We start from the raw sequence: 55,468 nt of genomic DNA, 5'->3' as shown, positions 1-55,468 counted from the left end.
TATACTACGGTTTTGCGGCCGAATGCTACACTTTTTCTCAAAAAAATTCACGCCTGCCCCAGATATTCCTCCAGGCAAATGCCCTGCTCGGTGATGGCGCGGGCGGCATTCTGCCCCACATAGCGGTAGTGCCAGGGCTCGTTGGAAATGCCGGTGATGTTCACCTTGTCCGCCGGGTAGCGCTTGATGAAGCCGTATTCCCAGGCGTGCTCCAGCAGCCAGTCGTAAAGCTCCTGCCCGGTGCCCATAGTCTGGTCCGGATTGATGTCCACCGCCAGGCCCAGTTCGTGCTCGCTGGTGCCCGGCTGGGCCACCCACTGGGCCGCCGCCTGACGGGCCAGGTCCTCGGGGTAGCCCTCCTGCCGGTAGGCTTCTATCTTGTCCTCCATGATCTGCCGCTGCTCCTCGCCGGTGCGCCAGCCGGAGGCCACCACCGGGTAAAGCCCCTCGGCCCGGGCCGCGTCGAACAGCTGCTGCAACGCGGGCAGGATGCGCTCGTCCACCCGCTCGCCCCCTGCCACCTCCACCGTCTGCACCTGCCAGTCGGCGGGCAGAGGATGGTCGGCGTTCACCAGCGTCAGCTCCCAGCTTTCGGCGGCGGGCGCGCTGGCCGGCGTGCTTTCCGCCGGGCGGCTCACCGGGGCGGAGGGCGCGTCTTTGAGCAGGGCCTGCATCCCTTCCGCGGCCCAGGCGGACAGCCGCCACACCCCCGCCAGCGCCAGCAGAAACACCCCCAGCGCCAGCAGACGGCGGCCCATGCGGCGACGGCGGCGGGCGCGGCGGCGGTCGAACACCCGCTGCCGGGGCGGCGGCGCTTGCCACCCATCGCCGGGGCGGCGGGCCGCCCCGGTGCGCAGACGCCGCCCCGGCGCTGGCCGTTTTATCCTTCGACGCTGTTCCATATTTTCTTTCCCTCCCGATGCAAAAACAGCCGCCCTTTCGCGGCACATTTATTGTACCGAAAAAGGGCGGCGGCTGTTTTTGCATTTCAGGACGGAAAACACAAGCTTTTCTGCTCAAAACCTTACGATTTTATGACGCGGGCATCTTTACCGTGAAGATGACCCGGCCTTCAAAACTCTCTGCGGTGATCTGCCCGCCGTGGCGGGCGACGATCTCTTTTGCAATGGCAAGGCCCAGCCCCGCACCGCCGCTGCGGGTGGCGCGGGCGGAGTCCGCCCGGTAAAAGCGCTCGAACAAGCGGGAGAGCACCTCCGGGGGGATGGTGCGGCCCCGGTTTTCCAGCCGGATGACAACCTTGCCCGGCTGCTGGGCCAGGGTGAGCAGCAGGGGGCTGCCCGGCTCGCTGTAGCTGATGGCGTTGCGGATGATGTTGTCCAGCACCCGCTCCATCTTGCCCGCATCGCAGGTGAGCATCACCTTCGGCGGCAGCTGGGACCGCCATTCCAGGCCCTTGTCCGCCATGAGGGGTTTGAACTCCCACATCATCTGCTCCAGCATGCGGCTCACATCCACCCGCTCCTTTTCCAGCTCGATGGCCGAGAGGTTGAACCGGGTGATTTCAAAGAACTCGTTGATGAGGTCCTCCAGCCGCAGGGCCTTGTCCAGCGCCACGCCGGTGTAGCGCCCGCGCATTTCCGGCGAGAGGTCCGGCTCCTCCTGCAGGAGGGTCAGGTATCCCACCACGCTGGTGAGGGGCGTTTTCAGATCGTGGGCCAGATAGACGATGAGGTCGTTCTTTCGCTGCTCGGCCTCCCGGGCCACATAGGCGCTGCGCAGGGCCTGCTCCCGGGCGAGGTTCAACTCGTCCTCCGCCGCTTTCAGCGCGGCGGGCAGGCGGATGGGCTCCTCGCCCGGGTCTGCCAGCTGCTTTGCTGCCTGCAGCAGCGTTTCGGTGCTTTTGAGGGCCCGGCGCAAAAACCACCAGTCCACCAAAAACCACACCGCCAGCAGCCCGCAGGCGCCCACAAGCAGAAAATTGTCCTTGATCCAGCGGAACAGCTCATAGTTGGGCTCCCAGCCCTGCCAAGCGTGGTTGTTGCCCGTCCACCAGACCAGCACGGCCAGCGCCAGGAATGCCACGGCGGTGAAGAACATCGCCGCGAACATCTGGCTGATGAGCTGGCGGCCAAAACCGCTCTCTCGTTTCTTACTCAACGGTGTAGCCCACCCCCCAGACGGTTTTTACATAGCGGGGCTTGCGGGGCGGCTCGCCCAGCTTTTCCCGCAGGCGAGCGATGTGGGCCATCACGGTGTTGCTGCTGTCCAGGTATTTTTCGCCCCACACGGCGCTGAACAGCTCCTCCGAGGATACCACCTTCCCCTGCCGCCGGCACAGATACCACAGGATATTGAACTCGGTGGGGGTGAGGGACACCTCCTTGCCGTTCAGGGTGCACTTGTGCCCTTCTTTGGAGATGCTCAAGGCCCGGATGTCCAGCCGGTCCGGCTCGCCGGTGCTTGCGGCATCGTAGCGCAGATAGCGCCGCAACTGGGTCTTGACCCGGGCCACCAGTTCCAGCGGGTTGAAGGGCTTGGTGATGTAGTCGTCCGCCCCCAGGGAAAGGCCGGTTATCTTGTCCATGTCCTCCACCCGGGCGGTGAGCATCACGATGGGGAACAGATGCTGCTGGCGGATGCGGCGGCAGAGGGAAAAGCCGTCCATGTCCGGCAGCATCACGTCCAGGATGGCAAGGTCTGGCTTGTTCGTTTCAATGCATGCCAGCGCCGCCGCGGCGGTGCCGCACAGCTGCACCCGGTAGCCCTCGTTCTTGAGATACACCGCCACCAGGTCGGCAATTTCCTGCTCGTCGTCCACCACGAGGATGGTCTCGTTCATTCCGCGCTCTCCTCCCCCAGCGGCTTTGCCATATACAGCACGTCCTCATAGCTGCCATCCGGGTACTTCATGTTCCGGGGCAGGGTGCCGCAAACTTCAAAACCCAGCTTTCTGTAGAGAGCAATGGCCCCGGTGTTGTGGGCGGCCACCTCCAGCTCCAGCTGTTCCAGGCCCTTTTGGCGGGCGACGGCAATGAGTTCTTCCAGCAGGACAGTGCCGATGCCCTTCCCCGTGAATTTCTGATAGAGGGCCACGGCCAGCTGGGCCCGGTGGCGGTAGCGCGCCATGGAAAAGCCCATCAGCGAGGCGTTGCCGGCGTGCTCGCCGTCCCAGAAAGCCAATAACATCAGATTCACGGGAGACTCGTTCTGGCCGCGGATGAAGGCTTTTTCCTCCTCCTCGGTCATGGTGACCTCCTCCGGCCCGCGGGCCAGCCAGGGGGTCTCTCCGCAGGTGGTCTTGAGATAGCGAAGAAGCATTTCCGCGTCTTCTTCCGCCGCGCAGCGCAGGGTGAGCGTGTGGCCATTCAAAGTGCGGGTAATGGGTTCCACAAGCATGGGGTCTTCCTCCTCTTTTTACATTTCGGCCCCGGCCTTTTACAGGCCGGGGCCGGGCATTTTTATTTTGCCTTGGGTGCGCCGGGCAGGTATTTCTCCCGTTCCACGCCCTTTTCCCGCAGCTTGCGGCGGGTGGCGGTGCGCAGCAGGCTGTAGGCCACCGAGCAGGCGGGGATCATCACCAGCATGCCCATCACGCCCATGGCGCTGCCGCCGATGGTGACGGCCATCAGCACCCAGATGCCGGGCAGGCCCACCGAGTTGCCCACCACCTTGGGGTAGATGAGGTTGCCCTCGATCTGCTGGATGCAAAGGAACAGCACCACGAACCACACCGCCTGGATGGGGTTTTGCACCAGGATGAGAAACGCGCCCACAAAGCAGCCGATGAAAGCGCCGAACACCGGGATCAGGGCAGTGACGGCCACCAGCACGCTGATGAGTGTGACATAGGGCATACGGCAGAGCAGCATGCCCACCGCGAACAGGCCGCCCAGGATGCAGGCCTCCAGGCACTGACCGGACAGGAATTTGGAGAAGGTGTGGTTGGTGAGCCGGGCCACCTCCACCGCCTTTTCCGCCCGGTGGGCCGGGCCCCAGGCGTAGAGAAGCATTTTGGCCTGCCGCGTCAGGGTCTCTTTGCAGGCCAGCAGGTAGAGCGCGAAGATGAGGCCGATGAAGAAATCCACGAACTGCATCACAAAGCCGGTGGCGGCGGTGGCCGCGTTGCCCACCAGGGCAAAGCCGCCGTTTCGGAACCACTCGGCCACGGCGGAGACGGCGCTCTGCCAGTCGGTGATGAACTCGGTGGAGATCCACTCCTCCAGCATGGGGTACTGCACCATCAGCTCCGCCAGCCATTTCTGGCAGTCGGTCCAGAAGCCGGGCAGCTGGGCACCGATGCTGGCAATGGTGCGGCCCAGCTGGGGCAGGATGAGCAGCAGCACCAGCGCCATCACACCCAGCACCGCCAGCAGCGTCAGGGTAAGAGCCGCCGCGCGGCGGCCCTTGACCAGCTTTTTGGGCAGCGCTTTTTCAATGGCCCGCATGGGCACGTTCAGAATAAAGGCCATGCTGCCGCCCAGCACAAAGGGCGACACGAGGCCCCACACCCTGTTCAGGATACCGCCCACCCGGTCCAGGTTCTGCAGGCCCCAATAGAGCACGATGCAGAAACTGGCCATGAGCAGCAGCGTTCGGATGGTTTTTTTATCAAGCTGCATAGTCGCAGGCCCTCACTTTTTGTTTTCTCGCCCCCGCCGGGGGCTTTTCTTTATTGTATCCTGCTTTGGGCCGATGCGCAAGCGGTGTTTTCAGCTTTCCAGTTCGCCCAGCAGCCAGTCCAGGCTCTGGCGGGTGAGGTCCAGCTGCTCCTGGGCCCGCTCCAGCTGGGCGCGCACCTCCTCGCAGTCCTCGCCGCCAGTCTGGGCCAGGCCGGTGACCCCCGCCTGCAGCGGCACCCAGTACTGCCCGCCCAGATAGTCGATTTTTGCCCACACCGCGCCGTTCCACTCGCCGTCGGTGACCTCCGAAGCAGGATAGCGCCCAATCGGCAGGGTGCCCGAAAAGGCCGCGGGGTCCGGCGCAAAGTAATAGGTGGCCCCGCTCTGATACACCACCAGTTCGGTGCCCGTGAGCGGCAGGGTGGCCGGGCCCTGGGAATAGCCATTCTTGCCCGCCGCCTTGATGAGCGGCAGAAAATCCTTGTAGCTGTAATTCAGGTCCACGTTGCCGGAAATGCCGTTCACCCGGCCGGTGCTGGAATACTGCCACATGTCGTAGCTGCCCTGATAGCCCACAAAGCCCCGGTAGTCGGCGATCCACAAGGGGTAAGCCGCCAGCTCGGCCATGTTCAGGTAGTTCTGGGCGAAGTTCGTATAGGTGTAAAAGCCGGGGAACCAGCCCTTCTGGTCCAGGATGTCCATGGCAAAGCGCACAAGGCCGGTGAGCTCGGTGCGGCCCAGGCTTTGCAGGCTGGAGGCCTCCACGTCCACGAACACCGGGTACTCCAGCCGCAGACCCTCCAGCATCGGCAGCAGGGTGTCCAGCTCGTTGATGACCGCCGCCTCGGTGCGGGCGTAGGTGTAGTAATAGACGCCCACCCGCATGCCCGCCGCGTGGGCCTCGGCCACGTTCTTTTCAAAGTAAGGGTCCACATAGACCCCGCCGCTGTTTGAGGACACCGCCCGCACGATGGCGAACTGCTTGCCCGCCGCCACCTGCTGCCAGTCGATGTTCCCCTGATACCGGGACACGTCGATGCCCGTCTGGAAAATCTCCATAAAAAGCCCCCCTCTTCGCCATGGTATGCAAAGAGAGGGGCCGTTTGTTCCTTTAAGTCACAAGGCCGCCGTTGACGCCCAGCACCTGCCCGGTGATGTAGCCCGCCCCGTCACTGGCCAGAAAGACCAGCGCATCGGCCACCTGCTTCGGGGTGCCGAGAGCGCCCAGAGGCGTTTCCTCCGCCAGGGCCGCCTTGTCCTCGGCGGAGAAGGAGGCCATCATGTCGGTGTCGATGACGCCGGGGGCCACGCAGTTGACGGTGACGCCGCTGGGTCCTTCCTCCTTCGCCAGCGCCTTGGTCAGGCCGATGAGGCCCGCCTTGGCGGCGGAGTAGGCCACCTCGCAGCTGCCGCCCACCTGCCCCCACATGGAGCTGACGGTGAGGATGCGGCCCCATTTCTGATGGATCATATGGGGCAGCGCCCGGCGGCAGCAGTAAAAGGCCCCGGAAAGGTGCACGTCCAGCATCCGCCGCCATTCCTCGTCAGTCACGTCGGTGAACAGCTTTTGGGCGGCGATGCCGGCATTGCACACCAGCACGTCCACCCCGCCGAAGGTCTTTTCGGCAGCGGCGAACATCGCCTCCACCTGGGCGGGGTCGGCCACGTCCGCCTGCACCGCCAGCGCCCGGCCGGACCAGCGGGCGGCCAGGGCTTCGGCCTTTTCGGCGCTGCGCAGGTAGTTGATGACCACCTGATAGCCCGCCTCTGCAAAGCGTTCGGCGGCGGCGGCTCCGATGCCCCGGGCCGCGCCGGTGATAAGTACCGTTTTCATCGCGCTTCCTCCCGTTTTTTGCGCAGGGCGGCAAAGAAGTCCTTCAAAAGCTGGGCGCACTCCTCCGCCAGCAGGCCGCTCTCCACCTTGGGGCGGTGGTTGAATGGCAGGGCGAACAGGTCGGTGAGGGAGCCGCAGCAGCCCGCCTTGGGGTCCGCCGCGCCGTAGACCACCCGCTTGATGCGGCTGTTGATGATGGCCCCGCTGCACATGGGGCAGGGTTCCAGCGTCACGAACAGCTCGCACTGCCACAGCCGCCAGCCGCCCAGCGCCTTGCAGGCGGCGTCGATGGCCAGCAGCTCAGCGTGGTGGGTGGCGTTTTTGCCGGTCTCCCGGGTGTTGTAGGCCATGGCCACCGGCTCGCCGTCCTTGGCCACCACAGCGCCCACCGGCACTTCGCCCAGGGCGGCGGCCTTTTTTGCCTGCTCGATGGCAAGGCGCATCAGTTGTTCATCGGTCATGGTTCATCCCCCAATGGTCTTGTAGATGCTCAAGGCCGCCAGCACCGCCAACGCCGCCAGATAGCCGGGGCTGCGCAGAAGGCACAGCCAGTCTTTCGCCTGTCCCCGCAGGCGGCCCTTTTTGCGGGCGGGCAGCGCCCGCCAGGGGGCGAAGGCCAGGGCCGCCAAAGGCGGCAGGAACATCAGCAGATAGCAGATGACCTGGGGCGCGCCGTACTGCTGGCAGTACTGCCCGGCAAAGGCCAGGGTGTTGTTGTAAAGATGGAAGAGCATGCCCGGCACAAGGCTGCCCGAGCAGAGGGCGGCAAGGCCCAGCGCGGCGCCGCCGAAGGCCGCGGCCGCCACCGAGGGCGCGTGCCCGTGGAGCAAAGCGAACAGCAGTGCCTGACCCGCCACGGCCACCACCGGGCCGAAGGGGCGCAGCCACCCCTGCAAAAGGCCGCGAAAGAGCAGTTCCTCCCCCACGGCGGGCACAAGGCAGACTGCCAGCCAGGCCGCCGCCAGCGCAAGGCCGGAGGCGGGCAGGTCCATCTGGCCGCCGCCCGCGCCGGGCAGGGCCGCCGCCAGCAGATTCCCCGCCATCATCAGCAGCCAGAACAGCAGGAACAGCCCGGCCCACTGCTCGGCGTTCAGCCGGCGGGGCGAGGCTGCGGGCACGCCGCCCGCCAACGGCAGCAAAGCGAAGGGCGCGGCGAGGGACAAGGCGCTCACCACCGCCTGCAGCAGGATGGCCGCCGCAAGGCCGGTGCCCGCCGGGTTGGCAAGGCTGGCCCCCGGCACCCGCAGGGCCAGCAGGGCGTTCGCCAAAGCGGTGAGCACCGAGCGGGCCACAAGATAGCCCAAAGCGGCGCAGCCGCAGGCAGCCCCCGCCCGCCGCAGTGCCGCGGCCCGGGCCGCGCCCGCGGGCAGGACCTCAGCGGTCCTCATTGGAAAGGTCTTTGTAGTCCACGTCCACCGGGCGGCCGGAGCCGGGCGCGGGGCGGCCGTCCAGCGTTTCGGTCAGCTTGTCCAGCTGGCGGGCGGCGTCCTTTGCGGTGCGCTCCAGGCCCCGCATCAGCACTGCGGCATACACCGCGCTGATGAGGCTGAGGGCCCCTTCCACCAGCAGGATGACGCCGATGGCCATCACCAGCAGCTGCACCGTCTCGAAGGGGTTGACCATCATCAGCACGCCCAGCGCCGCCGACAGGCCCGCCAGGATGAGGAAGCTCCACCAGCGGGCATAGCCCATCTTGCGCAGCTCAAAGGCGGACTGCAGCCGCACCACCGCGTCCACAATGACGTAGATGCCCACCAGGATGGGCAGCACCGAGACCACCGTGTCCGGCTTGAAGAGCAGGAACACGCCCAGGGCGCTGGCGGCAACGCCGAACACCACGCCGAAATAATCAAAGAAGAACCGCTCCTCGGCCCGCACATAGCCCCAGATGCTCAAGAGGCCCTTGAGGAGGATGACCGCGCCGAAGAGATAGCACACCAGCCGCAGGGAGGCCTCCGGCCAGAGCAGCAGCGCCAGGCCCAGCAGCATGAAAGCCAGCGCCGAGAGCAGGAATCCTTTTTTCATATGTGTCATTGTTTTGACCGTCCTTTCCCGCAGGGCCGTGGTCCGGCTCTGCCTGTTGGCGTTCCATGGGTTTAGTATACCATATTTGCATTGCAAACAAAAGCGGGGCGGCCCCTGTTCGGGACCGCCCCGCGCAGTGCACAAGGGAGGTTATTGCATCAGTTCGCACACCGCCTGGGCGTAGGCCACAGGGTCCTCGATGGGCAGGCCCTCGATGAGCAGGGCCTGGTCGTAGAGGATGCCGGCGTATTTGCCCAGCTTCTCGGTCTCGCCCTTCTCCTGCAGGCTTTGCAGGGTGGCGAAGATGGGATGGTCGGCGTTGATCTCCAGCACCTTCTGGCTCTTGGGCGCGCCCTCGGCGCCGGGCATGGCGGAGAGCACCTTCTCCATTTCCAGAGACAGAGGCCCTTCACTGGACAGGCACACCGGGTGGCTCTTCAGCCGGGTGGACAGGCGCACCGCCTCCACCTTGTCGCCCAGCGCCTCCTTCATGGCGTCGAACAGAGCCTTGTTGGCCTCGGTCTTTTCCTCGGCGGCTTTCTTTTCCTCCTCGGTCTCAAGGCCCAGGTCGCCGGAAGAGACGTTCTTGAACTCCTTCTCCTTACCCTTCTCGCCGTAGCGGCGCAGCATCTGCAGGCAGAACTCGTCCACGTCCTCGGTGAGCAGCAGCACGTCGCAGCCCTTGTCCAGCACCAGCTCGGCGGCGGGCAGCTTGGCCAGCCGGTCGGCGGAATCGCCGGCGGCGTAGTAGATGAACTTCTGGTCCTCGGCCATCTTCTCCACATACTCCGCCAGGGTGACCATCTTCTTCTCCCGGGCGCTGTAGAACAGCAGCAGGTCCTTCAGCTGGTCGGCGTGCATGCCGTAGTCGGCATAGCAGCCGTATTTCAGCTGGCGGCCGAAGTTCTTGAAGAACTCCTCGTACTTCTCCCTCTCGTTGTTCTTCATGGCGTTCAGCTCGTTCTTGATCTTCTTTTCGAGGCTGGTGCGGATGAGCTTGAGCCGCCCGTCCTGCTGCAGCATCTCACGGCTGATGTTGAGGGAGAGGTCCTGACTGTCCACCACGCCCTTGACGAAGCTGAAGTGGTCCGGCAGAAGGTCCGCGCACTTTTCCATGATGAGCACGCCGCTGGCATAGAGCTGCAGGCCCTTTTCGTAGTCGCGGGTGTAATAATCGTAAGGCGCGCGGCCGGGGATGAACAGCAGCGCGTTGTAGGTTGCGGTGCCCTCGGTGCGGCTCACGATGACCCGGGCGGGGTCGGTGAAGTCGTAGAACTTGTCCTTATAGAACTGGTTGTACTCCTCGTCGGTCACCTCGCCCTTGGAGCGCTTCCACAGGGGCACCATGCTGTTGAGGGTCTCCAGCTCGGTGTAGGTCTCGTACTCGGGGGTGTAGTCCTCGCCGGCGTCGGCGGGCTTTTCCTTCTGGCGGGTCTTTTCCCGGTACATCTGGATGGGATAGCGCACATAGTCGCTGTACTTCTTGACGATGCCCACCAGGGTGTACTCGTCCAGGAAGCGGTCGTAGTTTTCCTCCGGGGTGCTCTCCTTCACCACCAGGATGACCTGGGTGCCCACCTCGGGCTTGTCGGCCTCGGTGATGGTGTAGCCCTCGGCGCCCTTGCTCTCCCACTTCCAGGCGGTGTCGCTGCCAAAGGCCCGGCTGATGACCGTGACCCGGCTGGCCACCATGAAGGTGGAGTAGAAGCCCACGCCGAACTGGCCGATGATGTCGATGTCGTCCGCCTTGTTCTCCTTCTTGAAGTCGAAGCTGCCGCTGCGGGCGATGGTGCCAAGGTTCTTTTCCAGCTCTTCCTTGGTCATGCCGATACCGTTATCGGTGATGGTGATGGTGCGGCTGTCTTTATCCAGCGTCAGGTGGATCTTGTAGTCCTCCTTGCGGCTGGGCACCGTGTGGTCGGTGAGGCTTTTGAAATAGAGCTTGTCAATGGCGTCGCTGGCGTTGCTAATCAGCTCCCGCAGAAAGATCTCCTTGTTGGAGTAGATGCTGTTCACCATCAGGTCCAGCAGCTTTTTGCTTTCGGCTTTGAATTGTTTCACTGCCATGTGTGTTCGCTCCCTTTATGTCAAATCTCATGGATGATGTTTTTAGCACTCTCAACATCTGAGTGCTAATTAACTATACCGCGTTTTGCACAAAAAAGCAAGGGGTTTCACACAAAATTTAAAAAGCGTTCAAAAAAGCCCCCGGCAGGGCCGGGGGCACAGCGTTTGTCAAAGGGTCACCGCGCGGAGGAACCGCTCCATGGTCTCGCGCTGCGGGGTGATGACTGCCAGATCGACGCCGGGGTTTGACCGGGCGTATTGTTCCAGATCGGCGGCAAGGTTCCGCCCCGAGAGAAGATAGTCCTGCAGGATGTACTCCTCGGAGCAGCCGGCCCGCCGCTGCAGCAGGGCCGCCACCACGCCGGTGCGGTCCTTGCCGGCGGTGCAGAAAAACAGCACGTTGCTCTCGGCTTCGGTGATGGTTTTCAGGATGCCTTCCATCCGGTCATCCGCCATGTTGATGTAGGACTGAGCCACCCAGGCAGGGCTTTCCGGCAGAGCGTCGCCGCTGGTCACCGGCAGGTGCAGACAGCGAAAGCGCCCGTCCTGCTCCAGCGGGCAGGGCTTTGCCGCCCGTTCCCGCTCGGTGCGAAGGTCCACCACCGTGGTGATGTTGTGGCCCGCCAGCCACTGTTTTTCCTCCTCGGTCACCTGCAGGGGCACATCGCTGCGGATGTAGCGCAGGCTGCCCGGCAGGACGGGCCGGGTGTTTTTGGTGGAGGCAAAAAAGCGGTGCATGCTCTCCCCTCCCCTTTAGCCCGGCGTGAACAGTTCGTCCACGGTGGTGCCCAGCTCCTGGGCCAGCTTGAAGGCCAGCGCCAGGGTGGGGTCGTATTTGTTGTTCTCGATGGCGTTGATGGTCTGGCGGGAAACGCCGCACTTTTTGGCCAGCTGCTCCTGCAAAAGGCCCTTTTCCCGGCGCATTTCGCGAATTTTATTTTCCACGTTCAAAATCACCGTACCGTTTCTTTAACACCAGCAGCACCACGAAGTAGGTCACCGCGGTGACGCTGAGGTCGATAAAGGGGTTGGACTGCAGCTTCTGGGCCCGCACCACCGCCTCAACCACATCGAACACCTGGGTCAGCACCGTGACGAGCAGGGTGAAGGACCCGGCCTTCCAGACGATGAGCTGGCGGCGCTCATCCCCCACCCGCGCCAGCGAGACCACCATGGCCACATCCAAAACGATGGTGCCCAGCAGAAAGAGCCCAAACAAAATCAGGAAAAAGTTATCCCACGTGAACATGCCTTGCGTTACAGGATCCATTGCGCTGCCTCCTTTTCAAAATGTCAAATCTTTTTGACATCATCAGCATACCACGGGCAGCGAACGATGTCAAGAGATTTTGACATTTTGTTGTGAGCTGCGAGGACTGACTGCCGCGTGGAACCGCCGATTCATGTCTTCTTTATCAGCGTCAAGAACTCATATATGCCACCGTTCGAACTGCGCTTTATGAGTTCTGCGTCCTGGAATCCACAGGAATGATACACTTTAATGGCTCTTTGATTGAAACTCGCCACGTTCATAATGAGCTTGTCAAATTCGTAGTTGCGCTCTATAAAGGCCAATATTTGTTCCAAAAACTGCCTTCCTTTTCCTTTGCCGCAAAGGTCCGGCCTCATACCAAGGCCGATCTCAATGGACGCGCCTTCCCGGATGACGCAAAAGAACCCGATCAAACTCTCATTTTCCAACACTTCATAGTGGTCATTTTTGTTGCGCAGATCTGCGTCCACAAATTCTTCGTAGTCCTCCGGGTCTGCTGTCATATCATAAAAGGAATAAATGCCCTCGTATTTCCACTCGTTGGCGATCTCCAGCGCGTGAGCTTGGGTCAGGGGTCTGAATACTGCTTCCACATAAATCACCTCCTGGTCATGGTTCCAAAAATCGCAAAAAGAAAAGGGGGCCGGCCGGTCCATGCGGTCCGGCCGGCTCCCTTTGGGGTTGATGTTTGCTCCGACAAGCCGTTTTTAGCGGGTGCTCTTGTCGTAGGGGATGCCCTCCGCCTTGGGGGCGCGGCTCTTCTTGCTGGTGAAGGCCAGCACCAGAAGGGTGATGAGGTAGGGCAGCATGCGGTAGAAGTGGGGGCTGATGCCCAGGTCCGCCAGAAGGAACACGCCGTCGCCGTTGATGTCGATGCTGGCGTAGGAGGCGGCGATGCACTTGAACAGGCCGAACAGCAACGCCGAGCAGGCGATGTTCAGCGGCTTCCAGTTGCCGAAGATCATAACGGCCAGGGCCAGGAAGCCAAAGCCCGCCACGTCGCCGGTGGAGGCGCAGTTGGCGGTGGTCAGCGCATAGACGAAGCCGCCCATACCGGCCAGCGCGCCGGAGATGGTGGTGCCGGCGTAGCGCATGACGTAGACGTTGATGCCCAGAGAGTCCGCTGCCTGGGGATTCTCGCCGCAGCTGCGCAGACGCAGGCCGAAGCGGGTCTTGTAGAGCAGGATGGACAGAATGATGAACAGCAGGATGCAGATGTAGGTGGCAAGATAGGTCTTGTCGATGAAGGTGCTGCCGAAGAAGCCCATCTCGTCGCCCCGGCCATAACCAAAGAAGCTCTTCTTGATCATGAACCAGCTGGCGGAGTCGCCCTCGGCCATCTGCAGGGTGTTCTGGTTGGCGATGATGCGGATGAAGAACAGCACCAGGGCGGGAGCCAGCAGGTTCAGCGCGGTGCCGCCGATGGTCTGGTCTGCCTTCAGGTTGACCGAGGCGAAGGAGAGCAGCAGAGAGAACACAGCGCCCATGATGGCCGCCACCAGCATGGCCAGCACCATGAAGCCCTGCAGGGCCACCCAGTCGCCGGCGGCCTTTGCTTCGGCAAAGACGCCCGCCTTCTGGGTGAGGTTGACGAACAGCACGCCGATGAAGGCGCCGAAGATCATGATACCTTCAAGAGCCAGGTTGATGATGCCGCTGCGCTCGGCAAAAACGCCCGCCAGCGCCACGATCATCAGAGGCACGGCATAGATCAGGGTCTGTTGGATCAGAAAGGTCATTTCGCCTCGCCTCCTTTCGCGTCCTGGGCCCCGTCGGGGGCATCAGCCGGTGTATCCGGCGCGGGAGCCGGGGCGGCGGCAGCCTCCGCGGGGGCCGCCTTGTGCTTTTTGCCGCGGCCGCTGAGCCACAGCTTGATGACCAGCGAGAAGGCGCTGAGGTACACGATCACGGCGATGATAACGTCGGTGATGTACTCGTTGTAGGCCGTCAGGTTGGTCAGCTGCAGGCCCACGATGTCCAGCATGGACATGAAGCAGCCGGTGAAGATGACGCCGATGGGGTTGCTGGCCGCCAGCAGGGCCACGGGGATGCCGTTGAAGCCGGTGGCGGGCAGGCTCTGGTAGGTGGACCAGAAGAACTCGGTGTTGCCGGAGAGGTAGTAGAGGGCGGCGGCAGCGCCGGAGAGCGAGCCGGCGATGGCCATGCTCAGCACGATGTTGCGCTTGTCGCTGATGCCGGCGTAGCGGGCCGCGTGGCGGTTGGCGCCGCAGGCCTTGAGCTCATAGCCCAGGGTGGTCTTGTTCATCAGGATGTAGACCAGGATGGCGATGACGATGGCCACGATGATGCCGCCGTTCACCTGAGAGCCCGGGAACAGCTTGTCCAGGCCGAGTTTGGCGGTCTGCACGCCGTTGTAGCTGGTCTTGTAGATGTAGCCGCTCTTGGTGTTCTCCACCAGGTTGCGGAAGTCGCTGCCGTCGAACATCCAGGTCACCAGGTTGGCGGCGATCCAGTTGGTCATGATGCAGGCCAGCACCTCGTTGATGTTGAGGTAGGCCTTGACGAGGCCGGGGATGCAGCCCCACAGCGCGCCCGCCAGCATGCCGCCCAAAAAGGCGATGACCCACACCAGCGGAGCGGGCACCACTTCGGTGGGGATGCCCAGCGCCAGCATCAGGGTGGCGGCGGTGCCCATCAGGTACTGACCGGGGGCGCCGATGTTGAACAGGCCGGTCTTGAAGGCAACAGCCACCGACAGACCGGTGAGGATCAGCGGGGTGGCGCGGAAGAACATGTTGCCCACGTTGGTGGAGTTGAAGCCGAAGGTCAGCTGACCGGCGGCGGTGCGGCCGGTGCTGAACAGGCCGCCGAACACAAGGCGGATGCCCTCCCATGCGCCGGAGAGGCCCAGGTTCGGGTTGTTCACGCCCACCACCAGGATGATGACGCCGCCCACGGCCATGCCGATGAGAATGGAGATCAGCGAGGCCAGCACCGACTTGGTGCCGTCCTTCTGCCACAGTTTGGAAAGTCCTCCGTTCATGCGCCCTCACCCTCCTTCTTTGCTCGTTTTGCGCCGGCCATGTAGAGGCCCAGCTCCTGCACCGTGGTGGCCTTGGGGTCAAGCTCGCCCACGATCTCGCCCTCGTACATCACAAGGATGCGGTCGGACAGGCTCATCACCTCGTCCAACTCCAGGCTGACCAGCAGCACTGCCTTGCCGGCGTCCCGCTGGGCCACAAGCTGGCCGTGGATGTACTCGATGGCGCCCACGTCCAGGCCGCGGGTGGGCTGCACCGCCACCACCAGGGGCTTGCCCCGGTCCAGCTCGCGGGCGATGATGGCCTTCTGCTGGTTGCCGCCGGACATGCTGCGGGCGATGGTCACAGGGCCCTGGCCGCTGCGCACGTCGTACTGCTCGATGAGCTTTTCGGCGTACTGGCGCACCGCGCCGTTGTCGATGAAGCCGAAATGCTCGAAGCGGGGCTCAAGATAAGTCTGGAGCACCATGTTCTGCTCCAGGGTGAAGTCCAGCACCAGACCGTGCTTGTGCCGGTCCTCGGGGATGTGGCTCATGTTCTGGCCGCGGTGGCGGATGGAGGCATGGGTGATGTCCTTGCCGCACAGGGTGATGTGGCCGCCGCTAGCCTTGTCCAGGCCGGTGAGGCCGTGGATGAACTCGGTCTGGCCGTTGCCGTCGATGCCCGCGATGCACACGATCTCGCCCGCGCGCACCTCAAAGCTCACGTCGTTCACCGCGTTGTGCTTGTGGCCGCCCTTGCCGGGCATGGAGAAATGCTCCACCTTGAGCACGGTCTCGCCGGGCTTGGCGGGCTCCTTGACCACTTCCAGCTGCACGGGGCGGCCCACCATCATGTTGGAGAGGGACTGCTTGTCCGTTTCGCTGGTGTTCACGGTGCCGATGTACTTGCCCTTGCGCAGAACGGTGACCCGGTCGGCCACAGCCATGATCTCGTTGAGCTTGTGGGAGATGAACAGGATGCTCTTGCCTTCCTTGGCGAACTCCCGCATGGTGTTCATCAGCTCGTCGATCTCCTGGGGGGTGAGCACGGCGGTGGGCTCGTCGAAAATGAGGATCTCATTGTCGCGGTAGAGCATCTTCAAAATCTCCACGCGCTGCTGCATGCCAACGGTGATGTCCTCCACCTTGGCGTCCAGGTCAACTTTGAGGCCGTATTTTTCGCTCAGGGCCTGCACCTTCGCCCGGGCTTCCTTTTTCTGCAAAAAGCCCAGCCGGGTGGTCTCGGCGCCCAGGATGATGTTGTCCAGCACGGTGAACACGTCGATCAGCTTGAAGTGCTGGTGCACCATGCCGATGCCCAGGGCCGTGGCGTCGTTGGGGTTGTTGATCTTCACCACTTCGCCGTTCTTGCGGATCTCGCCCCGTTCCGGCTGGTACAGGCCGAACAGCACGCTCATCAGCGTGGATTTGCCCGCGCCGTTTTCGCCCAGCAGGGCGTGGATCTCACCCCGCCGCAACTGGAGGGTGATGTCGTCGTTGGCGATGATACCGGGGAACTCTTTGGTGATGTGCAACATCTCGATGATGTTCTCAGTCTGCATGATTCTGGTCCCGCCTCCTCCGCATAAAATGTGCGTTTGTAACAGTTTTATTATACCGTAGACACAGACAAAACACAAGAAAATTCCCGCCCGGCGCCCAGCGGCATAAAAAGAGGGCGGAGGCAAAAGCCTCCGCCCCTTTCGTTTGCAAAGGGACCGATCAGATAACGTTCAGGTTGACGTTGCTCCACTCGGTGCTCTCCAGCTTGGAGAAGTCGTTGTCCACGACCAGGGTGCCGTCCAGCATCTGCTGGTACAGGGCCTCGTACTCCTCCACGGTGAAGGTCTCGAAGCGCCAGGACTCGGCGGCGGTGGGCAGCTCAACAGCGTTGTCCTTCACACCCAGGCTGGTGGCAGTGCCGCCGATCTCGGTGAAGGTGCCGTCGTAGACCTTGGCCACGGCCCACTGCACAGCGTCGGACAGGCCCTTCATGGCGCTGGTCACAACGGCGTCAGACTCGCCGGACTGGTCCACGTCAACGCCGATCACATAGCCGTCGTTGGCGGAAGCAGCAGCAGAGATGGACTGGAACATGGAGCCGCCGCAGGCGAACACGATCTCGGTGCCGTTGGCGTACCAGCCGCTGATCATGGTCTGCAGCTCGGTGGAAGCCTGGAAGGTGGCGCCGTACTCCCAAGAGTAGTTCATGTCGACGGTGATGCCCAGCTCGGAAGCAGCGGCGTTGGCGCCCTGCACGTAGCCGTAGCCGAAACGGCAGCAAGCGTCGTTGGTGCCGCCGCCGCCGCCGGAGAAGCCCAGCTTGGTGAAGCCGTCCTTCACAGCGGCGTAGCCGGCCAGGTAACCGGCCTGCTCTTCCTGGAAGGCGATGCCGGCGACGTTGGTCAGGGTGTTGCCCTCGTCATCGGTCAGGGGATAGCCGTCGATGAACACGAAGGGAACTTCGGGGAACTCGATGGCGGCGCGCTTCAGAGCGGCTTCCTGCAGATAGCCGGCGCACACCACGACTTCGGCGCCGGCCTCAACAGCGGCCTTCATGGCGTCGTAGCGGTCGTCGTCGGTGGCCTGGTCGCCGTTGGCGGGCTGGTAGTACTTGTAGCTCAGGCCGTTGGCGGCGGCGTACAGCTTGACGCCGTCGTAGGTGCCCTGGTTGAAGGACTTGTCCTTCAGCTGGCCCACGTCGGTGACGAAGGCGACCTGATACTTGCCGTCCTCAGAGGTCATGTTGTCCTCGATGTCGTCGGCGGACAGGGTCTCGGTCTGCTCAGGCTCGCTGGCAGGGGTGGAGGCGGAGGTGGGCTCGCTGGCAGGGGTGCTGGTGGAGGCAGGGGTGCCGCCGCAAGCAGCCAGAGACAGAGCCATCGCCGCAGCCATGACAAGAGCGATAAACTTCTTCATGCTTGACTCTCCTTTTCTCTTTTCGGCCGGCGGCATGCCGCGCCGCGGGTGCGGCCCGACGGGCCAGCCGATCTTTGTGTGCCGGGCGTTCCATCAGCCCGGCCGCGCAATATAAGTATACTGCCGCCGGGCCCGGTTTTCAATGATTTCGGGGCAAAAGGGGCAGTTACAAAAAGTTACATCCGCCGCAAAAAATCGCGTTTTTCCGCGCCGGCAGGCGGTTTTCACTCCAGGTTGGCCGGGCCGAACCCGATGGGCAGCAGCTGGCCCAGGGTCATTTCCAGATAGTCCTCCTCGCTTTTGGCCAGGATGACTTCCAGCTCGTCGCCGCCGAACTCATAGAGGAACTGGCGGCACACCCCGCAGGGGGAGGTGACCAGAGTGTTCACCTTGCCCTCGGCCGCGCCCACGATGGCGATGCGGGAAAATTCCCGCACACCCTCGCTCACCGCCTTGACCAGGGCCGTGCGCTCGGCGCAGCAGGTGGGGGTGTAGGTGGCGCTTTCAATGTTGCAGCCGGTGAAGACCCGGCCGTCCTTCGCTTCCAGCGCCGCGCCCACCTTGAAGCGGGAATAGGGCGCATAGGCCTTCTCCCGGGCGGCGAAGGCGGCGCGGATGAGTTCCTGTTTGGTCATGGTGTGGGGGCTCCCTCCTTTATTCGGCGGCGCCCAGGGCGATCTTCATCATGTTGGTGAAGGTGGTCTGGCGCTGCTCGGGGGTGGTGATCTCCGGGCTGACGAAGCTGTCGGAGATGGTGAGGATGCAGGCCGCCTTTTTGCCCAGCACGGCGGCGTTGTGGAAGAGGGCGAAGCTCTCCATCTCCACGGCCACGCAGCCCTTCTCGTCCCGCAGCAGTTCCCAGTAGGTGGGGTTTTTGCGGTCGTCGTGGCGGTAGAACACGTCGCTGGAGTGGATGACGCCCTCCACCAGGGGGATGCCCTGGGCGGCGGCGCTGGCGCGCAGGCGGTCGTTCAGTTCGGCGCTGGGCAGGGTGGTGTCGCCCTCAAAGCCGGACATGGTCCTGGCGTAGCTGCTCTCGGAATAGGCGGCGGTGGCCAGCACCACGTCATAGAGTTTGGCCTTGTCGGTGTAGGAGCCGGCGGAGCCGATGCGGATGATGCTCTCCACGCCGTACTGGGCGTAGAGCTCGTGGGAGTAGATGCCGATGCTGGGCATGCCCATGCCGCTGCCCATCACGCTCACCTGTTTGCCCTGGTAGGCGCCGGTGTAGCCCAGCATGCCGCGCACGTCGTTGACGAGCACGGGGTTTTCCAGGAAGGTCTCGGCGATGAATTTGGCCCGCAGCGGGTCGCCGGGCATCAGCACGGTCTTGGCGATCTGGCCCAGTTCGGCCTTGTTGTGGGGGGTAGACATAACAGTTCTCTCCTTTTGAATGAAAATTATGGAAAAGGGCTCGTCAGCCCTCGGGGCGCTCTTTCACGAGGCCGGTCTGGTAGGCGGCCACAAGGCGCTTGAGGTCCTCCACGTCGGCGGCCAGCTTGCGGCCGTTGTCGGTGTCGCCCACCAGCACCCGTGTTTTGGTGGTCTCGAACGTGTCCACGCTGGAGACGATGTCCAGGTTCTCTTTGATGGCCTTTTCCACCGTTTCAAAGGGCTGGTGGGCCCGCAGGGAAAGGCCGTGGCTGTTGTAGACCAGGGTGTAGCCGGCGATGCCGGTGCGCTGGTGATAAGCGCGGCAGAAGCCGCCGTCGATGCGGATCATCCGCCCGGAGCCCTTCACCGGGGTCTCCCCTTCCACCGCCCGCACCGGCACATGGCCGTTGACGATGTGGCTGCGGGTCTGGTCCAGGCCGAACTCCGCCAGGATGGCCCGGTCCATGCGGGTGTCGTTGACGAAGCGGTAATAGGGGTTGCTGGGCTCGGCGTGGGTGGTCTTGTCCGCCACGAAGAGCCGCTCGAAGGTGGTCATCTTGGCCCGGCCGTAAAGGGGCGAAAGCTTGCCGCACCACAGATACCACAGAAAGTCACACCCGGTCTGCCAGGCCTCGCTGCCCTCGGGGGAGAAGTAGGCCCGCCGGGCCCGCTCGTCGCAGTAGTTCATCAGCGCCTTGCCCGCATAGCCGTGCTGCTCGAAGGTCTCCACCTGGAAGCTGCCGGACTCGGTGAGGGGCACCGCCCCGTGGAACATCAGGTTGCCGTTCTCGATGTGGTACACGCCGCCCTTGGCGTAGAGGAATCGCACATGGCGCTGAAGGCGTTCGCTGTCGGTGAAAGAGCGCTGCAGAGAGGCCAGCACCTCCTCCTCGGCGGGGGTGAGGCGTGCGGGGTCTGCCGGGTCCACGGTGGGCAGGTCGTCGTCCTGCAAAGGATAGCGCTTGCCCTCCACCTCCACGGTGCCCGCCGCAAAATCGATGCGGCGCAGAAAGTCCCGCCCTTCCAGCTCAAAGTCGGGGTTGCGGTCGATGACGGCGCACTCCAGCTTGAACATGATGACGGCGATGGCCTTGTGCATGCGGGCCACGCGGGCCAGCTCGCTGCGGTGGTAAGGCCCGCGGCTCTCGTCCACCTTGGGGTAGAAATGGTGGATGTCGCAATCGCGGTAGGTGTTTTCGGCAAAGAGGGCCAGGGGGCGGGTGTTGATGCCGTAGCCGTCCTCCACCGCCTCCAGATTGTTGTAGGCCAGAGTAGTGCGCAGCACGGTGGCGATGCAGATGGGGCTGCCCGCCGCCGCGCCCATCCAGACCACGTCGTGGTTGCCCCACTGGATGTCCACCGAATGATGGGCCATCAGCTGCTCCATGATGAGGTCCGGCCGGGGGCCCCGGTCGTAGATGTCGCCCAGAATGTGCAGCTTGAACACCGCCAGCGTCTTGATGAGCTCGCACAGCGCCTCGATGAAATCGTCCGCCCGGCCCACCGCCAGGATGCTGTTCAAGATCTCGTTGTAATAGAATTCCTTGTCGTGGTCCTCGAAATGGGCGTGGAGAAGTTCGTCCAGAATGTAGGCGTAGTTCTTGGGCAGCCGCTTGCGCACAAAACTGCGGGTGTGCTTGCTGGACACCACCCGGCAGACGTCGATGAGGCGGAACAGCGTCTGCCGGTACCAGGCGGGCAGGTCGGTCTGGCGGGCTTTCAGTTCGTCCAGCTTGCGGCTGGGATAGTAAATGAGGGTGGCGAATTCCGCCCGCTCCTCGGCGCTCACCTCCTCCCCCAGCACCCGGTCCACCTTCTCCTTGATGACCCCGGAGGCGTTGTTCATGATGTGGGTGAAGGCTTCGGCCTCCCCGTGGAGGTCGCTCATAAAATGCTCGGTGCCTTTTGGCAGCTTGAGGATCGCCTGCAGGTTGATGATCTCGCTGCAGGCGCTGGCGATGGAGGGGTACTCCCGCGCCAGAAGCGTCAGATATTTCAGATCTTTGCGCAGCTTATCCGCACCGGATCGCATGACATCCGTCCTTTCATTTGTCTTTTTGCGGGAAAAGATTGCACGATCAGCTTTCAGGGCCATTATACCACACCGGGGGTGAAATATGGTACAATGTTCACGGAAAATTTAAATCCCCGCGAAAGGTCGTGTCTCATGCTCATCCCCACCCACTGCGAACTGTGTCCCCGCCGCTGCGGCGCGGACCGCACAAAACACGCCGGGCGCTGCGGCGCCGGCGGGCAGCTGCGCGCCGCCCGGGCGGCCCTTCATTTCTGGGAGGAGCCCTGCATCAGCGGCGAAAAAGGCAGCGGCACGGTGTTCTTCACCGGCTGCTCCCTGGGCTGCTGCTACTGCCAGAACTATGCCATCAGCCAGCAGGGGCTGGGCAAGGACATCGACGAAGCCCGCCTTGCGGACATCTTTCTGGAACTGCAGGCCAAGGGCGCGGCGAACCTGAACCTCGTCACCGCCACCCAGTGGCTGCCCTGGGTGACCGCCGCGCTGGATTCGGCCCGCGCCCGGGGCCTGGCCCTGCCGGTGGTGTGGAACACCGGCGGCTACGAGACGCCGGAGACGGTGGCCGCTTTGAAGGGCTATGTGGACGTGTGGCTGTGCGACGTTAAGTATATTTCGGCAGAAATCTCCAAAAAGTATTCAGATGCAGCGGATTATTTCACCGTCTGCGAGGCGGCGGTGAAGGCCATGCTGGAGCAGGCGGGGCCGCCGGTGTTTGACGAGGCGGGCTATCTGCAAAAGGGAGTCATCCTGCGGCATCTGGCGCTGCCGGGTGCTCTGGCGGACAGCCTCGCGGTGCTGGACTGGATGGCCACCCTGCCGAAGGGCAGCTTCATCCCCAGCCTGATGAGCCAGTACACACCTTTTTATAAAGCGAAGGAGACAAAGCCGCTGGACCGGCGCATCTCCACCTGGGAATACCGGCAGGTCATCGACCGGGCGGTGGAGCTGGGCCTGACGGAGGGCTACATGCAGGAAAAGAGCAGCGCGAAGGAGGAGTACACGCCTCCCTTCGACCTGGAGGGCGTATGATGGGCAATGTGCTGAGCCTTTTGTATTTGGGGGCGTTCCTGGCGGCAGGGGCGGGCCTTGCCCGCCGCCTTGTGCCCCATTCCGATGTGCAGGAGCGGCTGGTGTTCGCCAGCGCCTTTGCCACGGCGCTGCTGGCGGGGCTGCCCGCCCTGGCGGCGCTGGCGTTCGGCTTCACCCTGCCCGCCGCCCTCGCCGCCCTGGCCGTGGCGGCGGCGGTGGCCGTGTGGGGCTGGCTGCCCGCCGGGGGCACCGCCATGGGCAAAGGCGTGGAAAAGGGATTCTGGCTGTGCGTGCTGCCCGCAGCGGCCCTCACCGGCTGGCTGCTCTTCACCCACACTCTGTATTTAAAAGATGGGGCCTACTGGTGCGGCCAAAGCACCTACGGCGACCTGCCCATGCACCTGGCCCTCATCCAGGCGCTGGCCCAGCAGGGGGACTTCCCGCCGGGCTTTTCCCTGCTGGCGGGGCAGACGGTGGCGGGCTACCACTATCTGTGCGAGAGCGTGTCCAGCGTGTTCCTGCTGCTGGGGTCCGGGCTGAAACTGGCCTGTCTGCTGCCGGAGTTCGCGGCGCTGCCGGCGGTGTTCGGCGGGGCGTGGCTGCTGGCGAAGCACCTTTTGAAAAGCGCCGGGGCGGCCAGCCTCGCCTTCTGGCTGTTCTTCATGGGCAGCGGTTTCGGCTTTGTCTACTTTCTGGGCGGCGAAAAGGGCAACTTCACCCGCATCTTCACCGCCTTTTACGAGACGCCCACCAACTATGTGCAGGAGAACATCCGCTGGGTGAACCCCATTGTGGACCTGCTGGTGCCCCAGCGGGCCACCCTGTTCGGCTGGGCGCTGCTCTTCCCCGCCCTGGCGCTGCTGGCGGCCTTCGCGCTGGAAAACCGGCGCCGGCTGTGGCCCGCCATCGCCCTGCTGGCCGCGCCCCTGCCCCTCACCCAGACCCACGCGGCGCTGGCACTGGTGCTCATCTGTGGGGTGCTGTTTTTCCGCCAGCTGCTCACCGACCGCAGCCGGGCGGCCCTCTTGCCCTGGCTGGCGCTGGCGGCGGTGTGCGCGGTGATGTGGCTGCCCCAGATGTTGGGCGAGATCCTGCCCGGCGTGCAGGGGGGCGAGCGGTTTTTGCGCCTTTCCTTCAACTGGGCCAACGAGGGCGACAACTACTTCTGGTTCTACATCAAGAACATCGGCGTGGTGTATCTGCTGCTCGTCCCCGCCTTCCTGGCCGCGGGCAAGGCCCTGCGCTGGTTTTACGGCGGCGGGCTGGCCATTCTGCTTTTGAGCGAGTTCGTGGTGTTCCAGCCCAACGACTACGACAACAACAAGCTGTTGTTCGTCTGGCATCTGCTGGGCTGCATCCTGGTGGCGGGGCTGCTTTGCCGCCTGGCGAAAAAGCTGCCCAAGCGGGTCGCCGGGGCGGCGCTGGCAGGCGTTCTGGTGTTTCTGGCCACCTTTGGCAGCGTGCTGACGGTGGGCCGGGAGCTGGTGAGCGAATACCAGCAGTTTTCCGCCGACGCCATCGCCGCGGGCGAATGGGCAAAGGAGGAGGCCGACCCCCACGCCCTGTTTTTGACCGGCACCCAGCACATCAACGCGGTGGCCAGCCTTGCGGGGCGCACGGTGCTCTGCGGCAGTCCCAGCTATCTCTACTACCACGGCCTCAACTACGGCGAGCAGCAGGCGGCGGCAAAAGCAATGTACGAAACGCCCAGCGCCGCTTTGCTGGAGGAGTGGGGCGTGGACTATGTGGTGTTCAGCGGCTTTGAGCGCAGCGAATTCACCGCCGACGAAAGCTGGTACCAGAGCAACTGCACCGAGGTGTTCCGGCAGGGAGAATACGTGATTTATCAGGTGGGGTGACGGCCCCCTGCAAAAAGCCCCCGCGGGCCAGGCGGTCTGCGGGGGCTTTTCATATTATATAAGGTTCACAGCAGTTCCCGGAGTTTGTCCAGAAAAGCCTCTTCGCCCCAGGTGTTGATCTTGACGAACAGCGCCTGACTGCCACCGGCGGTGATGGCGGAGAGGTGGACGGGGCCGTTCCCGCTCTGGAAGAGGGTCACGCTCATGCTCAGGCGGTTGCCGCCGGCGTAGCTGAAGCGCTCGAACACCCGCACGCTGCACCGGGCGCCGGCCTCGGAAAAATCGCTGGAAGCCTCCAGCGAGGCGGAAACGCTGCCCTCCAGGATGCCCTGCTCGATGCGTGCCAGCAGCGCGTCGAAATCCTCGTGGAGGGTCTTTTCCAGTTTTGCCATTTTCCTCTCCCCTTTCGTTTTGCAAAAGAAAACGGCCCCGGTCAAAGACCGGGGCCGCTGGTGCGGATGAAGGGACTTGAACCCATATGGAGTTGCCCCCACTAGAACCTGAATCTAGCGCGTCTGCCAATTCCGCCACATCCGCATATCATGCGCCAGCCGAACCGCTGTTGGAGCAGGTGATGGGAGTCGAACCCACGTCCTCAGCTTGGAAGGCTGATGTACTAGCCGTTGTACGACACCTGCGCACCGGCTGCGAGTTGTATTATATCACAGCCCCCTGCCGATTGCAAGCATTTTTTTGCGCCCTGTTATGGCAAGCCTTTACCCTTTACTTTCGGGCCGGGCGTTGCTATAATTATACCGTTTTACAGATTTTTCGGGGGGCCGTTTTGTTGGACAAACGATACAAAGGCGTTTTTTACATTATTCTTTCGGCGTTCTTCTTTGCGCTGATGGCGCTGCTGGTGCGGCTGGCGGGGGACCTGCCCGCCGTGCAGAAGAGCTTTTTCCGCAATCTGGTGGCGCTGTTCTTCGCGGCGGCGGTGCTGGCGAAAAAGCGGCCCGCCGTCAGGATGGCAAAAGCCGACTGGTGGTACATGTTCCTGCGCTCCGGCTTTGGCACGCTGGGGGTGCTGTGCAACTTCTACGCGGTGGACCATCTGCTGCTGGCGGACGCTTCCATGCTCAACAAGATGAGCCCCTTCTTCGCCATCGTGCTGAGCGCGCTTCTTTTAAAGGAAAAGCTGACCCCCTTCCAGCTGGGGGCGGTGGCGGCGGCCTTCTGCGGGGTTCTGCTGGTGGTGAAGCCCACCGGCCAGAACATGACCCTCGCTCCGGCGCTCATCGGCCTGCTGGGCGGTTTTGGCGCGGGCTTTGCCTACACCATGGTGCATCTGCTGGGCACCCGCGGGGTGCCGGGGCCCTTCATCGTGTTCTGCTTTTCCCTGTTCTCCTGCGTTGTGACCGGGCCGATGATGCTGGCGGACTTTGTGCCCATGACCGCCGCCCAGCTGGGCATCCTGCTGCTGGTGGGGCTTTCGGCGGCATTCGCCCAGTTCTCCATCACCGCCGCCTACACCTGCGCACCGGCGCGGGAGATCTCGGTGTTCGATTACTCCCAGATCCTTTTCTCGGCGCTGCTGGGCTTTTTGTTCTTCGGGCAGGTTCCCGATGCATGGAGCTGGCTGGGGTATCTGGTCATCGTCGCCACCGCGGCGGCAAATTTTCTTTACAATCTGCGCCGCACGGCGTGACAAGGTGGTTTTTTTATGAGTTTGGCGGAACTGTTTATCCTGGCGGTGGGGCTTTCGATGGACGCCTTTGCCGTTTCCATCTGCAAGGGGCTCAGCCAGCCCAAATTGAAACCGGGCCACATGGTCATCACCGGCCTTTACTTCGGCGGGTTCCAGGCGCTGATGCCCCTGCTGGGCTACATCCTGGGCGCTCAGTTCGCCCGGTTCATCAGCGGCTTTGACCACTGGGTGGTGTTCGGCCTGCTGGCCTTCATCGGCGTGGGAATGATACGGGAGTCCCGGGAGCAGGCCTGCCCCGCGGACAAGGGCTTCTCCCCCAAGGAGATGCTGCCGCTGGCGGTGGCCACCAGCATCGACGCGCTGGCCGCCGGGGTGAGCCTGGCGCTGCTGGACGTGAAGATCCTTTGGGCGGTGAGCTTCATCGGCGTGACCACCTTCTGCCTGTCCGCCGTGGGCGTGTGGGTGGGCCACCGCTTCGGCGCGCGCTACAAGGGCGGCGCGGAACTGGCGGGCGGCGTGGTGCTCATCCTCATCGGCATCAAGGTTCTGCTGGAGCATCTGGGCCTTTTGAGCCTGTGAACAAAAAAGGGAGGCGTGCGGCATGGAGTTTCGGGAATATCTGCCCTTCTGGAAGGAGCTGACCAGCCAGCAGCAGGCGAAGCTGGAAAACTCCGCCACGCTGGAGCATGTGAAAAAGGGCGAAGTCATCCACAACGGCACCGCCGACTGTGTGGGCCTGCTGGTGCTGGTGAGCGGCCAGCTGAGGGGCTTCTCTCTCTCGGAGGACGGGCGGCAGGTCACCCTCTACCGTCTGTTCAGCCGGGACGTGTGCCTGATGAGCGCCTACTGCATGCTGAACAGCCTGCAGTTCGACATCTCGGTGCAGGCCGAGCAGGACACGGTGTTCTGGCGCATCCCCGCGCCGGTGTACAAGGAGCTGATGCGCCAGTCGGCCCCGGTGGCGAACTTCACCACCGAGCTCATCGCCAGCCGCTTTTCCGACGTGATGTGGCTGCTGGACCAAATCCTTTATAAGCACCTGGACAGTCGTCTGGCGGCCTTTCTGGTGGAGGAGAGCCGCCTGACCGGGTCGGACACGCTGGCCCTCACCCACGACGCCATCGCCCAGCATCTGGGCAGCGCCCGGGAGGTCATCACCCGGATGCTGCGGTATTTTTCCTCCGAGGGCCTGGTGAAGCTGGGCCGGGGCAGCCTGCAGGTGCTGGACGAAGCACGCCTCGTCGCCATCGCCGGCGACAGCCTGCGGTAACAAACAAAAAACGCGCGGCGCGGAAAGATGTTCTTTCCGCGCCGCGTTTTGTTTTTTCAGAAGGCCACGCTGGCCACCGGCTCGCCGTCCAGTGTCTTGGCGGTGAAGGTGCCGTTTTCGTAGACCATGTAGCTGTGGCTGCCGTCCTTGGGGATGGACACGCTGCCGGGGTTCAGGATGAGGGTGTCACCCTGCCGCTCGGCGTGCTTCACATGGATGTGGCCGAAGGCGAAAGCGCTGCCCGCGGGCAGCGGGGGCAGGTGGTCCGGGTCGAAGAGATGGCCGTGGGTGGCAAAGAGGGTGCGGCCGTTCTCCAGCACAAGGGTGGTGTAGTCCGCCATGATGGGGAACTCCAGCACCATCTGGTCCACCTCGGCGTCGCAGTTGCCCCGCACGGCGATGATTTTATCTTTCAGGCCGTTGAGCATGGGGATGACCTGTTTCGGGGCGTATCCTTCCGGCAGGTCGTTGCGGGGGCCGTGGTAGAGCAGGTCGCCCAGCAGCAGGATCTTGTCCGGCTGCTCGGCCTCGATGCGCGCCAGCAGTTTTTCACAATAGTGGGCCGACCCGTGCAGGTCGGAAGCGATGAGCAGTTTCATTCTTTTTCTCCCCCGGGCATTTCGCTGTATTTTTTCACGATGGCTTTCATCTCGTCAAAGTGCTCTTCCATCTCCGCCACCAGCTTGAACTGGGTGCGGCAGCGCACCAGATTGTGATGGGGGTACTGGGTCTTGAAGTAGACGTCGCCCTGGAGGTAGTCGGTCAAAAAGCGCATGCCGCACTCCAGGGTGATGATCTTCGCGCCCCAGGGCAGATACTCCTTCTCCGCGTCGGTGAGCACGTCTCCCGCCGCCTCCAGGTAGCCCTTGGTGTAGGCCTCGAAGAGGTCCAGCTCGAAGTGCACCTTGCTCACGTCCGGCTCGTCCTCCGCGGCGCGGGTGGCGCCGAAGCGGATGGAGTCGCCAAAATCGTTGAGGGCAAGGCCCGGCATGATGGTGTCCAGGTCGATGATGCACATACCCTTGCCGGTCTCGGCGTCGAAGAGGATGTTGTTGAGCTTCGTGTCGTTGTGGGTCACCCGCAGGGGCAGCTTGCCCTGCCGCAGGCCGTCCATCAGCACGCTGCAGTCGGCAGCTCTGGCAAGCACGAAGTCAATTTCCTTTTTGCAGGTGCGCACCCGGTTCTTCACGTCCCGCTGCACCGCGCGCTTGAAGGTGCGCAGGCGGTTTTCGGTGTCGTGGAACTTGGGGATGGTCTCGTGCAGCGTCTCGATGGGATAGCCGTCCAGCTGCTTCAAAAACTTGCCGAAGCTGCGGGCGGACTGATAGAACTGCTCGGGGGTCTCCACGCTCTGGTAGCACACCGAGTCGGGGATGTAGTTATAGCAGCGCCAGGGCAGGCCGCGGGTGTCCTGATAGTAATTCTCGCCGCCCTTGGTCTTGATGTAGCTCAAGGTCTCCCGGTCGGGGTCGCCGCCCTCGGCCCGGATGACGGTGCGCAGATACTCGGTGACGCCGAAGATGTTCTGCATCACTTCGCGGGGGTTCTTGAACACGTGGGTGTTCACCCGCTGCAGCACATAGCGCAGCTCGTCCCCTTCCTCGCCGGGCATGTAGACGGCGTAGGTCTCGTTGATGTGGCCCGCGCCGAAGGGCTTGACATAGCTGCACTGGTTGCCGAAACCGAAGGCATAGAGAGCGTCCTGCAGCTCGCGGCTGTCCACGCCGTCGATGACCCGGCGCTGGGCGAAGATGACCTCGCCCGCCTCCACCTTGCGGCCCGGCTCGATCTGGCAGTTGGCCTTGACCACGCTGCCCAGGCTGATGTGAGCGCCGTCGCCCACCACGGTGTCGTGGTCGATGATAGCGCCGCAGTTCACAAGGCAGCCCTTGCCCAGCACGGTGTGGGTGTTCACCACCGCCCGCTGCATCACAAAGCTGCCCGCGCCCACCACCGCCGAGGGGCTGACCACCGCCGACGGATGGATGATGGTGGGCACAACAAAGCCCGCGGCCAGCAGGCGGTCCACCCACTGCACCCGCAGTTTGTTGTTTCCGAAAGCCGCCACCGCGCAGGGATATTCCTCCCGCAGGGCGGTGTAGTCCACCAGCTTGCCGATCACCTCGGGGCCCTTGGCCGCGTCGTCCAGCATGGCGATCTTGTCAAACTGGCGGGTGCTCTGCACATTTTCATAGATCATGCGGCCAAAGCCGCCCGCGCCTAAAATCAACAGATTCGGCATTGCGTCGTCTCCTTTTGCTGGCCCTCGCCGCCGGGGCGGGGCTTCATCCCTTTTATTATAGAAGAAAGCGGCGGGGGTTGCAACCGCGCCGCGCCCCTTTTGCAAATTTTGCGCACGGCCTTGCAATCGCCCGCGCCGGCGCTTATAATACTGCCTGTGAGTTTTTTGAAGAGGAAAGGAGCGTGGAGCGCCCATGCTGGGCACCATCGTGAACACCGCCGCCATCGTGGCGGGCAGTCTTTTGGGCAGCGCCCTGCGGCGGGGCCTTGCGGAAAAATACCAGCAGGCGCTCTACACCGCCATGGGCTTCGCCGCCGTGTTTCTGGGCACCCAGACGGTGGTGGAAAACCTCTCCGAGAGCCGGTTCCCGGTGCTGTTCATCGCCAGCCTTGCCATCGGCAGCCTCATCGGCACCGCGCTGGACATCGACGGGGCCTTCACCCGGCTGGTGCGGCGGTTTTCCAAGACCGAGCTGAGCCAGGGGCTCTCCACCGGCATCCTTCTGTGCTGCATGGGGAGCCTGTCCATCCTGGGGCCCATCCAGAGCGCCCTGCTGGGGGACCACACCTTCCTGTTCACCAACGCCACGCTGGACTTCGTCACCTTCATGGTGCTGGGCTCGGCCTTCGGGCCGGGCATGTGCGCCGCCGGGGCGGTGCTCTTCTGCTGGCAGGGGTCCATCTACCTGGGAGCCAGCGTGCTGGAAGGCTTCTTCACCGGGGATGTGATGTGCGAGCTTTCCATCGTGGGGGGCGTGCTCATCGCCGCGTCGGGCCTTTCCATCCTGAACATCCGCGAGACAAAGGCCCTCAACCTGCTGCCCTCCCTTCTGGTGCCGGCGGCATGGTTTCTGGCCCGGGCCGCCCTGGGCCTTGCATAAAAACGAAAACGCCCCCAAAGCCGGGGGCGTTTTTTGTTTGCATTTTCAGGTCTTGGCCGCCTTTTTCCGCGACGGCAGCTGGGCCAGCACGATGGCGCAGAACATCAGCACGCAGCCGCCCAGCTCCCGGGCGGTGAGGGTCTGGTGCAGCAGCAGCCAGCCCGCCAGCACGCTGAACACGCTTTCCAGGCTCAAAGTCAGGCTGGCCAGGGTGGGCTCCACATGCCTTTGGGCCACCACCTGCAGGGTGTAGGCCACGCCGCAGCTGAGCACGCCGGCGTAGAGGATGGGGCCCCAGGCGCCCAGCACCCCGCTCAGGGTGGGCTGCTCGAAAAGCAGCGCGGGCACGGCGCAGAACACGCCCGCCACAAAGAACTGCACGCAGGAGAGCTTGACGCCGTCCACCAGGGGAGAAAAATGGTCGATGACGAGGATGTGCAGGCTGAACAGGCCGCTGCACCCGAAGAGGAGCATCTCCTCCGGGCTGATGGCGGCGCTGCCGTTCCAGCACAGGAGATACAGCCCGCCCAGGGCGATGGCCACCGCCAGCCACACCTGCGCGCCGGGCATGCGGCGGAAGAAGATGCCCAGCAGCGGCACGATGACGATGTAGAGGGCGGTGATAAAGCCCACCTTGCCCACGCTGGCATATTCCAGCGCCCACTGCTGCAGGCTGCTGGCAAGGCCCAGGATCACGCCGCACAAAACGCCGCCCAGCCAGAGGTTTTTCCGGTCGGCGGGGGTGGCTTCTTCCCGCCGGTTGCCGGACAGGCGGCCCAGCAGCGGGATGAGCGGCAGCAGCACCACGCCGCCCAGCAGGCTGCGCACACAGTTGAAGGTGAAGGGGCCCACGTATTCGTTGCCCACGCTCTGGGCCACGAAGGCCACGCCCCAGATCAGGGCGGTGAGGGCCAGCATGGGCAGATATTTCAGTTCCTGTTTCAAAAGCGGTGTTCCTCCCCTGTCAATTTCCCGCGCCGAAGCCCAGGGCGGCAAAGTCCACCGCCGGGGCCTTGGGGGCCTCGGGCTGCACCGCGGGCGCGGCAGGGGCGGCGGGCGAAGCGGGCGCTGCAAGCGCTTCCGTCGGCGCGTCCAATTCCTGCGTGCCGCCGGGCTCGGGGGCGTCGAAAGCCTCCAGCGGGGTGTCAAAGCCGGTCTCAAACGTTTCGTCGTCCGCCTGGGGCGCGGCGGGAGCCGGTTCCTCCGGCGCGGCCGGGGCCGGTTCGGCGGGGGTGGCTGCGGCGGCGCCGAAGGCGGCGCTGAAGCTGTCGGCCACCGGCGCGGCGGCCAGCCACTCGGCGGGCAGGGCGGGCAGAAGGTCGGCGGCCAGCTCTTCCATGGCGGCGCAGTCCTCCGGCAGGTCGGTGAGGGTGGCGCCGTAATGGGCCAGCAGCACCCGGCCCGCCGGGCCCACCAGCAGGGTCAGGGGCAGCTGCCAGGCCTCGCCCGCCTGGGGGCGGAAGCCCTGCTTTTTGGCCTCGTTGATGATCTTCATGGCTTTGAGGGAAAAGCACTTCATCCGGCTTTTCTCGCTGGGCACGGCGAAGAAGCGGTAGAGCACGCCCTCGGCGTCACACATCAGCTCGTAGGGCATGGCCCCTTCGGGGATGGCCCTGGAGATGGTCTGGGGCCTGGTCTGCACAACGCACACCAGCCGGGCGCTGCGCAGCGAACCGGCGGACTTGATGTACTCCATGATGTAGTTCCGGGTGAGGGGGTGGCCGAAGTTTCGCAGGAACACAAGGAACACAGGCTTGTCCCCTTCCAGCAGCTCATAGAAGCTCTGCTGGGGGTGATAGGGGGTGTCAAAGCGGAACTCCGGGATCACATCGCCGGCGCGCAGTCGTTTTGCCATGGGACGGCTCTCCTTCTTTCGCAAAATGCGTCTCCTTTTTATTCTACACGTTCCGCCCTTTCTGTCAATGTGGTATAATAAGGGCAAATGACGCAAGGAGGTACGAAGGATGCACGACGCCGTGAAGGACAACATCGAAAAGCGGGCCAGACGGGTGATCGCCGCTTTGAAAGCCAACAACATGGAGGGCTGGTATCTGCCCGATGCCGCCGGGGTGCGGGAGTTTGTGGAAAAGCTCATCCCGGAGGGGGCCACCGTGGCAAACGGCGGCAGCATGACCCTGGCCGAGACGGGAGTCATGGACCTTCTGGCCAGCGGGCGGTACGAATTTCTGGACCGCACCGGCCTTGCGGGCGAGGAGCTGGGCAGGCTCTACCGCCGGGTGTTCAGCGCCGACTGGTATCTGGCCAGCGCCAACGCCATCACCGAGGCGGGCGAAATTTACAACGTGGACGGCAACTCCAACCGGGTGGCGGCCATCACCTTCGGGCCCGAGAACGTGCTGCTGGTGGTGGGCTGCAACAAGATCGTGAAGGACCTGGCCGCCGCAAAGGAGCGGGTGGAGGCCATTGCCGCGCCGGCCAACACGGTGCGCCTTAACTGCGCCACCCCCTGCGCGGTGAGCGGCAAGTGCGAGCACTGCCACAGCCCGGCCCGCATCTGCTGCACCACCACCATCCACAGCTTCCAGCGCATCCCGGGGCGCATCAAGGTGCTGCTGGTGGGCGAGCCGCTGGGCTTTTGAGCCGACATGCAAAAACACAGGGCGCATCCCGATGGGATGCGCCCTGTGTTTTTTCTATAAAGGCCCCGCCTTGCCGTCTGCGACCAATCAAAACCTACCGAGTGGCAGGTGGGTGCCCTGTGCCCGGTTTCTCGCTCCCTTCGTCCGCCTTGGTCCGCGCATGCGCGGGACGGGAGGTCTGCAATCTGCCGGGCAACTGCCGGGCTCCCTGAATTTGATTAGTAGGATTATATCAAGCCGCAACAAATCGAACAAGGCAGGAATGCCGCGTTTTTACTGCTCGATGTCGAAGAACTCCTGCAGGCGCTTTTCGAACATCTTGCTCACTTTGTAGAGCTCTTCGTCGTCCTCGACGATGTCCAGGTATTCGCCGTTCTCGTCCTCGCCCACCTTCATCAGGATCAGCTCGGCCTCGGTCTCTTCCAGCTGCTTTTCGTCCTCCACATAGGGCACCAGCGCCATATAGTGGGTGTCGTCCAGGTCCGCCGCGTCGATCACCTCAAAGACGTGCTCTTTGCCGTCCTCGTCTTCCAGGGTGATGAGATCGGGGGTGTAATCGTCCTCTTCCTGCGCGGTGGGGGGCACTTTGGTCTCGGCCATGGCGTTCTCCTCTTTTCACGGGCGGCGCACCGCCGGTTCTTTCTGGTCTTAGTGTAACTTGTTTTTCCGTCGCCGTCAATCCCCAATCGCCGGGGGCGCGCTGTGAAACTTTTTGCCCTCCCCCTGCTATTTTGCCCCGGGGTATGCTATAATACTGATACATTCTGTTTTCCAGTTAAAGGAGAGAACGATGCGACGTTTTGCTTTTCTTGCCGCCTGCCTGATGGCCGCCGGAGTGCTGGCCGGCTGCGGCGGCGACCCCGAACCCGGCGACACCATCAAGCGGCAGACCTATGAATCCGCCGAAGTGCAGTTCACCGCCCCCGCCGAGGGCGACACCATCGCCATCTTCGACACCAGCGCCGGCGAGGTGCGGGCGGTGCTCTACCCCGACCTTGCGCCCATGGCAGTGGATAACTTCGTGGGCCTTGCAAACCAAGGCTACTACAACGGTCTTGTCTTCCACCGGGCGGAGTACGGCTTTGTGGTGCAGAGCGGCGACGGCACCGGCACCGGTCTCGGCGGTTCCACCATCTGGAACGGCAACCCCTTCCCCGCCGAATACACCGACAAACTGCACCATTACGCCGGGGCGCTGTGCGCCGCCAACAGCCCGGACGCCGACCCCTCCACCACCAGCCAGTTCTACTTTGTGCAGGCCCTGCCCTCCAGCGTGGACAAGGCGGCCCAGCAGACCCTGACGGATGCGGGGGTGCGCCAGGAAGTGATCGACGCCTACGCCGCCGTGGGCGGCCTGCCTTATCTGGACAACACCGACACGGTGTTCGGCCAGGTCTATGAGGGCATGGATGTGGTGGACGCCATCGCCGGCGGCGAAAAGGGCGAGGACGGCCAGATCCTGGAGCCGGTGACCATCAACTCGGTGACCATCTCCACCTACGGCGCGCCCGACCCCGCGCCCGCCTCCCAGGCCGCCTCGGAGCCTGCCTCCGGGTCCGCCTCCGCTTCCGCCGCAGAATGAGTTTTTTCAGCCCCGGCCGTGTGCCGGGGCATTTTTTGCCGCCGGGGCGCCTTCGTTGGTGCGGCGGGGCGATTTGTGTTATAATATCCGGTAGAAACTCGTTGTATCAGGAAGAAAGGAAGGGAACGCCGTGTCCGCCACCGGAAAGCAGATGAAAAAAGCCCGGCAGAAGGTCACCAAGGCCAAGCGCCGACTGGGCCGCGGCCTTTACACCCGCACCTTCTTCTTTGTGGTGCTGCTGCTGTTGCAGATCGTGCTCACCTTCTCCATCCCGGTGGCGCTGGGGCGCTTTTCCGCCCCCTTCTACATCGGGGCGGTGGTGGTCAGCGTGCTGGCGGTGATCGCCCTTCTGGAGCACGACGGCATCAACCCTGCCTACAAGATGATGTGGATCCTCATCATCCTGCTGATGCCGCCCCTCGGGGTGGTGTTCTATCTCTTCTGGGGGCACCGCAACACCACCAACCGCCACGCGCGGCGGATGAACTCCATCTGCGCGCGCCTCAGCCGCACCCTGCCCCAGGACCCGAAGGCCCTGCACCGGCTGGAAGTGCAGGACAAGGGTCTCGCCCGCAGCGCCCGCTATCTCATCCGCAATGCGGGCGCGCCCCTCTACGCCGACACCCAGAGCGAATACTACGCCTGGGGCGAGGAGTTCTTCCCCCGCTTTCTGGAAGAGCTGAAAAAGGCCGAGCGCTTCATCTTCATGGAGTACTTCATCCTGAAGCCCGGCTACATGTGGGACACCACCCTGGAGATCCTGAAAGAGAAGGCCGCCGCCGGGCTGGACGTGCGCCTTTTGTACGACAGCTGGGGCTGCATGCTCACCATGCCGGAGGACTATGACGAGCAGCTGCGGGAGTGGGGCATCAAGTGCCACCGCTTCTCCCCCTTCCGCCTGTCGGCCCACATCTCCGACTACACCATGTTCAACCACCGGGACCACCGCAAGATCACCGTCATCGACGGCAACGTGGGCTTCATTGGCGGGCTGAACTTCGCGGACGAATACATCAACCGCAAAAAGCGCTTCGGCGTTTGGAAGGACACCGGCCTGATGCTGCGGGGCAGCGGCGTTTACAACCTCACCGCCCTGTTTTTGGAGACCTGGGACTTCACCACCGGTGAGTCCAGCCGGCTGGAGCAGTTCACCCCCACCCTGCGCTTTTCCGCCGACGGCATGGTGCAGCCCTACGGCGACTCGCCCCTGGACGAGGAGGCGGTGGCGGAGAACGTCTACTTCAACATCCTCCAGCAGGCCACCGACTACGTCTACATCGCCACCCCCTATCTGGTGGTGGACAACGAGATGATAACGACCCTGAGCCTCATCGCCAAGAGCGGCGTGGACGTGCGCATCATCACCCCGGGCATCCCGGACAAGAAATACGTCTACTGGGTGACCCAGAGCTACTACTCGGTGCTGATGAAGGCGGGGGTGCGCATCTTCGAATACAGCCCCGGTTTCATCCACGCCAAGATGTATGTGTCGGACGACAAGACCGCCGTGGTGGGCAGCGCCAACATGGACTACCGCAGCCTCTACCTCCACTTTGAGAACTGCTGTGTGTTCTACGGCGGGCACATGGTGCAGGACGTGCACGCCGACCTTTTGCGCTGCATGCAGGTGAGCCGCGAGGTCACCTGGGAGGACGTGAAGAACGTGCCGCTGCCCAAGCGGATCTTCCGGGTCATCCTGCGGCTGTTCGCGCCGCTTTTGTGAAGAAGAAAGGAAACGTGACAAATGGCAAAAATCGTTGTGATCGACGGCCAGGGCGGCGGCTTCGGCCGCTCGCTCATTGAAAAACTGCGGGCCGGAGGCTACGCCGGCGAAGTGATCGCGGTGGGCACCAACGCCGCCGCCACCGCCGCCATGCTCAAGGCGGGGGCCAGCGCCGGGGCCACCGGCGAGAACGCGGTGATCTGGAACGCCGGCAAGGCCCAGATCATCGCCGGGCCCATCGGTCTGGTGATGGCAAACAGCATGCTGGGCGAGTGCAGCCCGGCCATGGCCACGGCCATCGCCTCCAGCCCCGCCCACAAGGTGCTCATCCCCGCCACCCGGTGCGGGGCTTCCATCGCGGGGCTGCCGGAACTGCCCCTGGCGGACTACATCGCCGACGCCGCCCGGCGCATCCTGGAACTTGTTTGAATACGCCATATCGCCCGCGCCCCCTCCTTTGGGGGCGCGGGCTTTTTCATTTGACGGAAAACAGGCGCAGCAGGCTCTTGCCCAGCTCCACCGCCGGCAGCACCGCCAGCGCCAGGGTCAGGGCCAGACCGCACTGGGCGGGGGCCAGCTGCTCGAAGCCGAAGGCCGCGGCGGCGGGGGGCCAGGCCAGCACCCCCAGGCTCAAGGCAAGGCTGCCCGCCATGGCCGCCCACAGCCAGGGGTTGTGGGTGGGCAGGGCGAACACGCTGCCCCGCTGGCTGCGCATGTTGAAGCTGTGGAAAATTTCGGCCATGCTCATGGTCAGGAAGGCCATGCTCACCCCGACGCCGCTCTGGGCCACCTGCCAGACCCCTGTTTCCAGCCGCACGCCGGTGAAGTAGGCTGCCAGCGTCAGGGCGGTGACCAGCAGGCCCTGCCAGACCACGTCCAGCCCCAGCCCGCCGGCAAAGATGCTCTCGCCCGGGCGGCGGGGCGGGCGCTCCATCACGTCCGGCTCCGCCTTTTCCATGCCCAGCGCCAGCGCGGGGAAGCAGTCGGTGATGAGGTTGATCCAGAGAAGATGCACCGGGCCCAGCAGCTGCACCCCCAGCAGGGTGGCAGCAAAGATGCTCAGCACCTCGCTGGCGTTGCTGGCCAGCAGAAACTGCACAGCCTTGCGGATGTTGTCGTAGATGCGGCGGCCCTCGGCCACGGCGGTGACGATGGTGGCGAAGTTGTCGTCGGTGAGCACCATGTCCGCCACGTTCTTGGTCACGTCGGTGCCGGTGACGCCCATGCCCACGCCGATGTCCGCCGCCTTGAGGGCGGGCGCGTCGTTCACCCCGTCGCCGGTCATGGCGGTGACGCAGCCCAGCCGCTTCCACGCCTGGACGATGCGCACCTTGTGCTGGGGCTGCACCCGGGCATAGACGCTGAAGGAGGGCGCGCGGCGGGCCAGTTCCGCGTCGCTCAGCCGGTCCAGTTCCGCGCCGGTGACCGCCTGGCTCTCGCTCTGCAGGATGCCCAGCTGCCGCCCGATGGCGGCGGCGGTGTCCTTGTGGTCGCCGGTGATCATCACCGGGCGGATGCCCGCCGCACGGCAGCGGGCGATGGCCGCCGCTGCCTCGGGGCGCACCGGGTCCATCATGCCCACCAGGCCGATGAACACCAGCTCCCGCTCCGCCGTTTCCGGGTCGAGGCGGGCGGGCAGGGCGGGCCAGTCCCGCTTGGCCGCCGCCAGCACCCGCAGGGCGCTTTGGGCCATGGCCCGGTTTTTGGCCAGGATGGCCGCCCGGTCGGCGGCGGTGAGGGGCACCACTGTGCCGTTTTTCAGCCAGTGGGTGCACTTTTCCAGCAGCAGGTCCGGCGCGCCCTTGACGTACTGGGTCACCCCCGCCCTGCCCCGCCGGGAGTGAAAGGTGCTCATCCGCTTGCGGGCGGAATCAAAGGGCAGTTCCGCCACCCGGGGCTCGGCGGCGCAGAGGGTCTTTTTTGCAAGGCCCAGCTTTGCCGCGTACTCCACCAGGGCGCACTCGGTGGGCTCCCCTTCCGCCCGGCCGCCCGCCCCCGGCTCCGCGTCGCTGCAAAGGGCCAGCGCCTTCGCCAGCTCCGCCTCAGGGCCGAAGCTCTGCTGCACCTCCATGCGGTTCTGGGTGAGGGTGCCGGTCTTGTCGGAGCAGACGACCTGGGCGCAGCCCAGGGTCTCCACGGCGGTGAGGCGGCGGATGACCGCTCCCTGGCGGCTCATGCGGGTGACGCCCATGCTCAGCACGATGGTCACCACCGCCGCCAGCCCCTCGGGCACCGCCGCCACCGCAAGGCTCACCGCCACCATGAAGCTGGAGAGCACGGTGGCAAGGTCAGTGCTGCCCGCCCGCCACAGGCCGAAGCCGAAGATGAACACACAGATGGCCAGCACCAGCGCGCTCAGCGAGCGGCTGAGGGCCGCCAGCTTCAATTGCAGGGGCGTTTTGCCCTGGGATGTGGCCGCCAGCACCCCGGCGATGCGGCCCATCTCGGTGTCCATGCCGGTGGCGGTGACCAGCAGCTTACCCCGGCCCGCGCTCACGGTGCTGCCCATGTATGCCATGCAGTGCCGGTCCCCCAGGGGCACGGCGCGCCCCGCGGGCAGGGCGGCGGCGGATTTTTCCACCGGCAGGCTCTCGCCGGTGAGGGCGGCCTCCTCGATCTTCAGCGCCGCCGTTTCCACCAGCCGCCCGTCGGCGGGCACGGCGCAGCCCGCCTCCAGCAGCACCACGTCGCCGGGCACCAGCTCCCGGCTGGCCACCGTGGCCGGGCGGCCGCCCCGCAGCACCCGGCTGTGGGCGGCGGTCATCTTTTGCAGCGCCTCGATGGCCTTTTCCGCCTTGCTCTCCTGATAGACCCCCAGCAGCGCGTTGATGAGCACCACCGCCAGGATGATGAACACGTCGGCAAAGCTCTCCCCCGCGCAGGCGGCGGTGAGGGCGGAGAGGGCCGCCGCGGCCAGCAGCACCACGATCATCGGGTCCGCCATCTGCTGCAAAAAACGCTGGAACAGGCTCTCCTTTTTGGCCCGGCGCAGTTCGTTGGGGCCCGTTTTCGCCAGCCGCGCCGCCGCCTGCCCCGCCGTCAGGCCCTCCGGCCCGCTGGCCTGGGCGGCGAACGCCTCCCGTGCCGTCTGCTGATAATATTCCATGGCTCGTGCCTTCCCCCTTTTTTGAACCCTTGTCCTTTGTATGTATATGGCGCATCGGGCGGTTTTAGCCCCCGCCCTTGCGGCGGGGCGCGGGAGGGGGTATACTGAAAAAGAAGGAGGGCTGCCCCATGAAACTGACCATTCTCGGCACCGGCAACGCTGCGGTGACCGAGTGCTACAACACCTGCTTTCTGCTCACCGAGGGCCCGGACCATCTGCTGGTGGACGGGGGCGGCGGCAACGGCATCTTCCGCCAGCTGAAGGCCGCCGGGGTGCGCTGGCAGGACGTGCGCTCCATCTTCGTCACCCACAAGCATCTGGACCACATCACCGGCATTTTGTGGATGATGCGGATGATCCTGCAGGGCATGGCCCGGGGCCAGTACGAGGGGGAGGCCACGATTTACTCTCACAAAGAGGTGACCGGCCTTCTGCGCACCATGGCGGGGCTGCTGCTGAGCGAAAAGGAGACCCGCTTTCTGGACGAGCGCCTTCATCTGGTGACGGTGGAGGACGGCGAGAGCCTGCCCCTGCTGGGCCAAAGGGCCGGCTTTTTCGACATCGGCTCCACCAAGGCGGCCCAGTTCGGCTTTTTCATCACCCTGCCCGGCGGCGGCAAACTGACCTGCTGCGGCGACGAGCCCTTCAATGAGCGGGAGCGCCCCTATGCCCAGGGCAGCCGCTGGCTGCTCCACGAGGCCTTCTGCCTTGCAAGCCAGGCGGATGTGTTCAAGCCCTATCAAAAGCACCACTCCACCGTGGCGGACGCCTGCCGCCTGGCGGAAGAATTGGGCGTGGAGAACCTCATCCTCTACCACACCGAGGACAAGAACATCGCCCGGCGCAAGGCCCTTTACACCGCCGAGGGCGCGCCCCTCTTTTCCGGCAGCCTGTTCGTGCCGGAGGACCTGGAGACCTTTGAACTGTAACAAAAAGCCCGGCGGGGACGCTTTCACGTCCCCGCCGGGCTTTTATTCATCTGTTTTTCGCCACCGTGCGGAAGGTGGCCTCCAGCATGGTGATCATCAGCAGGATGAGCAATGCCAGAAAGAGGGGCATCCAGCCGAGGCCCGCCCGGTTCGCGATGAGACCAAAGAGGGGCGGCATCAGGGTGGAGCCCACATAGGCGCTGGCCATCTGCATGCCGATGATGCCCTGAGAGTTCTCCGCCCCGAAGTTCGCGGGCGTGGCGTGGATGATGGCCGGATACACCGGCGCGTTGCCCAGGCCCAGCAGCCCCAGGCCCAAAAGCGCCCCCAGCTCTCCCCCGCCGGGCAGAGCCAGCACCGCCAGCGCCGCGGCGATGACCCCGGTCCCCAGGCGGATCATGCCCCGGTCGCCCACCTTGTCGGCGATGAAGCCGGAGACAAAGCGGCCCACGGTGATGCCCACATACAGCACCGCCGCACTGGCCGCGGCCCGCTGGGCGGAAAAGCCCCGCTCCCCTGCCAGATAGCTGCTGGCCCAGAGGATGGAGGTGCCCTCCGCCCCGCAGTAGGCGAAAAAGCCCACGAAGAGGGTGGGCGCGCCCTTGATCTTCAGCGCGCCCCGGATGCCCAGCACCTGCCCGGCGCGGGCGGTCTGCGCCTCGTCCCGGTGGATGTTCCACACCGGCAGGGTGAGCACCAGCACCACCCCGATGGCCAGCTGCATCAGCGCCACCGTGCGGTAGCCCAGCTGCCAGCCGGAATGGCGCAGCGCCCAGCTCATCACGCAGGGGCTGATGACGGTGCCCACGCCCCAGAAGCAGTGCAGCCAGCTCATGTGGCGGGAGCGGTAGTGCAGGGCCACATAGTTGTTGATGGCCGAGTCGATGCAGCCGGCGGCGAGGCCGTAGGGCACCGCCCAGAGGCAGAGCATCCAGAACCGGGTGGAGACGGAAAACCCGAACAGGGCCGCCGCGCTGAGGAACACGCTGGCCACGGTCACGCCCCGGGTGGAAAACTTTGCGGTGAGCCGCTCGGACAAAAGGCTGGAGCAGATGGTGCCGCCGGTGATGACCATGGACACGGCCCCGGCGGCGGAGAGGGGCTGGTCAAACACCAGCCGCATGGTGGGCCAGCCCGAGCCCTGCAGGGAGTCCGGCAGGCCCAGGCTGATGAACACGAGGTAGATGACGGCGAGAAGCAGGGTGTACATGACAAAAATTCCTTTTCAAAGAAAGGGGGCGCCTTAGCCGGGGTGCCGTAAGAAAACGGCGCCGGGAAAAGGGCGATTTTGCGGTATCGCAGCGTCAAAGCGCCTTGACAACCACCAAGGGTGCCTGCGGCGCTTTTCCTTGCGCTGCCATCAAAATCGCCACTTTTCCTGGTGCGGAGCAGTTTTGCCCCAGGATTTTGGATGAAGAAAGCACAAAGAGCAGCCCCGCAAGCCTTGGTGGCTTGGGGGCTGCTCTGCGTGTTTTATGCGCCAAAATCCCCAGGCAAAACCGTCGTTTTCTTATGCCACCCCGGCTTTGGCGCCCCCTTTGATTTTTGTGATGCCGCGGCGTTTACCAGGCCAGCACGCTCTGGATGAACAGGAACGCCACAAAGATGGGCAGGATGTAGGTGATGTACACCCGGATCCAGTCGGGGATCTTCGCGCCCTCGCCCTGGTTGGCCTCGGCCTGATACTTCTTGAAGCCCCAGCCCACCCGGCTGATGCAGAAGAACAGATAGACCAGGCTGCCGAAGGGCAGCAGGATGTTGCTGATGAGGTAGTCCTCCACATCCATGAAGCCGGAGCCGTTGCCGCGGGGGTCAAAGGCGGACCAGACGTTGAAGCCCAGCACGCAGGGCAGGGAGATGAGGGTGACCACCACGCCGTTCACCAGCGCCGCTTTTTTGCGGGTCCAGCCGGTGAGGTCCATGGTGCAGGCCAGGATGTTCTCGAACACCGCAATGATGGTGGAGAAGGCCGCGAAGCTCATGAACAAAAAGAACAGGCTGCCCCACACCCGGCCGGCGGGCATGTCGTTGAACACGTTGGGCAGGGTGATGAAGATGAGGTTGGGGCCGCTGTCGGCGGGCACGCCGTAGGCCATGCAGGCCGGAAAGATGATGAGGCCGGAGGTGAAGGCCACGAAGGTGTCCAGCCCGGCGATGCGCACGCTCTCGCCCAGCAGGCTGCGCCGGCGGTCCAGATAGCTGCCGAAGATCAGCATGGCGCCGATGCCAAGGCTCAGGGTGAAGAAGCTCTGGTTCAGCGCGGCGGTGACCACGCCCAGGGTGTTCTGCACCGTCTCGAGGGCAGTCTCGCCGGCCATCACCGAGAAGTCGGGCACCAGATAGAACTTGACGCCCTCCATGCCGCCGGGCAGCATCACGCTGTTCACCGCCAGCACCACGATCAGCGCCAGCAGGGCCAGCATCATCCACTTGGTGATGCGCTCCACGCCCTTCTGCAGGCCCATGGAGCAGATCAGAAAGCCCAGCACCACCACGACCACCATCCAGAAGCCCATGGTGACCGGCTGGCTCAGCATGCCGGAAAAAGCCTCGGCCACCTGATCGGTGTCCATGCCTTCCAGCTGGCCGGCGAGGGAGCGGTAGAAGTAATAGAGCATCCAGCCGGTGACGCAGGTGTAGAAGCTCATCAGCACATAGTTGCCCAGCATGGCCACCTTGCCGTGCCAGTGCCACTTGGTGCCGGCTGGCTCCAGCTGCTGGTAGGCCAGCACGCAGCTTTTGCGGCTGGCGCGGCCGATGGCAAATTCCATGGTGAGCACGGGCACGCCCACCGCCACAAGAAACAGCACATAGAGAAGCACGAATGCGCCGCCGCCGTTCTGCCCCACCACGTAGGGGAAGCGCCACACGTTGCCGATGCCGATGGCGCACCCGGCGCTGATGAGCAGAAAGCCCAGCCGGGATTTGAAATTCTCACGCTGCATGATAACACCTCACAGTGAATTGGCGTACCGCAGCGGCCCGCAATTTTGCCGCTTTAGCGCAGTACCTCTCTATTATAGCGAGTCCGCCCTCCGCTTGCAAGCCGCAAACGGGGAAAAGCCCCGGAACCTTGGGGGTTCCGGGGCTTTTGAAAGTTTTTTATCAGCCCAGCTTGCTCACGTTCATGTCCACGCGGGTGGAGATGCCGGGCACGGTGCCGGAGCTGGTGTACTGCCAGATGTCGTAGTTGTACTTGAAGTCCAGCTGGTCGCGGTACTGGGCGATCCAGATGCTGTAACCGGTGAGGCTGGCCATGTTCAGGTTGTTGTAGAACCAGGAGGCGTAGCTGTAAACGCCGGCGCGGTAACCCGCGTTCTGGATGGCGTTGCAGAAGGCCACCGCGTTGCGGGTGCGCTGGTCGCGGCTGATGCCGTCGGCACGGCCGGTGTCGCCCGCCACCTTCTCGGTGTCGAAGTAAATGGGGTAGCTCACGCGGCCGCCGGTTTCCTGGATCAGGCGGATGACCATGCTGGCCTCATCCACGGCTTCCTGCTCGTTGATGGCCTGGCTGTAGAAGTACAGGCCCACCTTCACGCCCGCGGCGTTGGCGCCCTTGATGTTCTGGCGGAAGTAGGGGTCCTCCACCAGGGCGCCCGTGCCGTAGCCGCGGTAGCCCACGCGGATGATGGCAAAGTCGATGCCGCTGGCCTTCACCGCGTTCCAGTCGATGTTGTACTGGTACTTGGACACGTCGATGCCCTTCACCAGGCCGTTGCTGGTGTCCACAACAGTGGGCTTGCCGCTCGCATCGAACTTGTACTTCACGCCGGCGATGACCTTTTCGGTGTTCACCAGCTTCTCATGGGTGGTGGGGTCGTAGAAGGCCTCTTTGCTCTCAAAGCTGGGCTGCCAGCCGCTGTATACCACCTTCACGGTGACCTCGGTGGCGGTGAGCTTGAAGGCGCTGTTGGCCACCACCTTGCCGTCCTTGAACAGCACCACGGTGGCGACAGGGGTCGGGGTGGGAGTGCCCGCCGGGGTGGGAATCGGGGTGGGGGCCGGCGTGGGGCTGGGAGTGGCCGAGGGGCTCGGAGTGGGGGTCACCTCCGGGCTGGGGCTCGGCGTGGGAGTCGGGGTGGGGGTCGGCGTGGGAGTAGGAGTGGGGGTGGGGGTCGGCGTCACCTCCGGCGCGGTGGAGGAAGAGCCGGAACTGGGCACGGAAGTGCTGCCGGATTCATCCTCCGCAAACGCCACCGGGAAGAACAGCCGGCCGAAGCCGCCCGCCACGCTGCTGAACACGCTGTTGGCGGCAGCGGGCGCCTGATAGGTGGCCTCCACGATGTACTCGCCGCCGTTCGCGTCCTTTTCGGTCTTGCTCACATAGTAGTTGGAGCGGGAGCCGTCCGCGTTCAGCAGCCATGCCTTGCCGCCTTCGCTCTTGGTGTTGCCGGACACGGTGTAGACCTTGGCCTTGACCTCTTCCTTCTTGCTGATGTTGGAATCGTAGTCGTTGGCGGGCAGGGTCTCGGTGGGATCGAAACCGTCGGTGGTCTCGTCGCTCAGCACGTTGTCGTCGGTGACGATGTCGCCCGCGCCCACTTCGCTCTCATCCTTGATCTGGTCCTTGACCGCCTCGGTGTCCACCTTGTACTCCACCTTCTCCTTCACCTTGGTGGTGACGGGGTCAGGCAGTATGTATCCCTCGATCTCCGAGAGGCTCACGGTGTACTCGCCCACCGGCAGCTCCTCGATCAGCAGGGTGCCGGTCTTGGGGTCGATCTTGTAGGTCTCGGTGGGTTTCTGGGTCTTGGTGCTGGAAGAGCTGGAGGACTTGCCGGAAGTGCTCTTGCTGGAGGCGGACTTGTCCGCCTTGTAGTCCACCACCACCTCGAACTCGGTGCCCAGCACGGGCATGCCGTTCTCGGCGTCGGTGACGGTGACGCCCAGGGTCTGCTGCACCGCGGTGACCTCCAGCGCCAGCTGAATGGGCTCCGGGGTGGCCGTGGGTTCCGGCGTGGGAGACGCGGTGGGGTCCGGCGTTGCGGTGACGCTGGGGGCCGAACTGCTCACGGACGAGCTGTTCGCCGCGGCGTTCACCGCCGTGAGGGCGATGCCCGCGCCGGTGCCCACCACCAGGATCATGGCGCAGCTGAGAGCCAGCACCGCCTTGTAAAGGGGCATGCGGCTCCAGAAGCTGCGGGTGAAATAGCGTGAAATATCTTTTCTGCTCATGCTTTGAATGATTCCTCCGCGTATGTTTTTTCGCCGCCCCGGGGGCGGGAAAAGGCAAATCTTCGCATATGTGGCCTAATTATAGCACATCTGACGACAAAGGTACACAGAATTCCACTTTTTTCACAAAATTTGTTGAAAGGCCGTCCGCCTCACGCCTCCTGCCACAGCGGGCAGTAGCGGGCCACCAGCAGGTCCACGCAGGCGCCGTAGCTGGCCATGCCCAGGTCCTGGCCGTAGCTTTCCAGAAAGGCGGTGTAGGTGCTCTCCGCCAAATCGGTGGCGGGGCTCTCAAAGGCCAGCCAATACTCGTCGTTCCACAAAAGGTCCGCCGCAGGCCCCTCCTCCAGCAGCTGCCAGACCTCCAGCCAGGCTGTGGGGTCGGCGGTGTAGAGAACGTTGGAGAGATGCAGAAACCCGAACAGCCAGCCGGAATACTGCCAGAGCTCGTCGGCGCTGGCAAGGCAGGCGGCGATGCCCACAAAGTTCGCCTCCTGCTCGGGGGCCACGCCCCGCTGGTGGGCCTGCTCGTGAGCGATGGTCACCGGCAGGAACACATTGGGGCAGTCCACGTTGAGGGTGCTCTCGCCGGTGAAGGGAAAGATGTAGCCGGTGAAGCCCGCCGCGCTCATGAACCAGGAATAGACCGCGGGCTTGGGCTGCCGGGCCGGGCCGTCCAGGAAGGGGTATTCCTCCGTGAGGGGAGCAAGGCTGTCGGCGCCCTCCTCCATGATGGCCGCGCTGTCCGCCGCAAGGCGGCCGGAGTCGTCCCGCTCCACCAGCCGGCCAGTGCGGTTGGCCCCCTCGGCGAACCACAGGGTGGTGGCTTCCAGCGCCTCGGCGGTCACCGGCTCTGCCGCAAGGCCGCTCTTTTCGCTGAAGGAGGAAGCATAGTAGTGCACGCCCCACAGCCAGCTCACCCCGGCCCAGATCCACACCGCCACCGCCGCCAGCCCCACCAGCCGCCGGGCCAGCACCCGGCGGCGCAGCTGCGCGCGCACCGTGGCCGCGGCCATCACCAGAAGCCACACCCCCAGCGCCGTGCAGAGCGCTTCGGCCAGCGAGAAGGGCAGCGGGTCCACCAGGGCGCTGACGGCCTGCCGCGTTCCCATGGCGAGGGACGCCGCCCTGTCCATGGCCGCCCGGTCCTGCCGCAGCAGCAGAAAAAGCCCCTCGGCGGCGCAACCTGCCGCCAGCAGGATGCACGGCGTTCGGTTTTGGGCCAGCCAGTTCCCTGCCCGTGTGATCCGTTCCTTCATTCTTGTGCCTCCCTTCGCCCTTTTTCTCTTTTCTTTTCATTATACCCCCCTGCCGCGGCGGCACGCAACGGGCAGAAAAAAATAATTTGAACTTCAAAACATCTTGACAAAGGGCGGCGGGCGTGGTACCATCAATTCGTTTGAACTTCAAAGTTTTTGTTCAAACGGGAAAGAAGGTACATTTTGTGACCGAAGCAGAGCAAAAGATCAACAGTTTTCTGGTGGACGTGTTCAACGACGTGCTGCGCCTGGAAGAGGACGACCTGGCCAGAGGCCCCTACAAAAACCTCTCGGTCAGCGAGATGCACGTGCTGGAGGCGGTGGACAGCGCCGCCGGCGGCGAGACCATGCGGGAGCTGGCAGCCCGGCTGCGAGTGACTGCCAGCACCCTGACGGTGGCGGTGAAAACGCTGGAGCAGAAGGGGTATCTTGTGCGGGCGCGGGCCGAAGAGGACCGGCGCAAGGTCACGGTGACCCTCACCGACGCGGCGCGGGGCGCGCTGGAGCGGCACGCGGCGTTCCACGAACAGCTGGTGGACCGGGTGAGCCGGCGGCTCACCCCGGCGCAGATGGACCAGCTGGCGGACACCCTTGCGGCGCTCCACGGTTTTTTCACCGACATCCAGTGAGACGGCGGCAGGCACCGCCCCAACAGTAAGGAGACGATGTGACATGATCCGTATTCTGACCGATTCCACCTGCGACCTTCTGCCCGCCGAGGCGGCCCGCCTTGGGGTGGAAGTGGTGCACATGCAGGTGCGCTTTGAGGACGGCGAGGTATTCCGGGACGGGCTGGACATGACCCCGGACGAGTTCTATGCCCGGCTGGTGAAGTGCGACAAGCTGCCCACCACCAGCCAGCCCAGCCCCCAGGACTTCATGGACCGCTTTGAGGAGGCCAAGGCCGCCGGCGACGAGGTGGTGGCCATCCTCATCAGCGGGCTGCTCAGCGGCACCTACCAGTCCGCCCGCATCGCCGCCGACAGCTGCGAATACGACAAGATCCATCTGGTGGACAGCATGAACGCCACCCTGGGCGAGCAGCTGCTGGTGCGGCTGGCGGTGCAGATGCGCGCCGACGGCGCCACCGCCGGGGAGATTGTGGCCGAGCTGGAGCGCCGCCGGATGGATGTGCGCCTTGTGGCCGTGGTGGACGATCTGAAATACTTCCGCAAGGGCGGCCGCCTCACCGGCGCTCAGGCACTGGCGGGCAGCCTTTTGGGCGTGAAGCCGGTGGTGGCCGTGCGGGACGGCAAGGTGGGTCTTGCGGGCAAGGCCCGGGGCATGCCCGGCGCCTATGTTGCGCTGTTCAAGCTGATGGACACCGAGGGCGGCCTGGACGAGACCATGCCCTACATGATCGGCTACACCGCCCACCGCAAGGCCGCGGAGCCCATCCACCGCTACCTCACCCAGAACCTGGGCCTGGAAGCCCCCCTGTGCCGCCACATCGGCACCGCCATCGGCACCCACGCGGGCCCCGGCGCGGCGGGCGTGGCCTTCTTCGCCAAGAACCCCGACGGCGCGGCCGCCGAATGAGCCTTCCCCCCACAAGCTTTGGTGTGTTAATAAGACAATACCGCCCCACGGCCCGAACGGACCGTGGGGCGGTATTGTTTGGGAGAGGAATTTTGCAGCGTTTCAAGTCACGCCCGGAAATGGGCCTGTCTTGCCTTTTCGATACAGGCGAGGGCTTTTTGCAGCACTGCGGTCTGCGTGGCAATATTCATCCGCACGAAACCGGCGCCGCAGCTGCCGTAGTTCGTGCCGCTGTTCAGCTTCACGCCTGCGCTGCTGAACAGTTCCATCAGCTCCGTTTGGGGCAGGCCCCAGGCGCGGAAGTCGATCCAGAGCAGGTAGGTGCCCTCCGGCTCGATCATCTTCACCTCGGGCATCTTCTCCTTGAGGAAGTCCCGCACGAGGGCGATGTTTTTCTGAAAATAGGCATTCTGCTGGTCTGCGTAGTAACCGCACTGCTCATAGGCGGCGATCAGCGCCTCGATGCCCAGATAGTTATAGTCGAAGTGATAGTCCTCATACACCACGCGGTATTGGTCCCGCAGCGCCTTGTTGGGGATCACCACATAGGCGGAATAGAAGCAGGCCAGATTGAAGGTCTTGCTGGGAGAGCCCATGACCACCAGGTTGTCGGAGATCTCTTGGCTGATGGAAAAGAGCGGCGTGTGCCGGTGGTCGCCGTACACGATGTCACCGTGGATCTCGTCGCTCACCAGCAGCGTGTTGGTGCGCCGGCAGATCTCGGCGATGCGTGTCAGCTCCTCCCTCGTCCAGACACGGCCCACCGGGTTGTGAGGATTGCACACCAACAGGATGCGCACACGGGGGTCCTGCGCTTTGCGCTCCAGGTCCTCGAAATCGATCTCATACCGGCCGTCTTTCAAAACCAGCTCGTTGTTCTCCACAAAGCGCCCTGCGCCCTGGATGACCACACTGAAGGTGTTGTAGACAGGCGGCTGGATGAGGACTTTGTCCCCCGGGCGGGTGTAGGCGTGCAGGATCATCCACAGCGCGCCGGTCATCAGCCCCTGGGAATGGCACACCATGCCCGGGTCCACGGCAAGGCCGTACCTTTCTTTATACCAGTGGCACACGGCCTTCGCGAAGCGCTGCTGAGGCAGATCGCCGTAAGCGTACACTCCGAAGCGGGCCCGCTCCATTACCGCGTCGATGACCTCGCGGGGCGCACGGAAGTCGGTGTCGGCCACGCCCAGGGGAATGTACTTTCCTCCTTCGCCTTCGTGGTCCCATTTGTAAGAGTCTGTGCCGACCCGCTCGATCGGCTCGTCAAAATCATGCGTTTTCATTTTTGTTTCCTTACATTGGCCCAAGGCCAATCAACTGAGCGATCATCAGCATCAGGGCTCCTACCACGAACCAGATGCAGAACAGCGGCAGCTGAAAGCGTTGCCAATCCGTCCACTTGATCTCACCCACAGCCAGCGTGGCCATATACGAAGCGGTCGTCGGCCAGATGGTGTTCGACCAGCCATCGCCAAACTGGAATGCGAGCACGCACGCCTGCTTGGAGAGGCCCAATATCTCCGCAAGAGGCGAAATGATGGGCATAACCACCACTGCCTCGCCCGATCCGGCCGGGATGAAAAAGTCGATGAGCATCACAGCGAGGAAAATTCCCACAATCGTGAATACCTGCGGGAAGTAGGCAATGATCTCGCTGAGGCCGTGAACGATGGTGTAGGTGATGTTTCCCTGTTCCATCACAACACTAATCGTGCGCGCCACGCACATGACCAGGGCTCCCTGCAAAATATCCTTACAGCCGTCCACGAACATGAGACAGGCTTTGCTGAGGCCGGTCCCGCTGATCACAGCTGAACCGAACCCCATGATGAGAAAGATACCCGTCATCTCAGGCACATCCCAGCCATACAGGAACGTGCCTACCACATTGACCACGAACAGTGTGGCGATAAACCCTGCCGCCAGCTTCTTGCGCAGCGTGAGTTTTTCCACCACAGCTTCTTTCAGGTCAGCACGGCGTGTCTGGTCTGCTGCAAAGCACCGGCTTGACTGAGGATCTTTTGCCACCCGCAGCGCATACCGCATCACATAAACGACGGTAATGCCGTAGAACACTACAAAGCATATTGCGCGATACCACAGGCCAGAATACAGCGGCAGCCCGCATATTTTTTGACAAATCAGCGTGGTGAACGGGTTGCCCAAGCCTGTGGAAAAGCCCACACAGTTGCCGCAGATGACCACTGCACACGCAGTGAGGGAATCAAAGCCCAGGCTGAGGATCAGCGGAGTGATAATGGGAAGAAATACGATGCACAGTTCCGGCATGCCAAGAAAAGTGTCAAGAGCCGAGAAGCACAGCAAAAGGATCGGAATCGCCAGCAGCCGGTTGGTCCGAAAGCTTTTGCTGGCAAAGCTTACCATGGCCGGAATAATGCCGAGCCTATGGATTACGCCAAAAGTTCCGCCCACCGCCATTGTCATGAATAGCAGGGGCGCCACGGCCTGGAAACCGTTGGAATAGGACGCCACAAGCTGCATCAGCGTCACCGGTGTGCTTTCCACATAATGGAAGCTGTCCGGGTCTACCACTTCACTGCCACTGACGGGGTCTATCACCGTGTCATACGTTCCTGCCGGAAGCAGGTATGACAATGCCGCCACAAGGAGTATCACGCAGGAAAGCAATATGAACACGTGAGGGAACTGAAACTTTTTCTTCGGCTTTTTCGGAGCATTGAGGTCTGTTGCCATTTCCTCACTCCCCTTTCTGCATAGACTCCTTCTTTAAAGTTTTGCCCAAGAGCACCGCGCACAGGCAGCCGCAAAGAGCAAAAGCGAGCATGATGCCGAAAATTGCTTTGTAACCGGCAGCCCCAGGGAAAAGATCCAGCATTGAACCATAGAGGACAGAGGAGAAGAAGTCGGGGGTATTGCCCACGAGGGACAGGACACCTGCCGCCGCGCCAGTCATCGTTACGCTGATGCCAAGCTCTGCGGTGGTGGAATAGTATGTGCCGCGCATCATGTAGGTGACCGCCGAGGAGAGCAGCATCAGGGCAATGCCCAGAGCAACTGTTTTTTCATTGCTGGGCGAAATGATGAACGCCGCCATGATAACTGCGCCGATGATCATCACATAGCGCAGGAACTTCACGCGGGACCCCATCTTATCCGCCAGCATGCCGCCCAAAGGCGCGGCAAAAATAGCGATCATGTACTGTTTGATGGTGCCCACAGTCGCGCCCAATGTGGCCGACATGCCGAACACGTTGGTAAGCATGGGTGTCATATAGCCCAGGCCGCTGTAGAACGAATAGCCAAAGAATACGATGCCGCCAGCCAGCCAAACCTTCGGAAGTTTTGCCACCTGCACCAAACCCTGCAGTGCCTGCTTCGCATTGACTTTGCCCTCTACTTCGTTCTTTTCCATAAACAGGAACACCAGAACGCCAACGGTGCAAAGGATCACGGAGTAATAGATCATCACCGAGCGCAGGCCGCTCATGCCCTCGCCCAGTTTCGCAAAAAACCAGACGCTTCCAAAGGACGCCGCGGTGGCGCATGCACCACGCACACCTTCAAGCATGCCGAAAATTTTTCCTTGCGCGTGATCCGCCGCCAGCATACGGGTACCTTTGATCATGGCATCCCAGAACATCAGCGTGATCACCAAGCCATATCCCATCTGAATGACCAGAAGCACTTCGTAGGAAGGGAACGTTGCCTCCCAGAAGCCCAGCAAACCAGTTCCGATCAGGCCCACAGGCATCAGATATTTTACTGGCACCAGATCGACCAGCCATCCGCCAGGCAGATAGGCAAGCGCCTGTGTAATTGCAAAGAAGGTGATCAACAGCCCCATCTGCACATTGGTGGCGTTGAAAGCAGCCTGCATATCATCATAATACACATCCTTGATCATCGCCAGTTTGAAAATGCAGCTGGCGCCCAGGGAAATGCAAAACAGGTTCAAGTACTTGCGGAATGTTTTCACTCCTGATTCCTCCTTTCAGTTGCTTCGCCGACCAGACATCACGGTTCCGTGACCGTGACATGGACCAGCGCGGTCTTGATGGCAAAGTCCGAGAGTTCCTGGCCAAGGCCGGGAAGGTCGGGGATCTTATAGCGGCCATTCTTTGGCTGATAATCGTATTTGCCAAGGCAGGTGATGGCAGGCTGAGTGGAGCGGAAGTGATGCTCATAAATGGCGAAGTTGGTGATGGCCGCAGTAAGCTGAAGAGCCGCCGCCGTGGAGATGGGACCGCCGGCGCAATGGATCTGTGCCTTCACATCGAATGCATGGGCCATATCGCAAATCTTCTTGCCCTCAGTGATACCGCCACAGTTACAGGCATCCGGCTGTACCAGCTGGATGGAGTTATCGCGGAAGAAATTCAGATACTGCCAGCGGGTATAAATGCGCTCGCCCGAGCCGATGGGCGTACGGATGCGCCGCTGAACGCGCTTGTGGAATTCCGTGTTCAACACCGTGGTGGGTTCCTCCAGGCAGTAAAGGTCGTATTTGTCGCACAGCTCCCCCAGTTTGACCGCAGAAATGGAGTCGGAACGGCCATGATTTTCCATGATGATGTCCAAATGCCCGCACTCCTGCCGAATGGCCGCGATGCGCTCTTCCGCCAAGGCATACAGGTCATGGGACAGGAAGCCCTCGCATTCCTCATAAGGAATGTCCTTGCCTTCCCGATCGTACGCGATGAAATCGATCTTCACCGCGTCATACCCCTCACTCATGGCATATTTACAGATGTCCACATACTCCTGCGTGGGGCCCCACGGGCCGATCTTCTCATTCCAGCCAAACTGCAGCTGGCTGGCATAGCAGCGCACATTATCCCGGAACTTGCCGCCCAGCAGCTCATAAACAGGCACGTTCAGCGCTTTGCCCTTGATGTCCATCAGAGCGATGTCGATGGCGCTGATGCCGGCGAACACCACCGGGCCGCCGCCCTGGCCCCAGAAAGTCAGCTTGAACAGTTTCTCCCAAATCGCGTCCACGCGCATGGGGTCCATGCCGATGATAAGGCGGGACAGATCCTGCAGCATGCCCACCCCCGCCGGCGCTGCATAGTCAAAGGCAATGCCGGCTTCGCCATCACCATAGATGCCTTCATCCGTCCAAACACGGCAACAGATCGGCCGCCGGCTGGCTCTCTGGGCACCTGCATCCAACATATAAATGTCTACCTTCGTGATCTTCATACTGTTTCCTCCTTGAAGTTGACAAAAACGGCGGGTAACGGTATACTTGACTAACAAGTCTACAGACAGAATACCACTTGTTAGTCAAGTAGTCAATATCAAATGGCAATTTTCAGCAAAACGGCTATTATTGCATTAATAAAATGACACTTTGCACAAAGGAGATGACCTCGATTCCTAAAACCATGTTGCTTTTCCCTATGGGTGTGGTATGATATAGTATGGATACATCCTTTTGGATGGAAATAGGAGGCTATGATGGCTCTAAAAAAGGTGCAGCGCACCAGTGTATCGGACCAGGCATACGATATCCTGGTCAAGAAAATCACCAATGGAGAATGGAAAGCGGGCGAAAAGATCCCCTCGGAGATCGAACTTGCCAAACAACTTGGCATCAGCCGGGTGAGTCTCAAAATCGCGCTTCAGAAGCTGAACACCCTCGGTGTGACGGAGACTCGGGTTGGAGAAGGCACATTTGTTTGTGATTTCAGTCTGAAAAGCTTGTTCTCAGAATTGTTTCGCAGCAATATCTTCGGCTTGGATCACAACAAAATCAACGAGTTCCGGGTTTTGATCGAGTACTGTGCCATGCGTCTCGCAGTGCTTAATCCTCCCAATCCTGCCGCTCTGGCTCGTTTAAGCGAGGTGCTTGCCTCCATGGCGGAGTCGGTTCAGTCCGGTGACGATGATACATACCATAATCTGCATTACAATTTTCACCGGCTTATCTGCGAAATGGGCAAAAATGAATTGTTTTTGCAGCTGTATGACTCCATCAGTGAAGTGATGTATGACACTCTGCGCGCAAACTCGGAAATGACCTGGAACCACTTTCCCCGGAGTGAAAGCATCCAACATCATCGCGAACTGCTGGAAGCCCTTGAGCAGCGCGACCTCGCGCGGCTGACAAAGGTTCAGGACGACCTGTTGCTGGACCAGTATCTGCGTTCGTAAATCCGTTTTAATTGCAAAAAATCGGCCCCTTTCCGCAATGCGGAAAGGGGCCGATTTTTGTCATTCTTTTCAGCCGCTGAAGAGGCTTATTTGCCCTGACGGCGCTTTTCGCCCTCGATGAGGCGGGCGGTGACCTCGTCCACCTGCTCGGACAGCTGGAAGTTCTCGGCCAGCTTGCTCTCCTCCATGCCCTCGTAGGCGTTTTCGCCCTTGAAGGCGAACTTGAGCATGATGGGGGTGAACACGGCGCAGCACACCACCAGGATGATGATGGGGCCGAAGAAGATGGGGTTGACGATGTTCATGGCCATGCCCTTGTTGGCCACGATCAGGGCCACCTCGCCGCGGCAGGCCATGCCGCAGCCCACCTGCACGCACTGGCGGCCCTTGAAGCCGCACAGCTTCGCGCCCAGGCCGCAGCCGATGAGCTTGGAGCCGATGCCCACCACCACCAGGGCGATGGTGAACAGCAGGATCATGGCGTCCATCTTGGGCAGCTCCACGCCGATGCCCAGGTTGGCAAAGAACACCGGGGTCAGCAGCAGGTAGGCCAGCGGGGTGAACTTGCTGGCGGTGTAGGCCCCCTTGGGGGTGGTGGCCACGATCAGGCCGGCGGCAAAGGCGCCGATGATGTCCGCCACGCCGAACCACTCCTCAGCGGCCCAGGCCATGAAAAGGCAGAGCACGAAGGCCAGGATGGGATAGCGGCGCAGGTCGCGGTTGCGCACCTTGGTCTCGTACCAGTTCAGCGTCTTGCTGACCACGACGCCCAACACGCCCGCGAACAGGAAGAACAGCAGGATCTTGACCAGCACCAGCACGATGTTCACGTCCGCGCCGGCCATGCTGGTGACCACGGTCAGGCAGACAAGGCCCAGCACGTCGTCGATGAGGGCGGCGGCCAGGATGGCGTTGCCCACCTTGGTGGACAGCTTGCCCAGCTCTTTCAGGGTCTCCACGGTGATGCTCACCGAAGTGGCGGTGAGCACGACGCCCAGGAACAGGTCCTGCAGGAATTTGTTGCCGGGCATGGCCAGCTCGCCGGTGTTGAAGATGAACATCAGCCCGGTGCCCATGGCCAGCGGCACCAGCACGCCCGCCATGGCGATCACAAAGCCCGCCTTGCCGGTCTGCTTCAGTTCGTTCAGGTCGGTGCCCATGCCCGCGCTGAACATGATGACGATCACGCCCAGCTCGGCCACCTGCGACAGAAAGTCGCTGGGCTGGATGATGTTCAGCACCGCGGGGCCCATCACAAGGCCGGCCACCAGCGCGCCCACCACCTGGGGCATCTGCAGCTTGCCGGTGAGCATGCTCAGCGCCTTGGTGGCCAGCAGGATCAGGGCGAGGTCCGCCAGATATCCGTAGGTCATTTTTCTCTCTCCTCCTCACAAAAAAG

The 55,468-nt window shown here is 63.1% G+C and carries 52 protein-coding genes, 2 tRNA genes and 1 other RNA gene; 14 read left to right on the top strand and 41 right to left on the bottom strand.

The annotated features are described in order from the left end of the window. Positions 1-47: 47 nt before the first annotated feature. The 22 genes from ACMI1Q_RS05030 to ACMI1Q_RS04925 all read right to left on the bottom strand — a co-directional run bounded on the left by ACMI1Q_RS05030 (position 48) and on the right by ACMI1Q_RS04925 (position 21,087). Positions 48-674 (bottom strand): M15 family metallopeptidase, encoded by a 627-nt coding sequence (locus tag ACMI1Q_RS05030; RefSeq protein ID WP_419503039.1) that lies wholly within the window; start codon positions 672-674, stop codon positions 48-50. A 358-nt stretch (positions 675-1,032) separates the two neighbouring features. After that, the gene (locus tag ACMI1Q_RS05025) at positions 1,033-2,118 is read right to left on the bottom strand and encodes a sensor histidine kinase (RefSeq protein ID WP_419503003.1); all 1,086 of its coding nucleotides are present in this window, start codon (positions 2,116-2,118) and stop codon (positions 1,033-1,035) included. Further along, positions 2,111-2,800 (bottom strand): VanR-ABDEGLN family response regulator transcription factor, encoded by a 690-nt coding sequence (vanR, locus tag ACMI1Q_RS05020; RefSeq protein WP_330057832.1) that lies wholly within the window; start codon positions 2,798-2,800, stop codon positions 2,111-2,113. Before vanR ends, ACMI1Q_RS05025 begins: the two co-directional genes overlap by 8 nt. Then, positions 2,797-3,357, bottom strand: coding sequence for an N-acetyltransferase family protein (locus ACMI1Q_RS05015; RefSeq protein WP_419503002.1), 561 nt, complete (start codon positions 3,355-3,357; stop codon positions 2,797-2,799). Before ACMI1Q_RS05015 ends, vanR begins: the two co-directional genes overlap by 4 nt. Positions 3,358-3,419: 62 nt before the next feature. Further along, positions 3,420-4,580, bottom strand: coding sequence for an AI-2E family transporter (locus tag ACMI1Q_RS05010; protein WP_419503001.1), 1,161 nt, complete (start codon positions 4,578-4,580; stop codon positions 3,420-3,422). 90 nt (positions 4,581-4,670) lie between these two features. After that, positions 4,671-5,639 (bottom strand): glycoside hydrolase family 25 protein, encoded by a 969-nt coding sequence (locus ACMI1Q_RS05005; RefSeq protein WP_419503000.1) that lies wholly within the window; start codon positions 5,637-5,639, stop codon positions 4,671-4,673. A 52-nt stretch (positions 5,640-5,691) separates the two neighbouring features. Further along, the gene (gene ymfI / locus ACMI1Q_RS05000; RefSeq protein WP_330057840.1) at positions 5,692-6,414 is read right to left on the bottom strand and encodes an elongation factor P 5-aminopentanone reductase; all 723 of its coding nucleotides are present in this window, start codon (positions 6,412-6,414) and stop codon (positions 5,692-5,694) included. Next, positions 6,411-6,875: a nucleoside deaminase gene (locus ACMI1Q_RS04995; RefSeq protein WP_330057842.1), complete on the bottom strand. Its 465-nt coding sequence runs from the start codon at positions 6,873-6,875 to the stop codon at positions 6,411-6,413. The genes ymfI and ACMI1Q_RS04995 overlap by 4 nt, the downstream gene beginning before the upstream one ends. Before the next feature lie 3 nt (positions 6,876-6,878). Next, positions 6,879-7,802 (bottom strand): CPBP family intramembrane glutamic endopeptidase, encoded by a 924-nt coding sequence (locus tag ACMI1Q_RS04990; protein WP_419502999.1) that lies wholly within the window; start codon positions 7,800-7,802, stop codon positions 6,879-6,881. After that, positions 7,789-8,439 (bottom strand): HdeD family acid-resistance protein, encoded by a 651-nt coding sequence (locus ACMI1Q_RS04985; protein WP_419502998.1) that lies wholly within the window; start codon positions 8,437-8,439, stop codon positions 7,789-7,791. Before ACMI1Q_RS04985 ends, ACMI1Q_RS04990 begins: the two co-directional genes overlap by 14 nt. 150 nt (positions 8,440-8,589) lie before the next feature. Continuing rightward, on the bottom strand, positions 8,590-10,506 hold the full coding sequence (htpG, locus tag ACMI1Q_RS04980; RefSeq protein ID WP_419502997.1) for a molecular chaperone HtpG: 1,917 nt from the start codon (positions 10,504-10,506) through the stop codon (positions 8,590-8,592). Between the two features lie 168 nt (positions 10,507-10,674). Continuing rightward, positions 10,675-11,244 carry a tyrosine-protein phosphatase gene (locus tag ACMI1Q_RS04975; RefSeq protein ID WP_330057851.1) on the bottom strand — a complete coding sequence of 190 codons (570 nt, stop codon included), beginning with the start codon at positions 11,242-11,244 and terminating at the stop codon, positions 10,675-10,677. Between the two features lie 15 nt (positions 11,245-11,259). Beyond that, positions 11,260-11,451: a helix-turn-helix transcriptional regulator gene (locus tag ACMI1Q_RS04970; protein ID WP_330057853.1), complete on the bottom strand. Its 192-nt coding sequence runs from the start codon at positions 11,449-11,451 to the stop codon at positions 11,260-11,262. After that, positions 11,441-11,776, bottom strand: coding sequence for a hypothetical protein (locus ACMI1Q_RS04965; RefSeq protein WP_330057855.1), 336 nt, complete (start codon positions 11,774-11,776; stop codon positions 11,441-11,443). Before ACMI1Q_RS04965 ends, ACMI1Q_RS04970 begins: the two co-directional genes overlap by 11 nt. Before the next feature lie 131 nt (positions 11,777-11,907). Continuing rightward, complete coding sequence (locus ACMI1Q_RS04960; protein WP_330057857.1) at positions 11,908-12,372, bottom strand: GNAT family N-acetyltransferase; 465 nt, start codon at positions 12,370-12,372, stop codon at positions 11,908-11,910. Between the two features lie 114 nt (positions 12,373-12,486). Continuing rightward, on the bottom strand, positions 12,487-13,518 hold the full coding sequence (locus tag ACMI1Q_RS04955) for an ABC transporter permease (RefSeq protein ID WP_177522129.1): 1,032 nt from the start codon (positions 13,516-13,518) through the stop codon (positions 12,487-12,489). Next, positions 13,515-14,783 carry an ABC transporter permease gene (locus tag ACMI1Q_RS04950; protein WP_330057859.1) on the bottom strand — a complete coding sequence of 423 codons (1,269 nt, stop codon included), beginning with the start codon at positions 14,781-14,783 and terminating at the stop codon, positions 13,515-13,517. Before ACMI1Q_RS04950 ends, ACMI1Q_RS04955 begins: the two co-directional genes overlap by 4 nt. After that, positions 14,780-16,324, bottom strand: coding sequence for an ABC transporter ATP-binding protein (locus ACMI1Q_RS04945; protein ID WP_419502996.1), 1,545 nt, complete (start codon positions 16,322-16,324; stop codon positions 14,780-14,782). Before ACMI1Q_RS04945 ends, ACMI1Q_RS04950 begins: the two co-directional genes overlap by 4 nt. A gap of 160 nt (positions 16,325-16,484) precedes the next feature. Then, on the bottom strand, positions 16,485-17,681 hold the full coding sequence (locus ACMI1Q_RS04940; protein ID WP_177522132.1) for a BMP family ABC transporter substrate-binding protein: 1,197 nt from the start codon (positions 17,679-17,681) through the stop codon (positions 16,485-16,487). Between the two features lie 224 nt (positions 17,682-17,905). Then, positions 17,906-18,316 (bottom strand): cytidine deaminase, encoded by a 411-nt coding sequence (locus ACMI1Q_RS04935; protein WP_177522133.1) that lies wholly within the window; start codon positions 18,314-18,316, stop codon positions 17,906-17,908. Positions 18,317-18,335: 19 nt separating this feature from the next. Continuing rightward, entirely contained in the window at positions 18,336-19,055 is a 720-nt protein-coding gene (deoD, locus tag ACMI1Q_RS04930) for a purine-nucleoside phosphorylase (RefSeq protein WP_419502995.1), read from the bottom strand. Positions 19,056-19,098: 43 nt separating this feature from the next. Continuing rightward, positions 19,099-21,087, bottom strand: coding sequence for a fructose-1,6-bisphosphatase (locus ACMI1Q_RS04925; protein ID WP_419502994.1), 1,989 nt, complete (start codon positions 21,085-21,087; stop codon positions 19,099-19,101). A gap of 135 nt (positions 21,088-21,222) precedes the next feature. Between ACMI1Q_RS04925 and ACMI1Q_RS04920 the strand changes: the two genes are divergently transcribed. Together ACMI1Q_RS04920 and ACMI1Q_RS04915 are read left to right on the top strand one after the other, a co-directional pair. Next, positions 21,223-22,116 (top strand): radical SAM protein, encoded by an 894-nt coding sequence (locus tag ACMI1Q_RS04920; protein ID WP_419502993.1) that lies wholly within the window; start codon positions 21,223-21,225, stop codon positions 22,114-22,116. Beyond that, complete coding sequence (locus ACMI1Q_RS04915; protein WP_419502992.1) at positions 22,116-23,975, top strand: hypothetical protein; 1,860 nt, start codon at positions 22,116-22,118, stop codon at positions 23,973-23,975. Before ACMI1Q_RS04920 ends, ACMI1Q_RS04915 begins: the two co-directional genes overlap by 1 nt. Positions 23,976-24,040: 65 nt before the next feature. On the opposite strand, the gene ACMI1Q_RS04910 is transcribed toward ACMI1Q_RS04915, so the two are convergent. The 3 genes from ACMI1Q_RS04910 to ACMI1Q_RS04900 all read right to left on the bottom strand — a co-directional run bounded on the left by ACMI1Q_RS04910 (position 24,041) and on the right by ACMI1Q_RS04900 (position 24,613). Next, positions 24,041-24,367, bottom strand: a complete 327-nt coding sequence (locus ACMI1Q_RS04910) for a DUF6054 family protein (RefSeq protein ID WP_394978702.1) — start codon at positions 24,365-24,367, stop codon at positions 24,041-24,043. A 58-nt stretch (positions 24,368-24,425) separates the two neighbouring features. Further along, positions 24,426-24,512, bottom strand: a tRNA-Leu gene (locus ACMI1Q_RS04905). A 26-nt stretch (positions 24,513-24,538) separates the two neighbouring features. Continuing rightward, positions 24,539-24,613 (bottom strand) — tRNA-Gly (locus ACMI1Q_RS04900). Positions 24,614-24,762: 149 nt separating this feature from the next. Here ACMI1Q_RS04900 and ACMI1Q_RS04895 point away from each other — a divergent pair. The 3 genes from ACMI1Q_RS04895 to ACMI1Q_RS04885 are packed head-to-tail and all read left to right on the top strand — an operon-like array spanning position 24,763 to position 26,893. Continuing rightward, positions 24,763-25,623, top strand: a complete 861-nt coding sequence (locus tag ACMI1Q_RS04895) for a DMT family transporter (protein WP_419502991.1) — start codon at positions 24,763-24,765, stop codon at positions 25,621-25,623. Between the two features lie 15 nt (positions 25,624-25,638). Then, entirely contained in the window at positions 25,639-26,202 is a 564-nt protein-coding gene (locus ACMI1Q_RS04890) for a manganese efflux pump MntP family protein (protein ID WP_177521383.1), read from the top strand. A gap of 22 nt (positions 26,203-26,224) precedes the next feature. Then, complete coding sequence (locus ACMI1Q_RS04885; RefSeq protein WP_419502990.1) at positions 26,225-26,893, top strand: Crp/Fnr family transcriptional regulator; 669 nt, start codon at positions 26,225-26,227, stop codon at positions 26,891-26,893. 56 nt (positions 26,894-26,949) lie between these two features. Here ACMI1Q_RS04885 and yfcE read toward each other — a convergent pair whose 3' ends face one another. Both yfcE and ACMI1Q_RS04875 read right to left on the bottom strand, forming a co-directional pair. Continuing rightward, positions 26,950-27,492, bottom strand: coding sequence for a phosphodiesterase (gene yfcE, locus ACMI1Q_RS04880; RefSeq protein WP_419502989.1), 543 nt, complete (start codon positions 27,490-27,492; stop codon positions 26,950-26,952). Then, the gene (locus ACMI1Q_RS04875; protein ID WP_177522541.1) at positions 27,489-29,135 is read right to left on the bottom strand and encodes a phosphotransferase; all 1,647 of its coding nucleotides are present in this window, start codon (positions 29,133-29,135) and stop codon (positions 27,489-27,491) included. The genes yfcE and ACMI1Q_RS04875 overlap by 4 nt, the downstream gene beginning before the upstream one ends. Before the next feature lie 193 nt (positions 29,136-29,328). Here ACMI1Q_RS04875 and ACMI1Q_RS04870 point away from each other — a divergent pair, with 193 nt between their 5' ends. After that, positions 29,329-30,015 (top strand): DUF554 domain-containing protein, encoded by a 687-nt coding sequence (locus tag ACMI1Q_RS04870; protein WP_419502988.1) that lies wholly within the window; start codon positions 29,329-29,331, stop codon positions 30,013-30,015. Between the two features lie 45 nt (positions 30,016-30,060). On the opposite strand, the gene ACMI1Q_RS04865 is transcribed toward ACMI1Q_RS04870, so the two are convergent. Both ACMI1Q_RS04865 and ACMI1Q_RS04860 read right to left on the bottom strand, forming a co-directional pair. Next, positions 30,061-30,960, bottom strand: coding sequence for a DMT family transporter (locus ACMI1Q_RS04865; protein ID WP_419502987.1), 900 nt, complete (start codon positions 30,958-30,960; stop codon positions 30,061-30,063). 19 nt (positions 30,961-30,979) lie between these two features. Beyond that, entirely contained in the window at positions 30,980-31,870 is an 891-nt protein-coding gene (locus tag ACMI1Q_RS04860; RefSeq protein WP_419502986.1) for a hypothetical protein, read from the bottom strand. 109 nt (positions 31,871-31,979) lie between these two features. Between ACMI1Q_RS04860 and ACMI1Q_RS04855 the strand changes: the two genes are divergently transcribed. Beyond that, a complete protein-coding gene (locus ACMI1Q_RS04855) occupies positions 31,980-32,615 on the top strand; it encodes a lactate utilization protein (RefSeq protein ID WP_419502985.1) in 636 nt (211 codons plus the stop codon). Between the two features lie 58 nt (positions 32,616-32,673). On the opposite strand, the gene ssrS is transcribed toward ACMI1Q_RS04855, so the two are convergent. Both ssrS and ACMI1Q_RS04845 read right to left on the bottom strand, forming a co-directional pair. Beyond that, a non-coding RNA gene (gene ssrS, locus ACMI1Q_RS04850) (6S RNA) lies at positions 32,674-32,881 on the bottom strand. Between the two features lie 7 nt (positions 32,882-32,888). Continuing rightward, entirely contained in the window at positions 32,889-33,215 is a 327-nt protein-coding gene (locus tag ACMI1Q_RS04845; protein WP_330056649.1) for a DUF1292 domain-containing protein, read from the bottom strand. A 190-nt stretch (positions 33,216-33,405) separates the two neighbouring features. Between ACMI1Q_RS04845 and ACMI1Q_RS04840 the strand changes: the two genes are divergently transcribed. From ACMI1Q_RS04840 to ACMI1Q_RS04830, 3 genes are all read left to right on the top strand, one after another. Beyond that, positions 33,406-34,197: a peptidylprolyl isomerase gene (locus tag ACMI1Q_RS04840; protein ID WP_419068868.1), complete on the top strand. Its 792-nt coding sequence runs from the start codon at positions 33,406-33,408 to the stop codon at positions 34,195-34,197. A 130-nt stretch (positions 34,198-34,327) separates the two neighbouring features. After that, on the top strand, positions 34,328-35,920 hold the full coding sequence (cls, locus tag ACMI1Q_RS04835) for a cardiolipin synthase (RefSeq protein WP_419502984.1): 1,593 nt from the start codon (positions 34,328-34,330) through the stop codon (positions 35,918-35,920). 21 nt (positions 35,921-35,941) lie between these two features. Further along, a complete protein-coding gene (locus ACMI1Q_RS04830) occupies positions 35,942-36,349 on the top strand; it encodes a DUF3842 family protein (protein ID WP_177521449.1) in 408 nt (135 codons plus the stop codon). Between the two features lie 46 nt (positions 36,350-36,395). On the opposite strand, the gene ACMI1Q_RS04825 is transcribed toward ACMI1Q_RS04830, so the two are convergent. After that, positions 36,396-39,026 carry a cation-translocating P-type ATPase gene (locus ACMI1Q_RS04825; protein WP_419502983.1) on the bottom strand — a complete coding sequence of 877 codons (2,631 nt, stop codon included), beginning with the start codon at positions 39,024-39,026 and terminating at the stop codon, positions 36,396-36,398. Between the two features lie 128 nt (positions 39,027-39,154). On the opposite strand from ACMI1Q_RS04825, the gene ACMI1Q_RS04820 reads away from it, so the two are divergent. Then, positions 39,155-39,955, top strand: coding sequence for an MBL fold metallo-hydrolase (locus tag ACMI1Q_RS04820; RefSeq protein ID WP_419502982.1), 801 nt, complete (start codon positions 39,155-39,157; stop codon positions 39,953-39,955). Positions 39,956-40,001: 46 nt separating this feature from the next. Here the strand turns inward: ACMI1Q_RS04820 and ACMI1Q_RS04815 are convergent, their stop codons facing one another. The 4 genes from ACMI1Q_RS04815 to ACMI1Q_RS04800 form a co-directional block, all read right to left on the bottom strand. Then, a complete protein-coding gene (locus tag ACMI1Q_RS04815; RefSeq protein WP_419502981.1) occupies positions 40,002-41,165 on the bottom strand; it encodes an MFS transporter in 1,164 nt (387 codons plus the stop codon). Positions 41,166-41,517: 352 nt separating this feature from the next. Next, the gene (locus ACMI1Q_RS04810) at positions 41,518-42,900 is read right to left on the bottom strand and encodes a sodium-dependent transporter (RefSeq protein WP_419502980.1); all 1,383 of its coding nucleotides are present in this window, start codon (positions 42,898-42,900) and stop codon (positions 41,518-41,520) included. 160 nt (positions 42,901-43,060) lie between these two features. Next, positions 43,061-45,130 carry a glycoside hydrolase family 25 protein gene (locus ACMI1Q_RS04805; protein ID WP_419502979.1) on the bottom strand — a complete coding sequence of 690 codons (2,070 nt, stop codon included), beginning with the start codon at positions 45,128-45,130 and terminating at the stop codon, positions 43,061-43,063. A 152-nt stretch (positions 45,131-45,282) separates the two neighbouring features. Further along, positions 45,283-46,389 carry a DUF3810 domain-containing protein gene (locus ACMI1Q_RS04800; protein WP_419502978.1) on the bottom strand — a complete coding sequence of 369 codons (1,107 nt, stop codon included), beginning with the start codon at positions 46,387-46,389 and terminating at the stop codon, positions 45,283-45,285. Between the two features lie 185 nt (positions 46,390-46,574). Here ACMI1Q_RS04800 and ACMI1Q_RS04795 point away from each other — a divergent pair, with 185 nt between their 5' ends. Then, entirely contained in the window at positions 46,575-47,018 is a 444-nt protein-coding gene (locus ACMI1Q_RS04795; RefSeq protein WP_330058826.1) for a MarR family winged helix-turn-helix transcriptional regulator, read from the top strand. Between the two features lie 43 nt (positions 47,019-47,061). Then, complete coding sequence (locus ACMI1Q_RS04790; protein ID WP_394978675.1) at positions 47,062-47,928, top strand: DegV family protein; 867 nt, start codon at positions 47,062-47,064, stop codon at positions 47,926-47,928. 107 nt (positions 47,929-48,035) lie between these two features. Here ACMI1Q_RS04790 and ACMI1Q_RS04785 read toward each other — a convergent pair whose 3' ends face one another. The 4 genes from ACMI1Q_RS04785 to ACMI1Q_RS04770 are packed head-to-tail and all read right to left on the bottom strand — an operon-like array spanning position 48,036 to position 53,115. After that, positions 48,036-49,214: a MalY/PatB family protein gene (locus ACMI1Q_RS04785; RefSeq protein WP_419502977.1), complete on the bottom strand. Its 1,179-nt coding sequence runs from the start codon at positions 49,212-49,214 to the stop codon at positions 48,036-48,038. A 10-nt stretch (positions 49,215-49,224) separates the two neighbouring features. Further along, entirely contained in the window at positions 49,225-50,646 is a 1,422-nt protein-coding gene (locus ACMI1Q_RS04780) for a YfcC family protein (RefSeq protein WP_394978672.1), read from the bottom strand. A 4-nt stretch (positions 50,647-50,650) separates the two neighbouring features. After that, a complete protein-coding gene (locus ACMI1Q_RS04775; RefSeq protein WP_394978670.1) occupies positions 50,651-51,889 on the bottom strand; it encodes an MFS transporter in 1,239 nt (412 codons plus the stop codon). A 38-nt stretch (positions 51,890-51,927) separates the two neighbouring features. Beyond that, positions 51,928-53,115, bottom strand: coding sequence for a mandelate racemase/muconate lactonizing enzyme family protein (locus ACMI1Q_RS04770; protein ID WP_394978668.1), 1,188 nt, complete (start codon positions 53,113-53,115; stop codon positions 51,928-51,930). A 255-nt stretch (positions 53,116-53,370) separates the two neighbouring features. Here ACMI1Q_RS04770 and ACMI1Q_RS04765 point away from each other — a divergent pair, with 255 nt between their 5' ends. Continuing rightward, positions 53,371-54,069 carry a FadR/GntR family transcriptional regulator gene (locus ACMI1Q_RS04765; protein WP_419502976.1) on the top strand — a complete coding sequence of 233 codons (699 nt, stop codon included), beginning with the start codon at positions 53,371-53,373 and terminating at the stop codon, positions 54,067-54,069. An 86-nt stretch (positions 54,070-54,155) separates the two neighbouring features. On the opposite strand, the gene ACMI1Q_RS04760 is transcribed toward ACMI1Q_RS04765, so the two are convergent. Beyond that, entirely contained in the window at positions 54,156-55,442 is a 1,287-nt protein-coding gene (locus ACMI1Q_RS04760; RefSeq protein WP_419502975.1) for a cation:proton antiporter, read from the bottom strand. Between the last annotated feature and the right edge of the window lie 26 nt (positions 55,443-55,468).

The sequence above is a fragment of the Candidatus Allofournierella excrementavium genome (assembly GCF_048526665.1).
In the GTDB taxonomy this organism is placed as follows: domain Bacteria; phylum Bacillota; class Clostridia; order Oscillospirales; family Ruminococcaceae; genus Allofournierella_A; species Allofournierella_A excrementavium.
Note: the sequence above shows the minus strand (reverse complement) of the source record. Positions and strands in the feature narration are given on the sequence as shown.

Bases quoted from the DNA above. Each gene is read 5' to 3' on its own strand.
- ACMI1Q_RS05030 (WP_419503039.1), bottom strand. From the start codon at position 674: ATGCAGGCCCTGCTCAAAGACGCGCCCTCCGCCCCGGTGAGCCGCCCG.
- vanR (WP_330057832.1), bottom strand. From the start codon at position 2,800: ATGAACGAGACCATCCTCGTGGTGGACGACGAGCAGGAAATTGCCGAC.
- ACMI1Q_RS05015 (WP_419503002.1), bottom strand. From the start codon at position 3,357: ATGCTTGTGGAACCCATTACCCGCACTTTGAATGGCCACACGCTCACC.
- ACMI1Q_RS05010 (WP_419503001.1), bottom strand. From the start codon at position 4,580: ATGCAGCTTGATAAAAAAACCATCCGAACGCTGCTGCTCATGGCCAGT.
- ACMI1Q_RS05005 (WP_419503000.1), bottom strand. From the start codon at position 5,639: ATGGAGATTTTCCAGACGGGCATCGACGTGTCCCGGTATCAGGGGAAC.
- ymfI (WP_330057840.1), bottom strand. From the start codon at position 6,414: ATGAAAACGGTACTTATCACCGGCGCGGCCCGGGGCATCGGAGCCGCC.
- ACMI1Q_RS04995 (WP_330057842.1), bottom strand. From the start codon at position 6,875: ATGACCGATGAACAACTGATGCGCCTTGCCATCGAGCAGGCAAAAAAG.
- ACMI1Q_RS04990 (WP_419502999.1), bottom strand. From the start codon at position 7,802: ATGAGGACCGCTGAGGTCCTGCCCGCGGGCGCGGCCCGGGCCGCGGCA.
- ACMI1Q_RS04985 (WP_419502998.1), bottom strand. From the start codon at position 8,439: ATGAAAAAAGGATTCCTGCTCTCGGCGCTGGCTTTCATGCTGCTGGGC.
- htpG (WP_419502997.1), bottom strand. From the start codon at position 10,506: ATGGCAGTGAAACAATTCAAAGCCGAAAGCAAAAAGCTGCTGGACCTG.
- ACMI1Q_RS04975 (WP_330057851.1), bottom strand. From the start codon at position 11,244: ATGCACCGCTTTTTTGCCTCCACCAAAAACACCCGGCCCGTCCTGCCG.
- ACMI1Q_RS04965 (WP_330057855.1), bottom strand. From the start codon at position 11,776: ATGGATCCTGTAACGCAAGGCATGTTCACGTGGGATAACTTTTTCCTG.
- ACMI1Q_RS04955 (WP_177522129.1), bottom strand. From the start codon at position 13,518: ATGACCTTTCTGATCCAACAGACCCTGATCTATGCCGTGCCTCTGATG.
- ACMI1Q_RS04950 (WP_330057859.1), bottom strand. From the start codon at position 14,783: ATGAACGGAGGACTTTCCAAACTGTGGCAGAAGGACGGCACCAAGTCG.
- ACMI1Q_RS04945 (WP_419502996.1), bottom strand. From the start codon at position 16,324: ATGCAGACTGAGAACATCATCGAGATGTTGCACATCACCAAAGAGTTC.
- ACMI1Q_RS04940 (WP_177522132.1), bottom strand. From the start codon at position 17,681: ATGAAGAAGTTTATCGCTCTTGTCATGGCTGCGGCGATGGCTCTGTCT.
- ACMI1Q_RS04935 (WP_177522133.1), bottom strand. From the start codon at position 18,316: ATGACCAAACAGGAACTCATCCGCGCCGCCTTCGCCGCCCGGGAGAAG.
- deoD (WP_419502995.1), bottom strand. From the start codon at position 19,055: ATGTCTACCCCCCACAACAAGGCCGAACTGGGCCAGATCGCCAAGACC.
- ACMI1Q_RS04925 (WP_419502994.1), bottom strand. From the start codon at position 21,087: ATGCGATCCGGTGCGGATAAGCTGCGCAAAGATCTGAAATATCTGACG.
- ACMI1Q_RS04920 (WP_419502993.1), top strand. From the start codon at position 21,223: ATGCTCATCCCCACCCACTGCGAACTGTGTCCCCGCCGCTGCGGCGCG.
- ACMI1Q_RS04915 (WP_419502992.1), top strand. From the start codon at position 22,116: ATGGGCAATGTGCTGAGCCTTTTGTATTTGGGGGCGTTCCTGGCGGCA.
- ACMI1Q_RS04910 (WP_394978702.1), bottom strand. From the start codon at position 24,367: ATGGCAAAACTGGAAAAGACCCTCCACGAGGATTTCGACGCGCTGCTG.
- ACMI1Q_RS04890 (WP_177521383.1), top strand. From the start codon at position 25,639: ATGAGTTTGGCGGAACTGTTTATCCTGGCGGTGGGGCTTTCGATGGAC.
- ACMI1Q_RS04885 (WP_419502990.1), top strand. From the start codon at position 26,225: ATGGAGTTTCGGGAATATCTGCCCTTCTGGAAGGAGCTGACCAGCCAG.
- yfcE (WP_419502989.1), bottom strand. From the start codon at position 27,492: ATGAAACTGCTCATCGCTTCCGACCTGCACGGGTCGGCCCACTATTGT.
- ACMI1Q_RS04875 (WP_177522541.1), bottom strand. From the start codon at position 29,135: ATGCCGAATCTGTTGATTTTAGGCGCGGGCGGCTTTGGCCGCATGATC.
- ACMI1Q_RS04870 (WP_419502988.1), top strand. From the start codon at position 29,329: ATGCTGGGCACCATCGTGAACACCGCCGCCATCGTGGCGGGCAGTCTT.
- ACMI1Q_RS04860 (WP_419502986.1), bottom strand. From the start codon at position 31,870: ATGGCAAAACGACTGCGCGCCGGCGATGTGATCCCGGAGTTCCGCTTT.
- ACMI1Q_RS04855 (WP_419502985.1), top strand. From the start codon at position 31,980: ATGCACGACGCCGTGAAGGACAACATCGAAAAGCGGGCCAGACGGGTG.
- ACMI1Q_RS04845 (WP_330056649.1), bottom strand. From the start codon at position 33,215: ATGGCCGAGACCAAAGTGCCCCCCACCGCGCAGGAAGAGGACGATTAC.
- ACMI1Q_RS04840 (WP_419068868.1), top strand. From the start codon at position 33,406: ATGCGACGTTTTGCTTTTCTTGCCGCCTGCCTGATGGCCGCCGGAGTG.
- ACMI1Q_RS04830 (WP_177521449.1), top strand. From the start codon at position 35,942: ATGGCAAAAATCGTTGTGATCGACGGCCAGGGCGGCGGCTTCGGCCGC.
- ACMI1Q_RS04825 (WP_419502983.1), bottom strand. From the start codon at position 39,026: ATGGAATATTATCAGCAGACGGCACGGGAGGCGTTCGCCGCCCAGGCC.
- ACMI1Q_RS04820 (WP_419502982.1), top strand. From the start codon at position 39,155: ATGAAACTGACCATTCTCGGCACCGGCAACGCTGCGGTGACCGAGTGC.
- ACMI1Q_RS04815 (WP_419502981.1), bottom strand. From the start codon at position 41,165: ATGTACACCCTGCTTCTCGCCGTCATCTACCTCGTGTTCATCAGCCTG.
- ACMI1Q_RS04810 (WP_419502980.1), bottom strand. From the start codon at position 42,900: ATGCAGCGTGAGAATTTCAAATCCCGGCTGGGCTTTCTGCTCATCAGC.
- ACMI1Q_RS04805 (WP_419502979.1), bottom strand. From the start codon at position 45,130: ATGAGCAGAAAAGATATTTCACGCTATTTCACCCGCAGCTTCTGGAGC.
- ACMI1Q_RS04800 (WP_419502978.1), bottom strand. From the start codon at position 46,389: ATGAAGGAACGGATCACACGGGCAGGGAACTGGCTGGCCCAAAACCGA.
- ACMI1Q_RS04790 (WP_394978675.1), top strand. From the start codon at position 47,062: ATGATCCGTATTCTGACCGATTCCACCTGCGACCTTCTGCCCGCCGAG.
- ACMI1Q_RS04785 (WP_419502977.1), bottom strand. From the start codon at position 49,214: ATGAAAACGCATGATTTTGACGAGCCGATCGAGCGGGTCGGCACAGAC.
- ACMI1Q_RS04780 (WP_394978672.1), bottom strand. From the start codon at position 50,646: ATGGCAACAGACCTCAATGCTCCGAAAAAGCCGAAGAAAAAGTTTCAG.
- ACMI1Q_RS04770 (WP_394978668.1), bottom strand. From the start codon at position 53,115: ATGAAGATCACGAAGGTAGACATTTATATGTTGGATGCAGGTGCCCAG.
- ACMI1Q_RS04765 (WP_419502976.1), top strand. From the start codon at position 53,371: ATGATGGCTCTAAAAAAGGTGCAGCGCACCAGTGTATCGGACCAGGCA.
- ACMI1Q_RS04760 (WP_419502975.1), bottom strand. From the start codon at position 55,442: ATGACCTACGGATATCTGGCGGACCTCGCCCTGATCCTGCTGGCCACC.